Below are 57,243 nucleotides of genomic sequence, written 5' to 3'. Positions count from 1 at the left end.
CAATAGCTGGTCAAGATCGAGTAAAGGTGTGGCTGCAAGCTTGTCCGCGGGCGTAACGCTGCTGCGAATTTCACGCCGGGATTTCGCAGTCACGTCACGCTGGCGATCGTTACGGTCTCAGCGTCCAGTTTCCGCCGCGGCAGTGCATCACCGTACGGCTGAGCGGGGGAATGTCGATGCGCCAGAACGACTTCGGGGGCGCGTCAAGCGCAACCAGGATCGCCGATCGGACGACGGCGGGATGCGTGACCGCCACGGTGCTCTCGGTCAACGAACCCAGCCATCCGGCCACTCGTTCGATCAGGTCCACGATCGACTCGCCGCCGTGCGGTGCCCGGGTCGTATCCGTTAGCCAGGTGTCGAGGTCCAGATCCTGCGCCAACTGCCCGCGCCAGCGGCCACAATCGAGCTCACGCAGTCGCGACTCCACGGTGGCTCGCAGACCCAACAGCGCCGCCGTTTGCCGGGTCCGCCGCTCGGGTGCGCAGAATTGGCGGCCGGCGGTGTCGAGGGGTCCAACCTCTTCCGCTTGCCGGCGGCCGAGGGTGTTCAGCGGTTCGTCGGCGGGAAAGCGCGCGGCCGCCATCGCGTCCGTCATTCCGTGCGAGATCATGGTCAGCCGCAGGACCCCAGCTATGCCCTGGCTCACGCCGACAGGCTCGATGCCCGTCCACTCTCGGCCCGCTCGCCCAGCAGTCGTCCGGCGAGCCTCGCGAAGAGCAGGCCGATCGTCGTCCATACCAGCAGCTGGGTGGCCAGCGAAACCAGCCTGAATTCGTAGAGGACATCGGCGGGAAAACCGGGATAGATGATCGCACCTGAGCTGTCCCGCAGGGGTTGGGGCGTCTCGGCCACCGTAGGCAGCAGCACCATCACCACCGCGACCGCGACCACGTAGGCCTCGGCCGCCAGCAGCCTGCCGTTCCACGCTCCGAAGCGAGCCACGAGCCGACGGGCCAGCCACACCGCCGCGACGGCCAACAACACCGACATCAGCACCATGAACAGGTACCAGCCGGTGCGCATGCCGATCGTGTCGGACTGGCCGACGGCGGGCGGGTTGGGCGGATACTTCACGAACGGGACCAGGTACACCGCGACGAACGCGGCGGCGGCCAGCTGGAGCGAAAGCACCCGGGGCGCAACATGTTCGGTGTTTCCCAGGCGGCTATACACGACGCAGAACAACACCGCGAACAGTGTGCCCATCGCGACGCCGAAAAGTAGTACACCGAAACCCAGGCCGACGTTGGCCTGCACCCCGCGGCTGAACAGCTCGACTCCGTGCTCGTGCACACCCTGAGCCTGCTCGGCTTCGGTGCGGGCTTCCTCGTAGGCGATCGCGCGACCGATTATCGGTTCCGCGCATAGGCGGGCGAACACAAATGCCAGTACTGCGGCGACGGTGCCCGCCAGGAGACCGCGCGCGATCAGCCGCTTCTCCACGTGTCAGTGGCAGGGGAAGCCGAGCAGATGCCGTGCGTCGTGCACGAACTCATGCACATGCGAGTCACTGCCGAACAGCGACACCGCACCCTGGTCGACACCCAGGAAGTAGAGCGCCAGCAAAGCCAGGAAGGCGCTTCCCGCCAACCACAGCGCAGCGCTGGCCCCCGATAAATCGACGGCTCCGCTGCGCGTGGTTGTCTCTGAGTTGGCCACAGTTCACTCCTTCTGGGGATCTCGCGTCCCGCTTGGGTGCTGATGACGGGTGCCGGGTCTGACTATGCACAGTGGCGCGACCGTTCTGGAGTTTCACCAGATTCCGGCCACCCGTCTACAACAGACAACATCGGCCAGTCTAAACCGCGACCGGTGTTGGACAAACAGTCCGCGGGCGCGGTCTATCCCTCCGCGCTGGGCGCGCCGGCCTTGGCCAGATCGGTGTCGGCCGGGGGCTTGCGGGTGCCGGTGAAGGTGAACTTCGCGTCGTCACCGGGGCCCTCGCCGTCCCAGTCGTCGACGTCGACCGTGACGACCTGTCCCGGACCGACCTCCTCGAAGAGGATTTTCTCCGACAGCTGGTCCTCGATCTCGCGCTGGATGGTGCGCCGCAGTGGGCGGGCGCCCAGCACTGGGTCGAAGCCGCGCTTGGCCAGCAACGTCTTGGCCTTGTCGGTCAGCTCCAGCGCCATGTCCTTGCTCTTGAGCTGGTTCGCGACGCGGCCGATCATCAGGTCGACCATCCGGATGATCTCGTCGCGAGTCAGCTGGTGGAAGACGATGATGTCGTCGATGCGGTTCAGGAACTCCGGGCGGAAGTGCTTCTTGAGCTCGTCGTTGACCTTCTGCTTCATCCGCTCGTAGTCGTTCTCACCGCCGCCCTTGGTGAAGCCCAGGCCGACCGGCTTGGAGATGTCGGAGGTGCCGAGGTTGGAGGTGAAGATCAGCACGGTGTTCTTGAAGTCCACCGTGCGACCCTGCCCGTCGGTGAGCCGGCCATCCTCGAGCACCTGCAGCAGGCTGTTGTAGATCTCCTGGTGCGCCTTCTCGATCTCGTCGAACAGCACCACGGAAAACGGCTTGCGCCGCACCTTCTCGGTGAGCTGGCCGCCCTCCTCGTAGCCGACGTATCCCGGCGGGGCGCCGAACAGCCGCGACGCGGTGAACCGGTCGTGGAACTCGCCCATGTCGATCTGGATGAGCGCGTCGTCGTCGCCGAACAGGAAGTTGGCCAGCGCCTTGGACAGCTCGGTCTTACCCACACCGGACGGGCCGGCGAAGATGAACGAGCCCGACGGGCGCTTGGGGTCCTTCAGCCCGGCGCGGGTGCGGCGGATCGCCTTCGAGACGGCCTTGACGGCGTCCACCTGGCCGATGATCCGCTTGTGCAGCTCGTCTTCCATGCGCAGCAAGCGCGTCGTCTCGGCCTCGGTGAGCTTGAACACCGGGATACCGGTCCAGTTGCCGAGTACCTCGGCGATCTGCTCGTCGTCGACCTCGGCGACCACGTCGAGATCACCCGAACGCCACTGCTTTTCGCGCTCCGCACGCTGAGCGACCAATTGCTTCTCGCGGTCGCGCAGGCTGGCGGCCTTTTCGAAGTCCTGGGCGTCGATCGCGGATTCCTTCTCCCGGCGGGCCTCGGCGATCTTCTCGTCGAACTCGCGCAGGTCTGGCGGAGCGGTCATGCGGCGTATCCGCATGCGGGCGCCGGCCTCGTCGATCAAGTCGATCGCCTTGTCCGGCAGGAAGCGGTCGTTGATGTAGCGGTCGGCCAGCGTGGCCGCGGCCACCATGGCCGAATCGGTGATCGACACCCGGTGGTGGGCCTCGTAGCGGTCGCGTAGACCCTTGAGGATCTCAATGGTGTGCTCCACCGTCGGCTCACCCACCTGCACAGGCTGGAAACGGCGCTCCAGCGCGGCGTCCTTCTCGATGTACTTGCGGTACTCGTCGAGCGTGGTGGCACCGATCGTTTGCAGCTCGCCGCGAGCCAGCTTGGGCTTCAGAATGCTAGCCGCGTCGATCGCGCCCTCCGCGGCGCCGGCACCGACCAGCGTGTGCAGCTCGTCGATGAACAGGATGATGTCGCCGCGGGTGTTGATCTCCTTGAGCACCTTCTTCAGGCGTTCCTCGAAGTCACCGCGGTAGCGGCTGCCGGCGACCAGCGAGCCCAGGTCCAGCGTGTACAGCTGCTTGTCCTTCAACGTCTCGGGGACCTCGCCGTGCACGATCGCCTGCGCCAGACCCTCGACGACGGCGGTCTTGCCGACGCCGGGCTCGCCGATCAGCACCGGGTTGTTCTTGGTACGTCGGCTCAGGACCTGCATCACCCGCTCGATTTCCTTCTCGCGGCCGATGACGGGGTCCAGCTTGCCTTCCATCGCGGCGGCGGTCAGGTTGCGTCCGAACTGGTCGAGAACCAGCGACGTGGAGGGGCTGCCCGATTCACCGCCACGACCACCGGTACCGGCCTCGGCGGCCTCTTTGCCCTGATAGCCGCTCAACAACTGGATCACCTGCTGGCGCACCCGGGTGAGCTCCGCGCCCAGCTTGACCAGCACCTGGGCGGCCACGCCTTCACCCTCGCGGATCAGGCCCAGCAGGATGTGCTCGGTGCCGATGTAGTTGTGGCCCAGCTGCAGCGCCTCGCGCAGGCTCAGCTCGAGCACCTTCTTGGCACGCGGGGTGAACGGGATGTGTCCCGACGGCGCCTGCTGGCCCTGCCCGATGATCTCTTCGACCTGGCTGCGGACGCCTTCCAGCGAGATGCCCAGCGACTCGAGCGACTTGGCGGCCACGCCTTCGCCCTCGTGAATAAGTCCCAACAGGATGTGCTCGGTGCCGATGTAGTTGTGGTTGAGCATCCGGGCTTCTTCTTGCGCCAGGACGACGACCCTGCGGGCGCGGTCGGTGAATCTTTCGAACATCGTCGGTTACCTGCTCTCCCTCACCATCGATACGGCGAACGGCATCGCGTACCTGCCGTCCACTGTAATGGTCGGCCTGCCAGGGTTCCTAACCTTGCGGTGAGCACCCACCCTGTGACAACAGAGCCGTAACAGAGAAACGAGATATACCACCGAAACGTTTCCTGCGCTCGCCGGCAATCAGTTCGCCACCAGCGAAAAACATAAAATGCTCCGGCGCCCGGGCACGAGCCCGGGCGCCGGAAGGCAAAACTTCTTAGGTCGCGGCGTGGAACGCGTCGATAACGTCAGCCGGGATGCGTCCGCGGGTCGACACATTGTGCCCGTTGCGGCGAGCCCATTCCCGGATCGCGGCACTCTGCTCGCGGTCGATGGCGCCGCGGCCGCGGCCCGAGCCCGAACGCCCGCGCCGACGGCCCCCGACACGACGGCCGGCCGCCACCCATTGCTTCAGATCCCCCCGCAGTTTCGCGGCATTCTTGGTCGAAAGATCAATCTCATAGGTCACCCCGTCAAGCCCGAATTCGACCGTTTCATCGGCGGCGCCCGCACCGTCGAAATCATCGACCAAGGTGACGGTCACTTTCTTCGCCATATGGCTTACCCTCGCGTTTCCTCTGTACTGTTCCTGAGATTGGACTGAATCCCCGAACACCAATCTGCCATAGCTGCACAAATTTCTCAATCCGGCACAGTTCAGTTGGAGTGCGGTCGAACAATCGGGAACAAAACTGTCTCCCGAATTGACAGACCGGTCAAACACATCAACAACCGATCGATGCCCATTCCAGTTCCGGTACACGGTGGCATCGCGTACTCGAGGGCCGCCAAAAAATCCTCGTCGAGCACCATCGCCTCGTCATCGCCCGCAGCCGCGGCCCTGGCCTGCTGGGCGAATCTCTCCCGCTGCACAACAGGATCGTTTAATTCGGAGTATCCGGTGGCCAGTTCGACTCCGCCCAGATAGAGATCCCACTTCTCCGTAACGCCAGGGATACTGCGGTGCTGGCGCGTCAATGGCGTTGTCTCGACTGGGAAATCCTTGACAAATGTCGGGGCGGTCAACTGCCGACCCACCAAGTGCTCCCAGAGTTCCTCAACCAGTTTGCCGTGCCCGTACCCGCGATTGTCCGGAATCTCGGCACCCACCGTAGCGGCGATGTCGCGCAAGCGATCGACGGCCGTATCAGGGGTGATCTCTTCGCCGAGCGCCGCCGAGAGCGACGGATACATTTGCATCGTCGCCCATTCTCCGTCTATGTCGTAGACACTGCCGTCGGGCAGCGGCAGTTGTCTGGTCCCGATCGCTTCGTCGGCTACCTCTTGAATAAGCTCGCGGGTGACGACCGCCGAATCGTCATAGGTTCCGTAGGTCTGATAGGTCTCTAGCATAGAAAATTCCGGTGAATGCGTGGAATCGGTGCCTTCGTTTCGGAACACTCGATTAAGTTCGAAGACCTTGTCGAATCCGCCGACGATGCAGCGCTTGAGGAACAGTTCCGGCGCGATCCTCAGGTAGAGATCGATGTCGAGCGCATTGGAATGAGTGACGAACGGCCGGGCGGCCGCACCGCCGGCCAGGGTCTGCAACATAGGGGTCTCGACTTCGAGAAATCCTCGCCGTTCCAAGGAACCCCTTATCGCCCGGACGACGGCAATCCGCCGGCGAGCGACCTCGCGCGCCTGCGGCCGCACGATCAGATCGACATAGCGCTGCCGCACCCGCGCCTCTTCGCTCATCTCCTTGTGCGCGACCGGCAGCGGCCGCAGCGACTTGGACGCCATCCGCCACGAGTCGGCCAGCACGGACAGTTCCCCGCGCCGGGAGTTGATGACGGTGCCGTGCACAGAGACGATGTCGCCGAGGTCGACGTCGGCCTTCCAGGCATCGAGCGCGTCCCGGCCGACCTTGTCGAGGCTGAGCATCACCTGCAATTGGGTGCCGTCGCCGTCCTGCAATGTGGCGAAGCACAGTTTTCCGGTGTTGCGCGCGAAAATCACGCGGCCCGCGACGCCGACGACGTCGTCGGTAGTCGAGTCGATCGGAAGGTCGGGGTGAGCGGCACGGATTTCGGCCAGGGTGTGGGTGCGGTCGATGGCGACGGGGTAGGGGTCAAGCCCCTCTGCCAGCAGGCGAGCGCGCTTGTCCCTACGGATCCGGTACTGCTCGGGAATCTCTGCGTCGGCGCCACTCACGACGTGCCAGCTTAAATCACTCGGCGCGCAAGCCCCTCAGCGTGCCGTCTTGAGGCGGCCGCGCTGCGCGTCGCGGTTGCGTTCGAAGACGAGGCGCAGCCCGTGCAGGGTCAGGTGCTGGTCGTAGTGGTTGGCGGTGTGCAACTCGGGCAGCAGCAGTGGCGCGGTATGCCCGGTGGTGACGACCTCGACGTCATCGCCGCCAAAGCCGTCCACGTCCTCGCGGATCCGCCCCACCAGACCGTCCACCAGGCCGGCGAAGCCGAAGACCGCGCCGGCCTGCATGCATTCGACGGTGTTCTTGCCCACTACCGACCGGGGGCGGGACAATTCGACGTGCAGCAACGCCGCCGAGCGAGCGGCCGCGGCGTCCGAGGAGATCTGCACCCCAGGCGCGATGGCGCCGCCGAGAAACTCGCCCTTGGCAGACACCAGGTCCACGCAGATCGACGATCCAAAATCGACGACGATGGCCGCCCTACCGAATTTATGAAAAGCCGCCAGGCAGTTCACGATCCGGTCGGCACCCACTTGTTTCGGATTGTCCACCAGCAGTGGAATGCCGGTACGCACCCCCGGCTCGATCAACACGTGTGGCACCGACGGCCAGTACTGGTCGAGCATGATGCGCACCTCGTGCAGCACCGACGGGACCGTGGACAGCGCGGCGGCACCGGTGAGCCGCTCTGAGTCCTCGCCGATCAGGCCGTCGATGGTGAGCGCCAATTCGTCTGCGGTGACTTCGGATTCGGTGCGTATCCGCCACTGCTGCACGACCTTGGCGTGCTCATTGGTTCCCGAAATCAACCCGACGACGGTGTGGGTGGTGCGTACGTCGATCGCCAGCAGCACGGTTACCGTGCACCCATCCGTGGGTTGAGCAACTCCGCCGCGTCGTCGGGCACATATGCCGGATCGCTGCCCAGGTCGATCTGCTTGTTGTGGGCGTCTACGAACACCACGCGCGGCCGGTAGGCGCGCGCCTCGGCATCCTCCATGGTCCCGTAGGCGATCAGGATCACCAGGTCACCCGGGTGCACGAGATGTGCTGCGGCACCGTTGATTCCGATCACACCGCTGCCGCGCTCACCGGTGATGGCGTAGGTGACCAGGCGGGCCCCGTTGTCGATGTCGACGATGGTCACCTGCTCACCCTCGAGCAGATCCGCGGCGTCCATCAGATTGGCGTCGATGGTGACCGAGCCGACATAATGCAGGTCGGCCTGGGTGACGGTGGCGCGGTGGATCTTGGATTTCAGCATTGTCCGTAACATCATTTCCTCCAACGTGATTCGAGGGTCGCCCCATGTCCGTCCGGCCCAGCGGTGCCGGCGAAAGTTCCGATTTCAAGCGAGATGTTGTCCAACAACCTGGTGGTCCCCAGTCGGGCCGCGACCAACAGCCGGGCGCACCCGTACGGCGGCACCGGGCCCAGCTCGGCATCGCGCAACTCCAGATAGTCGATCGCGAGCGCGGGCACCGCCTCGAGCACGGCGCGGGCCGCGTCCAACGCGGCCTGAGGTCCCTCATGCGCCGCGTGCGCGCCGGCCGTCAGCGCCGCGGAGAGCGTCACGGCCAGGTCGCGCTGTTGGGGGTCGAGGTAGCGGTTGCGCGACGACATGGCCAGACCGTCGGCTTCCCGCACGGTCGGCACGCCGACCACCTGCACGTCGACGTTCAGGTCCGCGACCATCTGCCGGATCACCACCAGCTGCTGGTAGTCCTTCTCGCCGAAGAAGATTCGGTCGGGACGCACGATCTGCAGCAGTTTGAGCACGACGGTCAGCACACCGGCGAAATGAGTTGGCCGCGGGCCGCCCTCGAGTTCGGCGGCGAGCGGACCGGGTTGCACGGTGGTACGCAGCCCGTGCGGATACATGGCGGAGGCCGCCGGCGTGAAGGCGAGCTCGACGCCTTCGGCGCGCAGCATTGCCAGGTCGTGATCGAGGGTGCGCGGGTAGGCGTCCAGGTCTTCGCCCGCACCGAATTGCAGCGGGTTGACGAAGATCGACACCGCAACCGCCGCGCCGGGCACCCGTTTTGCCGCGCGCACCAGGGCGAGGTGCCCCTCGTGCAGCGCGCCCATGGTGGGCACCAACATCACCCGCCGCCCGGTCTGCCGTAGCGCGCGGCTGACCGCCGTGACGTCGCGCGGGGCGGCGTACACGTTGAGTTCGCCGGCACTGAATCTTGGGGTGTGCTGGGCTGTCATCGCGCCAACACCTCTAGGACGTCATTTTGGGCGTGTGCGCGCTGCGCGGTCCGCAACGCGTTCACGCGGTACGCCTGGGCCAGCCGCGGGTCCGCCCGCTCTAGTGCGCGGAGATGCCCGGCGACCGCCTCCGCGTCCCCCCGGGCGACAGGTCCGGTGAGCGCGGCCTGCCCGCGCTGCAGCGTGTTCTCCAGCGCAGCCCGGGCCAGCGGCCCGATGATGCGCTCGGCGATCCCGCCCGGCTGGTTGTCGACGAGCTGCTGTCCCAGCAACTCGTCGCCCCGCACCGCGGTTCGCAGCGCCTCCAGCGCGTCGGCAACGATCGTCACGAGGTGGTTGGACGCATGGGCCAGGGCGGCGTGGTAGAGGACGCGGGCATCCTCGCGCACGCAGAACGGCTCCCCGCCCATCTCCAGCACCAGCGACTGGGCGATCGCGTAGCCGACATCGTCGGCGGCGGTGATCCCGAAGCAGGTGTCCGGCAGCCGGCTGATGTCGTCGTCGGAGCCGGTGAACGTCATCGCCGGATGGATCGCCAGCGGTATGCAGCCGATCTCGGTCAGTGGCGCAAGGATTCCGATCCCGTTGGCGCCGGACGTATGGGCCACGATCGTTCCGGGCCGCACCGCCGACGTGGCCGCCAGGCCGGACACCAGGCTGGCGAGCTCGCTGTCGGTGACGGCCAATAGCAGCAGCTCGGCGCCTGCGGCGACGTCCGGCGGCGGCACTACCGGGGTGTCGGGCAGCCGGCGCTGTGCACGCGAAAGCGATGCGTGTGAGATGGCGCTGCAGGCCACCACGACGTGGTCGGCGCGCTCCAGCGCAACCCCCAGCGCGGTACCTACCCGGCCCGCGGAGATGACCCCAACCTTGAGCCGGGCCGGGCGCAACCCGTCGAACTGCACCATCGCAGACGACCTCACAGAATTTCTAAGTTCGTTCCAGTCCCTGATCCCGGGTACCGGACGGTCACTAAGACTGTAGTCGATCTACTACGCCAGGCCCAGAGTGTCAGCCGTCACGCCGGCGGCGCCGGCCGCCTCCAGTCGGCTCCGCCTGCAACCGGGCCAGCAGGTCGGCGACCGACTGACCGCCGCTTTCGGGGTCTGCCGACGCCTCTTCCAGGCTGCGGTGCCGGGCCGCGGGTTCGGGAGGCGGCGGGGGCGCCAGGCGGGGCGGGGGCGGGGCGGGGGGTGTCGATGGGGGCCCGGCCGGCGGCGGCGCGGCGGGCGCCGGCGCGGCCCCTCGGGGCGGCGCATGCCTGCCCATACCGTTGTCGATCGGGCTCCCACCGCCTGCGGATAGCCAGTCACGGTCCTCGGCCGCGTGGCGCGATCGTGCCCGGCGGCCGGACCCGCCATAGCGGGGCGGCGGCCCGGCCGGTCCCGGAGGACTGACCGGTTCCACCGGGCCGTAATACCGGGCACGCGGGTCCGACGCGGGCGCGGGGGGTGGCGACGGGGCCGCCGGAGGCGGCGCGACCGGCGCTTGGGCTGCCGGAGGCGGCGCGGGGGTTGGCGACGGGGCCGCCGGAGGCGGCGCGACCGGCGCATGGGCAGCCGGAGGCGGCGCGACCGGCGCTGGGACGGGTTCGACCGGTGCCCAGTGGCTGCCGGGTGTTCCCGATGGCACCCATCGGCCCTCGGCGCCGACCGGCTGCCAGTCCGCGGGCTCGGGTTGGGGCGGTGGCGGGAACGGTGCGGGCGGCGGCCCGGGACGGGTCTCGAATCGGGTCTCGGGTTCTGATAGCGGGGCCTCGTGGTTCAGCCGGATTTGCTCGCGTGCATGCGTCGGCTGGCGGGGGGGCAACAACGGCTCTTCCGGCACGTCGATGATCGAGGTGTCGTCGGCCCGGCTGGCGGGCGTGATACCCGCGCTGCCCGGCTGGTCTGCGCGGACGGACCTGACCCGATCGCTGGAAACCCAATCGATCAGGGCGCGCGGGTTGGTCGCGTCGGTTTCGATCGCCGGGCGCTGATCGAGACTGGCGTCGAACAGGATCTCCAAGCTGGTCCGCAACGCGGCTAATTCCGCCCGCAGCGCCGCCAGGTCGTCGGCGGCCTGGGCGCGCAGCTCGGAAGCCAGCTCGCGGCGCAGCTGCGACTCCACCGTCAGCTCGTATTCACGACGGGCCGAGATTTCCCGATCCAGCTGCAGGTCGTAGACCAGCTTCAGATCACGCACGCGCGACTGATCCGCGTCGCTCTGCCGGCGGTAGAGCACCGACACGAACGCACCGGCGACCGCGGCCCACAGCGCCAGGATCACGGCGAGCTTGAGGAGTTCCACCCGATTGGTGAAAACAAGTGCGGAACTGGCCCCGATGGCGAGGACCAGCAACGTCGTTAAGAGCGCCCATCCCGGCCTGCGGCCGCCGCGCCGGACCCGGGCGCCGCGGGACAGAACGGTCATGGCCTTTGACTGTACCTGGGCGAGGTCAATACGCGTGTCGTGCGACTCCGGCGATTCTCGCGAGGCCGGGCTGTTGTGCCTCAGCTTTCCAGGCTGTCGCCGGGCTCACCGGGATCCTGCGGGGACTTACAGCAATGCTGCAGCCACAGCGCGGCCACCACCAAGGCCAGCGCGCTGACGGCCGCCACCACCGCGCCGGGGGTGTCCTCGGCCGTGGCGCGCAGCCACGATCGGCGCGGCAGGAAATACACCAGTACACCGACCCACCACCCCAGCACCAACGCGCCCATCCAGGCCGACGCCTTGGCGATCGTCAGGGTGCGGGCAACCGCGAGCGGATGTAGCCATCCCGGTCCGTCGCCGATCTCGCCGTCGTTGATCTTGACCCGCACGTAGCGCGCCCAGAGCGCCTCGGCGACCGCGACGGCGAGCAGCGAGATGCCGGTCCACACCGTGATCGGCGGAAACCACCGGTACCACACGATCACCAGCAGATAACCAACGACCGCGGCGCCCATCACCGCGGCCGTCAGGTCACGCTTGCGGGTCGGTCCCATCAGGCCAGCGCCAGTCGGGTCATCCGTACACCCGCACGCTCGGCAGGGTCCAGCTCGGCCAGCAGTTCGGCCACCCGCCGGCGCCCTTGCGGCAGGGTCAGCGCGGCATCCGGCTCGACCGCCAGCCAGGGGATCATCACGAAGGCCCGCACATGGGCCAGCGGGTGGGGCAGGGTCAGGTCGTCGTCACGGCTGACCACCTCGGCGTGACCGTCCTGGCAGGCGATCACGTCGACGTCGAGAGTGCGTGGGCCCCAACGCTGTTCGCGAGTCCGGCCGGCTCGCCGCTCGAACTCCTGAGCCCGGCGCAGCCAACCGCTGCCGTCGCACGCCGAGTCGTCTGCGATGACTACGGCGTTGAGGAACGGTCCCTGTTCGACGCCGCCCCAGGGGTCAGTCTCATACACCGGCGAGACAGCCACCGCCGCTTCTCCCAGGCCGTCGACGACCGATTGCAGCCGGGCCAGCCGATCACCCAGGTTGGAGCCGACCGACAGCACCGCCCGCGTCATACGGCGCCGCCGGCCGGGACTATCGAACCCCGGCCTCCGCGCCGCGAGCGCCGGACCACCACGGCCACATCGGCGAACTTCAGCGCGATCGGCGCCTGCGGCTTGTGCACCACCACCTCGACAGCGTGCACGCGCTCGTCGTCCATCACCGCATCGGCGATCTCGGCGCCGACCGTCTCGATCAGCTTGCGTGCGGGCCCGGCGACGACACCGGCGGCCAGGCGGGCCAGGGCGTCGTAGTCATAGGTGTCGGCCAATTCGTCACTCGCGGCTGCGGCGGCCAGGTCGATCCAGACGGTGATGTCGACGACGAAATCCTGCCCGCTGGCCCGTTCGTGCTCGAAGACGCCGTGGCGACCATGAACTGTCAAGCCGCGCAACTCGATTCGGTCAGCCACCGGCCCAGGCCTCCATAACTTTGAGCGCGTCAACGGAGGCCCGCACGTCGTGCACCCGCACTCCCCAGGCGCCGTGCAGGGCGGCCAGGACGGAGATGACGGCGGTCGCCGTCTCCCGCCCATCGGGCGGACGCACGGTCCCGTCCGGATCGGCCAACAGGGTACCGAGGAAGCGCTTTCGCGAGGCACCCAGCAATACCGGCAACCCGGTTGCCACCAATTCCGGCAGCGCGTGTAGCAGCGCCCAATTGTGTTGTGCCGTCTTGGCGAATCCCAGACCGGGGTCGATCATCAACTTGTCCGGATCCACGCCGGCGGCCACGGCGTCGTCGACGCCGGCCAGCAGCTCGGATCGCACTTCGTCGATCACGTCGCGGTAGTCCGGAGCCTTGTGGGGATGGTCGGTCGACACCGATCGCCAGTGCATCAGTACCCAGCGCACACCGGCTTCGGCCACCAGCGGGGCCATCGCGGGATCGGCGCGGCCGCCGGACACGTCGTTGACGATCTGCGCGCCGCCTTCCAGCGCCGCACGCGCCACATCCGCATGCATGGTGTCGATGCTGACGGTAATCCCTTGCTCCGCAAGCTCTTTGACGACGGGTAACACCCGTGACGTCTCCACCCCGGGGTCCACCCGGACCGCACCGGGCCGCGTCGACTCCCCTCCGACATCGACGATCGCCGCGCCTTCGGCGGCCAACGCCAGGCCGTGTTGGACGGCGCGCTCGGCATCGAGGTAACGCCCGCCATCCGAGAACGAGTCATCGGTGACGTTGAGAACACCCATTACCTGCACCGGCGCATCGACTCACTTACGCAGGATGAGGTCGAGCGCTTCGGCTCGAGATGCCGCACTGGTTTTGAACAGGCCGCGCACCGCCGATGTCGTCGTGACTGCGCCGGGCTTGCGTACCCCGCGCATCGCCATGCACAGGTGTTCGGCCTCGACCACCACGATCACGCCGCGTGGATCCAGGTTTTTCACCAGGGCGTCGGCGATCTGGCTGGTGAGCCGCTCCTGTACCTGTGGGCGCTTGGCGTAAAGGTCGACCAGCCTGGCGATCTTCGACAGGCCGGTTATCCTGCCGTCGACGCCGGGGATGTAGCCGACGTGGGCCACACCGTGAAACGACACCAGGTGATGCTCGCAGGTGGAGTACAGCGGGATCTCTTTGACGATCACCAATTCGTCGTGTTCCTCGTCGAACGTGGTGTTCAGGACCGTGTCGGGGTCGATGTAGAGCCCGGCGAACATCTCGCGGTACGCGCGCGCAACGCGGGACGGCGTCTCTTGCAGACCATTTCGGTCCGGGTCTTCGCCGATTGCGATCAGCAACTCGCGGATGGCCGCCTCGGCGCGTGGCTGGTCGAACGCCCCGATACGTGGAGTCGCGGTCCGGGTATCCGGCTGCGCCATCGAATCCTCCGTTCGTCAGCCGTGAGCCGGCGGGTTGGACCGGCTCACGTCCTCTGACTTCTCGTCGGCGGACTGATCGGAGTCCGATGTGGGCTGATCGGCTGGCGGATACGGCGGATACGGCGGATAGGACGGGTAGGGCTGATGGGCCTGGGCGGGGTAGCTGGGTGCGGGCTGAGGCCGTGCGGGCGCTTTCGGCGGCCACCCGGGGGCATGCCAGCCCGCCGGGGCACCGTAGTCGGGCTGGGTGGGGCCGTTCAAGGCATCGGGGCCGCCGGTGTGAGAACCGTTGGTGCGCTCCGCTTCTGCCTGCGCGGCCGCGCTAGCCCGCGCGATCGCCGCCTTGAAAGCCGGCTCGGCTACCGGCTGCGGCCAGGGTTCGCCGCGCTCGATCGCCAACTCGCCGGGCGTCTTGATCGGCGGCTTGTCCGACGGGATGCGGCCACCGAAGTCGTCGAACATGGTGAGCCGGGGGCGCTTTTCGACGTCGCCGAAGATCGCCTCCAGCTCGGGGCGATGCAGGGTTTCCTTTTCCAGCAGCTCGCCGGCCAGGGTGTCGAGCACGTCGCGGTATTCGGTGAGGATCTCCCACGCTTCGGTGTGCGCGGCCTCGATCAGCTTGCGGACTTCCTCGTCGATTTCGCGGGCGACCTCGTGCGAATAGTCGGACTGGGTGCCCATGGACCGGCCGAGGAACGGGTCGCCGTGTTCGGTGCCGTATTTGACCGCACCGAGGCGGGCGCTCATCCCGTACTCGGTAACCATGGCGCGGGCGACCTTGGTGGCCTGCTCGATGTCGGACACCGCGCCGGTGGTCGGCTCGCGAAACACCAGTTCCTCGGCGGCACGTCCGCCCATCGCGAACACCAGCTGCGCGATCATCTCCGAGCGGGTCCGCAGGCCCTTGTCTTCCTCGGGCACCGCGACGGCGTGCCCGCCGGTGCGCCCGCGGGCCAGGATCGTCACTTTGTAGACCGGGTCGATGTCGGGCATCGCCCAGGCCGCCAGGGTGTGGCCGCCTTCGTGGTAGGCGGTGATCTTCTTCTCCTGCTCGCTGATGATGCGGCCCTTGCGACGCGGGCCGCCGATCACCCTGTCCACCGCCTCCTCCAGCGCGGGGCCGGTGATGACGGTGCCGTTCTCGCGGGCGGTCAGCAGCGCGGCCTCGTTGATGACGTTGGCCAGGTCGGCGCCGGTCATGCCGACTGTCCGCTTGGCCAACCCGTCCAGGTCGGCGTCCGGGCCGATCGGCTTGCCCTTCGAATGCACCCTTAGGACGGCCCGGCGACCGGCCAGGTCGGGGTTGCTCACCGGGATCTGCCGGTCGAAGCGGCCGGGCCTTAGCAGGGCTGGGTCCAGGATGTCGGGCCGGTTGGTGGCCGCGATGAGGATGACGCCGCCGCGGTCACCAAAGCCGTCCATCTCCACGAGCAGCTGGTTGAGTGTCTGCTCACGTTCGTCGTGGCCGCCACCCAGGCCGGCGCCGCGCTGGCGGCCGACCGCGTCGATCTCGTCGACGAAGATGATGCACGGGCTATTTTGTTTTGCCTGCTCGAAAAGGTCCCGAACCCGGGATGCGCCGACGCCGACGAACATCTCGACGAAGTCGGAGCCCGAAATTGTGAAGAACGGCACACCGGCCTCCCCCGCCACGGCGCGGGCAAGCAGCGTCTTGCCGGTTCCGGGCGGCCCGTAAAGCAGCACGCCCTTGGGTATCTTGGCGCCCAGCGCCTGGTATCTGCTGGGGTTTTGCAGGAAATCCTTGATTTCGTAGAGTTCCTCGACCGCCTCGTCGACGCCGGCGACGTCGGCAAACGTGGTCTTGGGCATGTCCTTATTCAGCATCTTGGCCCGCGACTTGCCGAAGCCGAAACCCATGCGGGCACCGCCCTGCATGCGCGAGAACATCACGAAAAGACCGACCAGCAACAGCAGGGGCAGGACGTAGACCAGCAGTTCGCCCAGGATGCTGCCTTCGTTGACGACGGTGCTGACCTTGGCGCCCTTGGCGTTCAGCGCGTTGAACAGGTCGACGGCGTATCCGGTGGGGTATTTAGTGATGACCTTGTCAGAGTTCTCGGTGTCGTTACTGCCCTTCTTGAGGGTCAGGCGCAGCTGCTGTTCGCGGTCATCGATCTGGGCGCTCTTGACGTTGTCGTTGCTGATCTGCGACATCGCCACCGACGTGTCGACAGGTTTGTAGCCCCGGGTGTCGTCACTGAAGTAGAAGAACGACCAACCCAGTAGCACCACGACAGCGATCGCCGTGACGGTGCGGATCACGTTTTTCCGGTTCATCAATCATCGGCCGTGTCGGCCAGGTCCTTCCCCGATACGCGCAGCTAGAAAAGTCAAGGCTACCGCGACTGGCGATCGCCAGCTCCGGCGGAGCCGGGGCGCAGCGGGTCGCCGCGGTATTGCTTTGTGTTGACGCTGCGTCCAGGGTGAGGAAGTTCGAGTGGAGCCCGCCGTCAGCGCAGAGCCAACGCACTGGCCCCTTCTCAGTCGTGTGCCGTTGTGATTTGGTGATCCCATGCGCTCGTCTACCGAACGGTTAGTCGACACCAACGGCGCGCAGTTGCGATTGGTCGAGGCCGGGGACCGCGGGGCGCGGGTGGTGATACTGGCCCACGGCTTTCCCGAACTGGCCTACTCGTGGCGCCACCAGATTCCGGCGCTCGCCGAGGCGGGCTATCACGTGCTGGCGCCTGACCAACGCGGCTACGGCGGCTCGTCTCGTCCAGACGCGATCGAGGCCTACGACATTCACCAGCTGACCGCCGACCTGGTCGGCCTGCTCGACGATGTCGGGGCCGAGCGCGCCGCCTGGATCGGTCACGACTGGGGGGCCACGGTCGTGTGGAATGCGCCGCTGCTGCATCCCGACCGGGTCGTAGGTATCGCCGGGTTGAGCGTGCCTCCGCTGCCGCGCCCAAAGAGGGCGCCAACACAGGCTTTTCGGCGTGCCGTCGGCGAGAACTTCTTCTACATCCTCTATTTCCAGGACCCCGGGGTCGCCGACGCGGAGCTCAACGGCGATCCCGCCCGCACCATGCGTCGCATGCTTGGCGGGCTCCGGCCACCCAGCGACGACAGCGTGGTTACGCGCACGATTGCTCCCGGTCCTGAGGGTTTCATCGATCGCCTTGCGGAACCGGACGGTCTGCCCGATTGGATCAGCCAGGATGAACTCGACCACTACATAAGCGAATTCACCCGCACGGGGTTCACCGGCGGCCTGAACTGGTATCGCAACATGGACCGCAACTGGGAGACCACCTCGCAGCTCGAGGGCGCGATGATCGTGGTGCCGTGCATGTTTGTGGGCGGCACGGCCGACCCGGTGTTGGCGTTCACCCGTACCGACCGCGCTCCGGAGATAGTCAGCGGGCCCTACCAGCAGGTGATGCTCGACGGCGCCGGGCATTGGCTGCAGCAGGAGCGGCCCGACGAGGTGAACGTCGCGTTGCTGGAATTCCTCAAGGGACTCGCATGGTGAGCACGATGAGCGCACCCATGCGGTTCGGAGTCTTTATTACCCCATTCCATCCGACGGGCCAATCACCAACGGTCGCATTGGAATACGATATGGAGCGGGTCGTAGCGCTGGACCGTCTGGGGTACGACGAGGCGTGGTTCGGCGAACACCACTCCGGTGGGTACGAGCTGATCGCCTGCCCGGAAGTGTTCATCGCCGCGGCGGCGGAACGCACGAAGCACATCCGGCTGGGCACCGGCGTGGTCTCACTGCCCTACCACCATCCACTGATGGTGGCCGACCGCTGGGTGTTGCTGGATCACCTGACCCGTGGCCGGGTGATGTTCGGCACCGGCCCCGGAGCGCTGCCGTCGGACGCGTACATGATGGGCATCGACCCGATCGACCAGCGGCGGATGATGCAGGAGTCGCTCGAGGCGATCCTCGCGCTGTTCCGCGCCGGCCCCGAGGAGCGCGTCGACCGGCACTCCGACTGGTTCACGCTGCGCGATGCGCAGTTGCACGTCCGACCATATACCTGGCCATATCCCGAAATCTCCACGGCAGCAATGATTTCGCCGTCGGGACCGAGATTGGCCGGTGCACTTGGCACGTCGCTGTTATCGCTGTCCATGTCGGTGCCGGGCGGGTACGCCGCGTTGGAGAACACCTGGCAGGTGGTGTGTGAGCAGGCCGCCAAAGTCGGCCGGCCCGAGCCGGACCGCGGCGACTGGCGGGTGCTGTCCATCATGCATATTGCCGACACCCGCGACCAGGCCATCGACGATTGCACCTTCGGGCTGCTCGACTTCGCAAAGTACTTCGGTGCCGCCGGATTCGTGCCGCTCGCCAACACTGTCGAAGGCGCGCAGTCACCGCGCGAATATGTCGAAGACTATGCGGCCAAAGGGAATTGCTGCATCGGGACACCCGATGACGCGGTCGCCCATATTGAGGACCTACTGGACCGGTCAGGCGGATTCGGAACACTGCTGCTGCTCGGCCACGATTGGGCCACACCCCGAGCGACCTACCACTCCTATGAGCTGTTCGCCCGCAAGGTGATTCCCCATTTCAAGGGACAGTTGGCGGCGTCACGGTCCTCGCACGACTGGGCCAAGGCCAGGCGGGACGAGTTGATCGGCCGCGCCGGGGAGGCGGTGGTGAGGGCCATCACCGAGCACGTGTCCGAACACGAACAGGCGGGGTACTGATGCGGGCGTCGGTGTTGCGCGACGGGCGGATGGTCTACCGGGACGACGTGCCGGACCCCATGCCCGGCGCGGGCCAGGTGCTGGTTGCAGTGCGAGCGTGCGGAATCTGCGGATCCGATTTGCATTTCGCCGCGCATGGCGCCCGGGTACTGGAAATGAGCAACGAGGTCGCCGGGGATTCAGGCGGCATGAATGTCGATCTGAACCGTGACATCTTCATGGGTCACGAATTCAGCGCCGAGGTGCTGGAAGCCGGACCCGACACCGAAACTCATGCCGCGGGCACCTTAGTCACCTCCCTGCCAGTGTTGTTGTCCACCTCGGGTGTCGAGCCGATTGTCTACAGCAACAACACGATTGGCGGATACTCCGAGCGGATGCTGCTGTCAGCACCACTGCTGCTACCGATCCCCAACGGACTGGACCCCATGCACGCCGCGCTGACCGAACCCATGGCGGTGGGTCTTCATGCCGTCAATAAGTCGAACATCCAGCCCGATGAGAAGGCCCTGGTGCTTGGCTGCGGCCCAATCGGCATCGCCATCATCGCCGCGCTCAAGACACGTGGTGTCGAAACCATTGTGGCGGCGGACTTTTCACCCAAACGGCGCGAGCTTGCCGCAGTGATGGGCGCACAGCAAACAGTGGATCCCGCTCAGGGCTCACCCTTTGACGACGTCAAGGCCGCGGTGGTATTCGAGGCGGTGGGGGTACCAGGAATGATCGACGACGTACTGCGGCGGGCGCGGCCAGGCACCCGCCTGGTGGTCGCCGGGGTATGCATGGAGTCCGACACCGTGCATCCGTTCTTCGCCATCGCCAAAGAGATCAGCGTGCAGTTTTCGCTCGCCTACGGGCCGGAGGAATTCGCGGCATCGCTGCGCGCGCTGGCGGAGGGCGACATAGATGTCAGCCCGCTGATTACCGGCGAGGTCGGACTGGACGGCGTGGGCGCCGCATTCGACGACCTTGCCGATCCCGAGCGGCACTGCAAAATTCTCGTGACGCCGTAGCTTGAGGCCGAACGCCCGGCTCAGGATGACGGTCCGGTTCGTGTGAACGCTCAAGCGGCACCGCGGGCTGTTAGGCGCACCCGGGAATGACGGGCGCACATAGCCCGCGGCCTTTGATGTGGCGCGGATCGAGCTTCGGTGTCCACAGTCGCGTCAATGCATCTGAGCACGACCTCAAAGGCAGCGAAAACCAGTCACATAAGCGGTAGCGTTGTTTGCCAAGCCAACTACTCGGCAACGCATCAGCGGCGATGTGACGGGAGACAACCATGAAGCACTGCATCGTCGGAGGCCTGGCTGCCGTGCTGATGGCCGGAGGGCTGATCGCCTCAGCGCCGCCGGCCAACGCCGGCTGCCAGTACGGGGGAGTCGGCATTATCAACAAGTGTGATGGACCCATCCAGCCTGACGGCACCTGGCAACGTTGCGTGGCATTCGCGACCTGGATGCCAAGCGGCGCCAGTTCCTACCTGGTGCCCGACAAGCGCTGCAATGTGATAGGTCCCAACCAGTACCCGGGGGGACTCGCTTTCGCCGACCCACCGACGCACATCGACGACTGAGCCGGCGACCCGGGCGCCTTCCAACAGGTGAAATGCGCATGCAGCATCCTGGCGGAAGGAGCCAGCGCCATGTCCTCTAAACCTCGCCGCAGCATATTCGTCTACATGATCGGGGCGGCTCTCATCGTGATCGGCCCGCTCGTGGCCATCGGCGTGTCCGTCTTTGTCGTGGTCTGGCAGACCAGTAAGGCGCCCACCGACGACCACGGCTTCGGTAACACCCAGGCCACCATGGTCCATGTCGACGCCGGTGGATCAAAAGCGATCTACACCACCGCGCCGTCTGGGAGCAACATCCGCTGTACCGCGTACAGTCACCAGGAGGAACCCCCCATTCGCCCATATCTGACATCCACGGTGGGCAAGTGGCGCGCACAGTCTTCGTTCACGGTTAAGCAGGGCGGTAACTACCGCATCAGCTGCTCCGGGCCCGCCGATGCTCGCTATGCCGTCGGGGAGTTCATCACAACCGAACAGTTCAATCGACTATTTCTGGCTCTGTTCTTGGGAATTGGCGGGGGTGGGGTGATGGTCCTCGCCGGCCTCGTTGTGGTGCTCGTGACCGCGGCCCGCCGGGGCCGTGCCAAAAGGCAGGCAATGCCAATGCAATACCCGCAGCAATGGCCTCCGCGCACCTGACTAACAGCATCCAATCGCCAGCCAATAGGACCGCGCCGAATTCACGTGCGCGACATGGTGTTTCTGCTCAAGGGAGACCCACTATCCGCCCGTCGTGCGCGCCTAAGACGTTAGGGTGCCAACCATGCCGATCCCGAAGAGCGCCACGAAGTCCGTCCGCAAGTCGATCGCTCTGGCCGTCGTCGTGTTAGCCCTGTCCTGCGCAGCGGGGTGCAACAAACACGATGCGCCGAAGTCCGGCGCCAACCCCCGCCAAGCGACAGTCGTCGGGTCAGGACAGGTCCAGGGCGTCCCGGACACCTTGACCGCCGACGTCGGGATCGAGTTCACCGCACCCGACGTCACCACCGCGATGAACCAGACCAACGACAGGCAGCAGGCCGTCGTCAATGCGCTCACCGGCGCCGGCCTGGACCGCAAGGACATCAGCACCACCCAGGTCAGCCTGCAACCGCAGTACGGCAACCCCGAGCCCGGCGGGGCCGCCACCATCACCGGCTACCGCGCCACCAATGCGATCGAGGTCAAAATTCACCCCACCGACGCCGCATCGAGGCTGCTCGCCTTGATCGTCACCACCGGCGGCGACGCCACCCGGATCAGCTCGGTCAGCTACTCCATCACCGACGACTCGCAGCTGGTGAAGGACGCGCGGGCGCGGGCGTTCCAAGACGCCAAGAACCGCGCCGACCAGTACGCCCAGCTGTCCGGCCTGCGGCTGGGCAGGGTGCTGTCCATCTCGGAGGGAACCGCGGCAACGCCGACGGCGCCGGCGCCGTCCAGAGCCATGATCCCTGTGCCGCTGGAACCCGGGCAGCAGACGGTCGGCTTCACGGTGACCGTGGTGTGGGAGCTCGACTAACCCTGGTAGACCCGGGGATCCAGCGTCCCGATGTAAGGCAGGTCGCGGTAGCGCTCGTCGTAATCCAGGCCATAGCCGACGACGAAGTCGTTGGGGATGTCGAAGCCGACGTAGGAGATCTCTACATTGGCCCCTACCGCGTCGGGTTTGCGCAGCAGCGTGCATACCCTCAGCGTGCGCGGGTGCCGGCTGGTCAGGTTGCGCAGCAGCCATGACAAGGTCAGGCCGGAGTCGACGACGTCCTCCACGATCAGCACGTCGCGGTCGTGGATGTCGCGGTCGAGGTCCTTGAGGATCCGCACCACCCCGGACGACGACGTCGAGGACCCGTAGGAGCTGACGGCCATGAACTCGAACTGGGTGGGCAACCCTATCGAGCGCGCCAGGTCCGTGACGAAGATCACGGCGCCCTTGAGCACGGTGATCAACAGCAAATCCTGGCCCGAGCTGGCCGACAGGTCCCGGTAATCGTTGCAGATTTGTTCGCCGAGCTCGACGATGCGGGCCTGAATCTGCTCCTCGGTGAGCAGGACCGACTTGATGTCCCCCGGGTACAGCTCGGCCGTCACGACCACAGCGTGCCACGCCGACGGGCGAACAACCAACGCGATCGTCAAATTGGCTCGTGCCGCAACGTCAGCACGCCATCGTGCCGTCCGGCGATCAATCGCTGACCGCGCAACGTCGACCCGACCGCCACGCCGCCCTGCCCCCGCCACCCGGTGACCAGCGTGTCCACCCCGCGGATCTGTTTGTCGGTCAACCCGGTCGCGCCGCCGGCCAGCAACCAGCCGCGGATGACCCGGCGCCGAACCGCGTCGGGCAGCACGGTCAGCGCCGCGGTGTCCAGTGCGGAGCCCGACCCGGAACCCACTTGGGCCGCGGGCAGCGCCTGCGCGGCCAGCCCGTCGATCAGCTCGGTATCCTCGCGCAGCGCCGTCGCGGTGCGGGCCAGCGCCTCGGCGACACCGCCGCCCAGCACGTCCTCCAGCAGCGGCAACACCTCGTGCCGCAACCGCGCACGAGTGAAGCGCCGGTCGCTGTTGTGCGGGTCCTGCCAGGCCGTCAGCCCCAACTCGGCGCAGGCGGCAAGCGTGACAGCGCGCCGAACACCGAGCAGCGGCCGGCACCACGGCGGATCATGTGGCCGCATCCCGGCCAGTGAGCGCGGCCCCGAACCGCGGCCCAGCCCCAGCAACACCGTCTCCGCCTGGTCGTCGAGCGTGTGGGCCAACAGCACCGGTCCCCCTTGATACGCGTTCAACGCGGCATAGCGGGCGGCGCGCGCGGCCGCCTCCGGTCCGCCGTCGTTGCCGACCTGCACGCAAACGACTTGTGCTTCAACACATCCCAACGCCAACGCCTGACCGCGGGCGTTGCTGGCGACCTCCGCCGAGCCGTCCTGCAGGCCGTGATCCACGATCATTGCCGTGGTGGGCCGCAGCCCGGCCGCGACGGCGGTGAGGGCCAACGAGTCCGGTCCGCCGGACAGCGCCACACACCATTGCTCGGCGGTCACCCGATACGTCTTGACGAACGCCTCGACAGCCGCGTGCAGCTGCCCTACAGCACCCTGTCTATCCATTGCTGCGGATCCTCGATCTCGGCGGGCAGCGGCAGGGTCTCGGGATCCGACCAGACGGTATTGAACCGCTCCATTCCGACCCGGCCCACTACATGGTCCACGAACGCCTTACCCCGGGTGTACTGGCTGAGCTTGGCGTCGATCCCCAACAGCGCGCGCAGCAACCGCTGCAACGGCGGTTGCTTGCGCTGACGACGTTCATCGAAGCGACTCCGGATCGTCGCTACCGAGGGCACCACCACCGGCCCGACCGCGTCCATCACGTGGTCGGCATGGCCCTCCAGCAGGGTGCCGAGCACCAGCAGGCGATCCAGCGCTTGGCGCTGCGGCTCGGACTGCACGGCACGCACCAGGCCGAGAATCCCCGAGGCGCCGGGGTCCGTAGACCCTGACGCACCCCGGTTGCGGGCGAACTCGGCCAGCCGGCTCACCACCTGCCCGATATCTTCCCCGGCGTCGCGGGTCAACAGCGCCAGAGACTGCGACATGTAGTCGGCCAACCATGGGTTGGCGGTGAACTGAACCCGATGCGTCACCTCGTGCAGGCACACCCACAACCGGAAATCCGAAGGCTTCAAACGTAATTGGCGCTCAACGGCGATGACGTTGGGATACACCAGCAGCAGGCAACCCCGTTTGGCGGCACTGAACGGGTCGTACTGCCCGAGGATGCCCGAGGCCACGAACGCCAGGACGGCGCCGGTCTGCGCCCCGGTGATCCGGCCGGTGAGAAAACGGCGCGGCTTGTCGGTTCCATTGGTCATCACCCGCATCGACTCGGCGGCGGCACGGATCCACTCCGAGCGATCAACTATGCGGGCCGCCGGCACCGAGCCGCTGGTGACCAGGCCGGTGACATCGCGCACCGGCGGTTCGGCCTTCGCCGCCGCGCTGGTCAGCTCGTCGATTGCCTGACGGCGGGTGTAATCGGTGGCCGGCGGACCCGGGCGGGCCAGCCGTGCTCCGACGGTCGCAGCGAACTGCCAGTCGACCGCCGTGCCCAGCGTCAGGTCCGACGGAGCGGTCACGGCGCGCACCCGCAGAACCACACCTTGGTGGCCAGCGCGTCCAGGGCGTTGCGGCCGTTGGGACCGGCTTCGTTGGAGAGGAAAGCGAAGGTGAGCACACGTCCGCTGCTGTCGGTCAACACGCCGACCAACGAATTGATGGCCGTCAACGAGCCCGTCTTGGCCCGCAGCCAGCCCGCCGGCCCCAGGTTGCTCGCCGTATCCAGGAACCGATCGGCCAGCGTGCCACTGCCGCCGGCGATCGGCAGCAAATCCAACAGCGACCGCAGCGCCGGTTGATCGGGCCCGGCTGCCGCCTGCACCGTGCCGTCGAGCGTCTTCGCGGTGAGGCGGTCGTTGACCGAAAGCCCACTGGAATCCACCAGCGCTGCACCGGAGGTGTCGACGTGCGCGGTGCTCAACCGGTTGGTCACCGCGTCCACCGCGCCGGCGAAGCTCAGCGGACGGTGCATGGCCGCCGCCACTTCACGGGCGATCGATTCGGCCATCACGTTGTCCGAGGCGTTCATCATCTGGGAGAGCCGCTGAATCAACGGCGCCGATTGCACCACTGCCAGCTGGCGCGCCCCTGACGGTGCGTTGCCGATCGTCACGGTAGCCGGATTGAGGCCCAGCCCGATCGCCAATTCCCGCCCGGCATCCAGCGCCGGGGTCTTGGACCGTCGTGAGTTGACGGTGGTCGGCTGAATGCGGCCCGCGTCGATCATCACCGCCTCGATCGGGGCGATGTCGCCGTTGTCGATGTCCGCAGGGTCCCAGCCCGGGGCCAGCGTCGGGCCGGTGAACGCCGAGATGTCGACCTGCACCGCCGTAGGGGTCACGCCGCTGCGTTGCACCTGCTCGACCAGGTCGCTGATGCGCGCTGCACCCTTGTACCAGGTGTCGACGTTGGGCGCGGCGGCGGACAGCGTCGGGTCGCCGGCGCCGACCAACACGACAACCCCGGGTTGGGGGCTCTGGGCGGCCACCACCTTGGTACTCACCCGCGCCTGCCGATCCAGTGTCAGCAGGGCGGCGGCGGCCGTCAGCAACTTGTTGGTCGACGCCGGCACCAGCGGGAGGTCGTCTTGCCGCTGCCAGAGCTCCTTGCCGGTGAGCGCGTCGGTGATGCGGCCGCCCAGCTTGCCCAGGTTGGGGTCGTCGGCAACCGGCGCCAACATGGCCGCCAGCGCGTCGACGGCCGGTGTCCCGGCGGTGTCCGCGACGGGGGTCACACCGGGCTTGACCGTGGGCGCCCGCGGGGGCGCCACCGTCACCCGCGCGCTGGGGCTGCTGTGCGCCGTGGTGAAGAACACGCCGGCGGCCACCACGGCGGCGACAACCGCCAGCACGGCCGCACCCACGAGTACGTACGTGAGGCGTCTGCGCCAGCGACTGGGACCCATCACTCTCCTTGCCTGCCCGGCCCTGCACGGCCCGGCCAATTTCGCGGACACTGCCAATTTCTCGGACACTGCCGCTTTTCTGGACACCATTGTGCCGGACTAGGGTTTAGGCCCGACGCAACTGACTCCCACCTCTTGCCTCACCGTTATGAAGGAGCCGACACGGTGCAATTCGACGTGACCATCGAAATCCCCAAGGGCCAGCGCAACAAGTACGAGGTCGATCACGAGACCGGGCGGGTGCGCCTTGACCGCTACCTATACACCGCGATGGCCTACCCGACCGACTACGGCTTCATCGACGACACCCTGGGCGAGGACGGCGACCCGCTCGACGTCCTGCTGTTACTGCCGGAGCCGGTGTTCCCAGGCGTGCTGGTAGAGGCGCGGCCGGTGGGCATGTTCCGGATGGTCGACGAGCACGGCGGCGACGACAAAGTGTTATGCGTTCCGGCCGGCGACCACCGGTGGGACCACATCCAGGACATCGACGACGTCCCCGCCTTCGAGTTGGACGCGATCAAGCACTTTTTCGTGCACTACAAGGACCTGGAGCCCGGCAAATTCGTCAAGGCCGCCGACTGGGTCGGCCGCGAGGACGCCGAAGCCGAGGTGCAGCGCTCGGTGGAGCGGTTCAAGGCGCACTGAGCCGGCTGCATCGTGACCGAGCTTGGCGAGGGACTGGCCGGGCCCGTCGCACGTGCCAGCGTCGCCCGGGTCGGCATCGCGACGGCGGTCACCGCGCTCTGCGGCTATTCGGTGATCTACCTGGCCGCCCGCAATCTGGCTCCGGCCGGCTTTTCGGTCTTCGGCGTGTTTTGGGGGGCATTCGGGCTGGCCACCGGTACCACCTTCGGTCTGCTGCAGGAGACCACGCGGGAGGTTCGCTCGGCGGCGTACCTGCACGCCTTGCCCGGCCCACGCACCCACCCGATGCGGGTCGCGGGGCTGGTCGGGATCGCGGCAGCGGTCGCGATCGCGGTCAGTTCGCCACTGTGGAGCGGGCGGATATTCGTTGAGGCGCGCTGGCTTTCGGTGGGATTGCTCAGCGTCGGGCTGACAGGGTTCTGCCTGATCGCCACCCTGATGGGCATGCTGGCGGGCACCAACCGGTGGACCCAATACGGGGCGCTGATGGTGACCGACGCGGTGACCCGGGTGTCGGTCGCAGGGGCCGCGTTCGCGCTCGGCTGGGGGCTGACCGGCTTCTTGTGGGCGTCGGTGGCCGGGTCGGCCGCGTGGCTGATCTTGCTGGTGAGTTCGCCCTCGGCACGCGCGGCGGCCCGCCTGCTGACGCCTGGTAGCACCGCCACGTTTTTGCGGGGAGCCGCGCATTCGATCACCGCCGCCGGGGCGAACTCGGTTCTGGTGATGGGGTTTCCGGTGCTGCTGAAGCTGACTTCGGATGCGCTCGGGGCGGCGGGCGGGGTGATCATCCTGGCCGTGACGTTGACGCGGGCGCCGCTGCTGGTGCCGTTGACGGCCATGCAGGGCAACCTGATCGCCCATTTCGTCGACGAGCGCACCCACCGCCTCAAGGCGCTGATGGTGCCCGCGGGGATCATCGGCGGGATCGGCGCGGTCGGAGTGCTGGCGGCGGCCCTGGTGGGTCCCTGGCTGTTGCGGGTCGGGTTCGGCGCGCAGTACCAGGCCAGCGGCGCCCTGCTGGCCTGGTTGACCGCGGCAGCGGTGGCCATCGCCATGCTCACCCTGACCGGGGCCGCTGCGGTGGCCGCGGCGTTGCACCGGGCATATTCGGTGGGTTGGGTCGGCGCGACAGTGGCGTCCGGTCTGTTGCTGCTGTTGCCGCTCCCGCTAGAGACGCGGACGGTGGTGGCACTGCTGTGTGGGCCGCTGGTGGGGATCGGCGTCCATCTGGTGGCGTTGGCGCGCGCGGGACGCTAGAACCTGGTCGGACGTGTACCTGTGGGCTTAAATGGGCCTGAATGAACACTGAACCGCGCTACTCGGGCATCTGGATCGTCGTTCCCGCCTTTAACGAAGCCAAGGTCATCGGAGAGGTCATCGCCGATCTCCGCTCCGTCTTCGACAACGTTGTGTGCGTGGACGACGGCAGCACCGACGACACCGGCGAGATCGCCAGGCGCGCCGGGGCCCATCTGGTGCGTCACCCCATCAACATGGGCCAGGGCGCGGCGATCCAGACCGGGATCGAGTTCGCCCGCAAGCAGCCCGGTGCGCGGATTTTCGCCACGTTCGACGCGGATGGCCAGCATCGCGTCAAGGATCTGGGCGCGATGGTCGACCGGCTGGCCATGGGCGATGTTGACGTGGTGATCGGAACGCGGTTCGCGGGGGCAGAAGGGGTTAAGCCTCCATTCCTGAAGCGGATCGTGCTGCGCACCGCCGCACGGCTGAGCCGGCGCGGCCGACGCCTTGGGCTGACCGACACCAACAACGGGCTGCGGGTGTTCAACAAGAAGGTGGCCGACGCGCTGGACATCACCATGAGCGGCATGAGCCACGCCAACGAGATCGTGATGATGATCGCCGAAAACAACTGGCGCGTGGTTGAAGAACCGGTCGAGGTGTTGTACACCGAATACTCGAAGTCGAAGGGGCAACCCCTGCTCAACGGCGTCAACATCATTTTCGACGGGTTCCTGCGAGGGAGGATGCCACGGTGAAAAGGATCGAAAAGTGAACTGGATCCAGGTGCTGCTGATCGGGTCGATCGTCGCCCTTTTGGTCTATCTGCTGCGGTCGCGGCGCAGTGCGCGGTCGCGCGCGTGGGTCAAGGTTGGTTACGTCTTGTTCGTGCTGGGCGGCGTCTACGCCGTGCTGCGGCCCGACGACACCACCGTGGTCGCGCACTGGTTCGGGGTGCGCCGCGGCACCGACCTGATGCTCTACGCGCTGATCATGGCGTTCAGCTTCACCACGCTGAGCACCTACATGCGGTTCAAGGACCTGGAATTGCGTTACGCGCGACTGGCCCGCGCCGTTGCTTTGGAGGGCGCGCAGGCGCCCGAGTCAGCGCGCTAACGTCGCCGCGCCCAGCGTGAACTGAGGGCGAAGAATCGCTCGGAATCCCGCCCTGAGTTCACTTTCGGCGAGGGTCACCCCGTGTGCAGCTTGCGGAAGTACTCCACCGTCCGGAGCAACCCGTCTTCCAGCTGAATCTGGGGTCGCCAGGCCAAAACCCGTTCGGCTAAGCCGATGTCGAGGCAGGACCGCTTGAGGTCGCCCAACCGCGGTGGATGAAACTCTGGGTCGTCGGGCCCACCCACCGCCGCCGCCACCGCGGTGTGCAATTGACGGTCCGAGGTTTCGATGCCGGTGCCGACGTTGAAACGTTGCCCGCCGCCCGCTTCGCCGGACGCGCGGACGAACGCGTCCACCACGTCGTCGACGAACACATAATCGCGGGTGTTCGTGCCGTCGCCGAACACCTTGGTGGGCTTCCCCGACAGCAGCGCCTGCGCGAAGATCGCCACCACTCCGGCCTCGCCGTGCGGATCCTGGCGCGGCCCATAGACATTCGCCGGCGCGATGTGCGAACACTCCAGGCCGTACAGGTGCCGGAAGGTGTTCAGGTAGATCTCCCCCGCCACCTTGCCCGCGGCATAGGGCGAAGCGGGATCAGTCGGGTCGTCCTCAGAGGTCGGATATCTAGGTGGGGTGCCATAGATGGATCCACCCGAGGAGGTGTGCACGACCTTGCGGACTCCCGCGCTGCGGGCCGCCTCGGCCAGGCGAACCGTACCGATGACGTTGACCGAGGCGTCGAATTGCGGGTCGGCCACCGAATGCCGGACGTCGATTTGGGCCGCCAGGTGGAATATCACCTCGGGTCGGTGCTCGTCGAAGATGGCCTGCAGGTCCGCGGTGACGATGTCGGCCTCGGCGAAGAAGTGATCGGGATGGTCGGCCAGATGCTCGAGGTTGGTCGCTTTCCCGGTGGCGAAGTTGTCCAGTCCCACGACGGTGTGGCCGTCGGCCAGTAAGCGGTCGACTAGCGTCGACCCGATGAAACCGGCTGCCCCGGTGACCAGTACGCGCACCGGCCAACCATACCGGTGGGTCATTGCGGTGGCCGCGCTGCTGATTGCGCTGCAGCTGGTGGTCCGCGCGCTGCTGGCTTTCGACGGCTATTTCTACTGGGACGATCTGATTCTGGTCGGGCGGGCCGGAACGCACGGCCTGCTGTCGCCGTCCTACCTGTTCGACGACCACGACGGCCACATGATGCCGGGGGCGTTCCTGGTCGCCGGCGCCATCACCCGGCTTGCGCCGCTGGTGTGGACCGGGCCGGCGATCAGCCTCGTGGTGCTGCAGTTGCTGGCCTCGCTGGCGTTGCTGCGCGCCTTGCATGTGATCCTGGGCTGGCGGCCGGTGCTGCTGATCCCGTTGACCTTCGCGCTGTTCACTCCGCTGGGCGTGCCGGGGTTTGCGTGGTGGGCTTCGGCGCTGAACTCGCTGCCGATGCTGGCGGCGCTGGCCTGGGTGTGCGCCGACGCCGTGCTGCTCGTCCGCACCGGCCGTCAGCGGTACGCCGTGACCGGTGTGCTGGTGCATTTGAGTGGTCTGTTGTTCTTCGAGAAGGCCGCGGTTATCCCGTTCGTCGCCTTCACCGTGGCCGCGCTGCTGAGCCATGTGCAGTGCGACCCGACGGTGGTGCGCACGGTGTGGCGTGGCGGTGCGCGGTTGTGGTCGGCGTCGCTGGCGTTGACCGTCGGCTGGGTGGCGCTGTATCTGGCGGTGGTGAATCAGCAGCGCTGGAGCTCCGACCTGTCGATGACGTGGGACCTGTTGATTCGGTCGATCACCCACGGCATCGTGCCGGGCCTGGCGGGCGGTCCGTGGCACTGGGATCGCTGGGCGCCGGCGTCGCCTTGGGCAACGCCGGGACGACTCGTGACGGCGCTGGGATGGTTGGTGCTGGCTGGCGCATTCGCGTTGTCGCTGGTCCGTAAGCGGCGCATCGGGGTGGTGTGGCTAACCGCTGTTGGCTATGCCCTCGCTTGTCAGGTGCCGATCTATTTGATGCGGTCCTCGCGGTTCACCGCGCTCGAATTGGCCCAGACCTTAAGGTATTTCCCGGATCTCGTCGTCGTGCTGGCGCTGCTGGCGGCTGTCGCCTTCTGTGCACCGAACCGACCCAGCGCTTGGCTGGATGCGTCTCCCCGGCGCTCGGCAGTGACAGTCGTTGTGGCCCTGGCATTTCTGACCAGCTGCCTGTACTCGACGAAGACGTTCTTGACGTCGTGGCGGGATAACCCCACCCAGCCCTACCTGCAAAACGTACGCGCCAGTCTTGCTGCTGCACAAGCTGATTCGAGCGATCCGCTGCTCGACCAGGAAGTCGATCCGCTGGTGTTGCAGCGCATGGCGTGGCCGGAGAACATGGCCAGCCACATGTTCGCTCTACTGCGAGCAAGACCCGAATTCGCGACGGCGACAACCCAATTGCGGATGTTCACCAGCTCGGGACGCCTAGTCGACGCGAGAGTGACCTGGGTGCGGACCATCGTGGTAGGACCCACGCCGCAGTGCGGCTACTTCATCCAGCCGGACAAGCCGGCCCGCTTGAACTTGGACGGCCCGCTGCTGCCCGCCGACTGGACGGTCGAGCTGAATTACCTTGCCAACAGCGACGGTTCGATGACCCTGTCGCTCTCCGACGGCCCGGAGCGCAAAGTCCCCGTGCATCCCGGCCTCAACCGGGTATTCGCCCGGCTGCCCGGCGCCGGGGACGCGATTACCGTGCGGGCCAACACCGCTGCGCTGTCGTTGTGCATCGCATCCGGACCGGTGGGATTCCTGGCGCCGGCCTGACCGCACCCGCGCTCACCGCCGGCGTTCGATGAACCCGGGAACGCCCGACGCCTGGCGCGGACTTGACGCCACGGCGGAAAAATTGGATCCGAATTGGAGCCGCCTGGGAGAATCGAACTCCCGACCTATTCATTACGAGTGAATCGCTCTACCGACTGAGCTAAGGCGGCCTGCGCGCATAACGGGCGGCCCGAGTCTACGGCAGCCGGGCTGACTCACCCAAGTTCCTGGCCGATGGTGGCCACCATGGCGTCGACGGCGAACTTGGGTTTGACGTTGATCGCCAGCGCTTCGCGGCACTCGAGCACGGCTTCGACGCAGCGCAGCAGCCGCTCGGGGGTGGCGTGGGCAGCCAGCGCCGCGACACGCTCAGCCATGTCCGGGTGGTTGGCCCGCACTTTTCCGGCGCGGGCCGCTACCACCAAGGCATCACGGAAATAGGTCGCCAGGTCGATTAGCGCCCGGTCCAGCGCGTCGCGCGACGCCCGCGTCTGACGGGACTTCTGCCGTCGCTCCAGGTCCTTGAGCGCCCCGGCGGCGCCGCGCATCGCCGTCGCAGTGCCCTTCCCGGTGCCGCCGGCCCCGAGCGCCGTCCGCAGCTCCTCCGTCTCCGCCTCGGCGCGCTCGGCGGTCAAACCCACGGCCTCGACTTCCGCCGCGGCCACCAGCTCTTCTGCGGCCTGGTAGGCGCGCGCAGGCCGTATCGCGTCGCTCACCAGCTGCAGCGCGCTTTCCCGCCGCTGCCGGGCATCCCCGTCGGTGGCCAGCCGGCGCGCCCGGCCCACGTGCCCACCGCTGACCGAGGCCGCCCAGCCCGCCGCATCGGCGGCCAGGCCGTCGCTGTCGACCAGCACCCGGGCGATCGCCTCGGGCGACGGCGTCACCAGCGCGACATGCCGACACCGCGAGCGCAGCGTGATCGCGATGTCCTCGGGATCCACCGACGGCGCGCACAACAGGAAAACTGTCGATGGCGGCGGCTCCTCCACCACCTTCAGCAGGGCGTTCGCGGCGCCTTCCGTCAGCCGATCGGCGTCCTCGATCACCACGATCTGGTGGCGCCCGGTGGTCGGGCGGCGCGACGCGATCTGCACGATGGCGCGCATCTCGTCGACCCCGATGGACAGGCCTTCGGGAATCACACGCCGCACATCGGCGTGGGTGCCCGCCATTGTCGTCGTGCATGCCCGACACTGCCCACACCCCGGCTCGCCGTCCTCGGAATCGCGGGTGCACTGTAGCGCCGCCGCGAAGCACACCGCCGCCACCGAGCGGCCCGAGCCGGGCGGGCCGGTGATCAGCCAGGCATGTGTCATAGTCCCGCGCGCGCCGAGACTGTGACCGGTATCACCGCGGGCGGCTTTGGCGGCCGCGATCAGCTCGGCCTCGACGGCCTTCTGGCCTACCAGCCGGGTAAACACTCCAGACATCACCGGCAACACTATTGACCCCCACCGACAGATACCTAGCGGCCACCGTTTCGCGACAATTCCGTGATCTTCGCCCGCCTTTCGGGGTCGAAAGGCGACTTGCCGAGGCCCTTGGAGTTTTCCGACAAGTCCCCGCCGACCGATACGGTGAGCAGATGACAACCGCGGCAACACTGCCCGGACGGATCAACGGGTTCGTCCGGTGGGTGGTGCGCACGCCGTGGCCGCTGTTCTCGCTGAGCATGCTGCAGGCCGACATCATCGGTGGCCTTTTCGTATTGGGCTTTCTCCGTTACGGCATGCCGCAACAGGACCGCATCGAACTGCAGGATCTGCCGAGGCTCAATCTGTTCATCTTCCTCGGCTCCGTGATATTCCTGTTCCTTGCCACGTTCGTGGTCAACCTGATCATGCTGCGGCCGGTATTCCGCTGGCAGCGCCGCGACAATCTGCTCGCCGAGGCCGATCCGACCGCCACCGAGCTGGCCCGCAGCCGGGCGCTGCGGATGCCCTTCTACCGCACGGTGATCGGCATGGTGTCCTGGTGCATCGGCGGCGTGGTGTTCATCCTCGCCAGCTGGTCGGTAGCCAGATACGCCGCTCCCGTCGTGGCCGTCGCCACGGCGTTGGGCGCCGCAGCGACCGCGATCATCGGCTACCTGCAGTCCGAGCGGGTATTGCGGCCGGTGGCCGTCGCCGCGCTGCGCAGCGGCGCGCCGGAGAACGTCAAGGCGCCGGGCGTCATCTTGCGGCAGATGCTGACCTGGATGCTGTCCACCGCGGTGCCGGTGCTGGCCATCGTGCTGGCCATTGCGGCGGACAAGGTTTCGATCCTGCACGCCTCGCCCGAAAAGCTGTTCAATCCGATCCTGCTGCTGGCGGGGGTGGCGCTGGGCATCGGGCTGATCAGCACCCTGCTGGTGGCGATGTCCATCGCCGATCCCCTGCGCCAGCTGCGCTGGGCGCTCTCCGAGGTGCAGCGCGGCAATTACAACGCCCACATGCAGATCTACGACGCCAGCGAGCTGGGCTTGCTGCAGGCCGGGTTCAACGACATGGTGCGCGACCTGTCCGAACGGCAACGGCTGCGCGACCTGTTCGGCCGCTATGTCGGCGAGGACGTGGCCCGCCGGGCCATCGAGCGCGGCACCGAGTTGGGCGGCCAGGAACGCGACGTCGCGGTGCTGTTCGTCGACCTCATCGGCTCGACCCAGCTGGCGGCGACCAGGCCGCCCGCCGAAGTGGTTCATCTGCTCAACGAGTTCTTCCGCGTGGTTGTCGACACCGTCGGCCGGCACGGCGGATTCGTCAACAAGTTCCAGGGCGACGCCGCGTTGGCGATCTTCGGTGCGCCAATCGAACACCCGGACGGCGCCGGTGCGGCGCTGGCGGCGGCCCGTGAGCTGCATGACGAGCTGCTGCCGGTGCTGGGTGCCGCGGAGTTCGGCATCGGGATCTCGTCCGGCAGGGCCATCGCCGGCCACATCGGGGCTCAGGCCCGGTTCGAGTACACGGTGATCGGCGATCCGGTCAACGAGGCAGCCCGGCTCACCGAGCTGGCCAAGCTCGAAGAGGGCCATGTGCTTGCTTCGGCGATCGCCGTCAGCGGCGCGCTGGACGCCGAAGCCCTGTGCTGGGATGTCGGCGAGATCGTCGAGCTGCGCGGGCGCTCCGCCCCGACGCAGTTGGCCCGGCCGCTGAATCTAGCTGTCCCCGAGGAGATTTCGCGTTCAGAAGTGTCCAGCGACGTGTCCGGATAATCTGTCGCAGACAGACAAGACGCCCATGCCGATCGGCAACGCTAGCTGCGCTTGGCCGCCTTCTTGGCCGGCGCCTTGCGGGCGGTCTTCTTCGCGGGCCGCTTCGCCGGGCCGCGGGCCCGCCGGTCGGCCAGCAACTCCGAGGCGCGCTCGTCGGTAATCGACATCACGTCGTCGCCCTTGCGCAGGCTGGCGTTAGTCTCGCCGTCGGTGACGTACGGTCCGAAGCGACCGTCCTTGATCACCATCGGATTGCCCGACGCCGGATCGGTCCCCAACTCACGCAGCGGCGGCGCCGAAGCGCTCTGTCGGCCGGGACGTTTGGGCTGGGCGTAGATCTTCAACGCTTCGTCGAGCGTGATCGTGAACATCTGCTCTTCGGTTTGCAGCGATCGAGAGTCCTTGCCGCGCTTCAGGTATGGACCGTAACGACCGTTCTGCGCGGTGACCTCCTCACCCGACGCCGGGTCCACGCCCAGCACCCGGGGCAGCGACAGCACCTTCAGCGCGTCGTCGAGGGTGACGGTCTGCAGGTCCATCGTCCGCAGCAGGGAACCGGTCCGGGGCTTGGGGCCGGTGGGTTTCTTGCCCTTCTTCGCCGGCGCGGCGTCGCCTTGATCGCCACCGCCTTCCGACGGCGGCAGGATCTCCGTCACGTACGGGCCGTACCGCCCGTCCTTGGCCACGATCTCGTGCCCGGTAGCCGGGTCCACGCCCAGCACTCGCCCCTCTTGCGGTGTGGCGAAAAGCTCTTCGGCCACCTCGAGGGTCAGCTCGTCGGGGGTGATCGTGTCGCTCAGATTGGCCCGCTGCGGCGTGGGCTCACCGTTGTCGCCGGTCACCAACCGCTCCAGGTAGGGCCCGTTCTTGCCCACCCGGACATAGACCGGCCGGCTCTCGGTGTCGTCGAAAACCTTGATGGAGTTGACTTCTCGCGCGTCGATGCCTTCGAGATTGACGCCGACCAGCTTCTTCAGACCGCCGGAGCGGGCTACCGAATCGGGCACACCGTGGTCGCCGCCGAAGTAGAAGTTGTTGAGCCAGTTCGTGCGTCGCTCGTTGCCGGAGGCGATCTCGTCCAGCTCGTCTTCCATCGCGGCGGTGAAGTCGTAGTCGACCAGACGGCCGAAATGCTGCTCCAGCAAACCGATTACGGCGAATGCCACCCACGACGGCACCAGTGCACTGCCCTTCTTGTACACATAGCCGCGGTCCTGGATGGTCTTGATGATCGACGAGTACGTCGACGGCCGGCCGATGCCCAGTTCTTCGAGCGCCTTGACCAGCGACGCCTCGGTATAGCGGGCCGGCGGGTTGGTCGAGTGCCCGTCGGGGGTGAGCTCGACCGCGTCCAGGCGCTGACCCTGGGTCAGCTGCGGCAGCCGGCTCTCGGCGTCGTCGGCCTCACCACCGGCCAACTCGTCGACGGTTTCCACGTAGGCCTTGAGGAAGCCCGCGAAAGTGATGGTGCGGCCGCTGGCCGAGAACACGACTTCACTGGCCGAGCCGCCGCTCACTTGGCCGTTGATCCGCAGGGTCAGCGTGGTGCCGCGCGCGTCGGACATCTGCGAGGCCACCGTGCGCTGCCAGATCAGCTCGTAGAGGCGGAATTCGTCGCCGTCCAGTTCGCGACGCACAGCGTCCGGGGTCGCGAAGGTCTCCCCGGCGGGGCGGATGGCCTCGTGCGCCTCCTGGGCGTTTTTGACCTTGCGGGTGTACTGCCGCGGCGACGCCGAGACATACTCCGCGCCGTACAGCTGGCGCGCCTGGGTGCGCGCCGCGTTGATCGCCGACTCCGACAGCGTCGTCGAGTCGGTACGCATATAGGTGATGTAGCCGTTCTCGTAGAGCCGCTGGGCGATGCTCATCGTGCGCTCGGAGGAGAACCGCAGCTTGCGGCCGGCTTCCTGCTGCAGCGTCGACGTCATGAACGGCGCATAGGGCCGCCGGGTGTAGGGCTTCTCCTCCACCGAGGCCACCGACAGTTGCGCGCCCCGGAGTCCGGTCGCCAACTCCGTCGCGCGGGCTTCGTTCAGCACTATGACGTCTGGGGTGCTTTCGCCGCCCCTACTACGCAGCCGACCCAACGAATCGAAGTCGCGGCCCGTGGCCACGCGCAGGCCGTCCACGCTGGTCAGCCGGGCGTTGAAGGTGGGCGGCTGCGCCTGAGGGTCGGACACGCTGGCGTCCAGCTTGGCAAGAATGTCCCAGTACGACGCGCTGCGGAACGCCATCCGATCGCGTTCCCGCTGCACGATGATGCGGGTGGCCACCGACTGCACCCGGCCCGCCGAAAGCTTGGGAGCAACCTTCTTCCACAGCACCGGGCTGACCTCGTAGCCGTACAGCCGGTCCAGGATGCGACGGGTCTCCTGCGCGTCAACCAGGTCGATGTCCAGGTCACGCGGATTTTCGGCGGCTTCGAGGATTGCCGGTTCGGTGATCTCGTGGAAGACCATCCGCTTGACCGGGATGCTCGGTTTCAGGGTTTCCAGCAAATGCCAGGCGATGGCTTCGCCTTCGCGGTCGCCATCCGTGGCCAGATAAAGCTCGTCGACGCCCTTGAGCAGGCCTTTGAGCTCGCTGACAGTGCTCTTCTTTTCCGGGCTGATGATGTACAGCGGTTCGAAGTCGGCGTCGACGTTGACACCCAGGCGGGCCCACGGCTCCGACTTGAACTTCGCCGGCACATCGGCCGCGGCGCGCGGCAGGTCGCGGATATGGCCCCGGGAGGATTCGACGATGTAGGAAGAGCCCAGGTAGCCGGCTAGTTTGCGCGCTTTGGTCGGCGACTCGACGATGACAAGTCGCCGCCTGCTCCCATTTCCGCCGCTGCTGCGGGCCTGCGGGTCAGCCAACTGCCCTAACGCTCCATCTCTCTATCCCGGTCCTTGGCGGACCGGGCCCGGTACGACGAGTTTGACCGGCCCGCCGCTGAAGTTCAGGTGATTTCACAGAACGCCAGCGTTCCTTTCGCCTGCGGGCACCTGACAATTTCGCACCCTTGGGCGGGCGCGCGCAAACCGGCAGGCTCTACCGGGCCGTCAAACTCGGGGCCACTGCGCCAGCGCCGCGGCGTCTCCCGGGGGTTCCCCCACGTTCTCTACCAGGCGCGATAGCCTACGACGGCCGCTGATCCGAAGCGCCGGATGACCGCCTCGGGTGCCGATCAAGGTCGGCGCAATCCCCACCCGCATCAAGGCCGACGCCAGCGGCGAATGCGTGTCCGGCGCGTGTGGATCCAGACCCAACAGGTAGCGGTCGGCCTCCGGGGTGCCCGCGGCCAGGGTCCACGCCCGCAGTTCCCGCGGCCCGGGCAGCCACCGCGGCGGCACCGTCTTGACCGCCCCTCGAGTCCACTCGGCGGCGATCGAACACAACAGCGGGTTTACCGACGTCCGCACCAAGGGGGTGTCTTCCTCGGTGCGCGTGATTTCGGGCTCCAAACCGGCCTCGTGGATCATCTCGGCCAGCGCCGATGCGCGCCACACCTGATCCACCACCACCGAGAGCCGCGCCCCAGAACCAACCATCACGATCTGTCCTGAAGCGGCCAGCACCCCGGAGAGATCGGCCACCGCAGGCGGCACCGATTCCGCGGTGAAGAACGAGAGCTGGCTCACCTTATCGACAGTAGGCCAGCGTGCCGATTCGCGCGCCTAAGCCTGCGGCGCGGCGGTCGTCGGTGGCGAGCCGGAAAACTCGCGCCCGACCACCCGCACCCAAACAACGAGAACCCCCCGGCCAGGACGGCGCGGGGGGTTTCGTCAGCGTCTGCTCGTCTCAGAGAGAGCGGACTCCGGTGGCCTGGGGGCCCTTAGGGCTGTGGCCGATTTCGAACTCGACCTTCTGGTTTTCTTCGAGGGTGCGGAAGCCCGAACCCTGGATCTCCGTGTAGTGGACAAACACATCTGCGGAACCATCTTCGGGGGCGATGAAGCCGAACCCCTTCTCCGCGTTGAACCACTTCACAGTTCCCTGTGGCATTTCTCGATCTTTCCTTTTCTTCTGGGTGCGGGGCACCGCCTTTCGGCGCCCCGGGCCCGCCGCGACCGCCATACCTAACGGAGTCGCCGGAACTTCACCCGACAGATAACCTCGCAGGAACCGCGGCCGCAACGTCGATCCTGCGAAAGTTTGACACGAACACAGAAGCTGCGACCGCCATCAGTCAATCACGTTCGTGGCGTCGGCGACAGACTCTTGTCACAGACGGATTCGCGAAAGGTTATTAAATGGCGAGTTTCGGGGCCGAATTGCTGGCCACCGCCCTCGCCGGTGCCCCCCCGGGTGAGCGTCCGTTGCGCCATGTCGCCGAGCTGCCGCCCCAGGCTGGCCGGCCGCGGGGGTGGCCGGCGTGGGCCGCACCCGAGGTGATCCGCGCTTTCACCGAGCGCGGGATCGAAACGCCCTGGTCACACCAGTTTGAGGCGGCAGAACTAGCTCACCAGGGCCGTCACGTGGTGGTGAGCACCGGCACCGCGTCGGGCAAGTCGCTGGCCTATCAGCTTCCCGTGCTCAACGCCCTGGCGACGGATCCGCGGGCCCGGGTGCTGTACCTGTCACCGACCAAAGCGCTGGGTCACGATCAACTGCGGACCGCCCACGCGTTGACAGCCACCATTCCGGCGCTGCGCGATGTGGCACCCACGGCCTACGACGGCGATAGCCCCGCCGAGGTGCGTCGGTTTGCGCGCGAGCGCTCCCGTTGGCTGTTCTCCAACCCCGACATGGTCCATTTGTCCGTGCTACGCAATCATGCGCGCTGGGCCGTGCTGTTGCGCGGCCTACGCTATCTCGTTGTCGACGAATGTCATTACTACCGTGGCGTTTTCGGCTCCAATGTGGCGTTGGTGTTACGTCGCCTGCTGCGGTTGTGCGCGCGCTACGCTTCCCCATCTGGCCATGCTCTGACGGTGGTCTTCGCCAGTGCGACAACGGATTCCCCGGGGGCCACCGCCGCCGAGCTCATCGGAGAGCCGGTCGCCGAGGTCACCGTCGACGGATCGCCGCGGGGGGCCCGGACGGTCGCGCTGTGGGAACCCGCGTTGCGAACCGATCTGCTGGGCGAAAACGGCGCCCCGGTGCGCCGGTCCGCGGGCGCCGAGGCGGCGCGCGTGATGGCCGACCTGATCGCCGAAGGAGCGCAGACGCTGACGTTCGTGCGGTCGCGGCGCGCGGCGGAGCTGACCGCGCTGGGCGCCCAGGCCCGGCTGCGCGATGTCGCCCCGGAGCTCTCCAGCTTGGTGGCGTCGTATCGGGCGGGATATCTGGCCGAGGACCGCAGCGCGTTGGAGCACGCCCTGGCCGAGGGCCGGCTGCGCGGCCTGGCCACCACCAACGCCCTGGAGTTGGGCGTCGACATTGCCGGGCTGGACGCGGTGGTGCTGGCCGGTTTTCCCGGCACGGTGGCGTCTTTCTGGCAGCAAGCCGGCCGGTCGGGACGACGCGGGCAGGGCGCGCTGGTGGTGTTGATCGCCCGCGACGACCCGCTGGACACCTATCTGGTGCACCACCCTGCGGCCCTGCTGGACAAGCCGGTCGAACGCGTCGTGATCGATCCGGCCAACCCCTACATCCTCGGTCCCCAATTAGTCTGTGCCGCAACTGAGTTACCGCTTGACGATGCCGAGGTCCGGTCGCTGGGCGCCGCCGCGGTCGCCGACGGTTTGGTTGACGACGGGCTGCTGCGCCGGCGGGCCGGCAAGTACTATCCGGCACCTGGTGTGGAACCGCATGGCGCCGTGGATATTCGGGGTTCCATCGGTGGCCAGATCGTCATCGTGGAGTCCGACACCGGACGGCTGCTGGGCAGTGTCGGGACCGGGCAGGCCCCAGCCTCGGTGCACCCGGGAGCGGTGTATCTGCACCAGGGCGAGAGCTACGTCGTCGACTCCCTGGACACGCACGAGGGCATCGCCTTCGTGCACACCGAGGATCCGGGCTATGCGACGTTCGCGCGGGAGATCACCGACCTCGCGGTGGCCGGCCAAGGCGAGCGAGTGACTTTCGGGCCCGTCACCCTGGGCCTGGTCCCGGTGACCGTCACCAACCAGGTCGTCGGCTATCTGCGGCGCCGGCTCACCGGTGAGGTGATCGACTTCGTGGAGCTCGATATGCCGCAGCGTTCGTTGCCCACCATCGCGGTGATGTACACGGTCACCCCGGATGCATTGGCCGGCACCGGCATTGACCTGCCCCGGATTCCCGGGTCGTTACACGCCGCGGAGCATGCGGCCATCGGACTACTTCCGTTGGTCGCCAGCTGCGATCGCGGCGACATCGGCGGCCTGTCCACCGCGATCGGGCCCGACGGGGTGGCGAGTGTCTTTGTCTACGACGGCTATCCGGGTGGGGCCGGGTTCGCTGAACGGGGCTTTCGCCAGGCGCACACATGGCTGGGTGCAACGGCCGCGGCCATCGAGGCGTGCGAATGCCCCAGCGGATGCCCGTCGTGTGTGCAATCCCCCAAGTGTGGCAACGGTAATGACCCGCTGGACAAAAGCGGTGCCGTCGCGGTGCTACGGCTGGTGCTTGCGGAGCTGGATCTGGCATCGCGCTGAGAGCTCCGATTTCCTCCGCGTACCTAGACAGCGGCGCCGCGGGGTGTGAAAGACCAAACGTCCTGCCAAGCTCTGCGCCCTGAGGTCGGAGCAACGGCCGGCGCGGCAGCGGAGGTTCCGGCAGGATGCGCCGGCCTGCTTGGTGAGGGTGGCACGGCCTCGGCGGGGTTCGGTAGCCACAGGCACGGGACGGTGGCGGGAACAGTGGCCAGCCCCGACGGGAGCTACCCATTGCCGTAGCCGCACAACCGCGAACACGGCGCCTTTGGTGCTTGATTACGTTGTGCTGCAACATAACTGCATGTGTCCGATGCCGCCCGAAGTCCCGACTGACTGAGCCGCCAATGCGGATGCACAGTCTCGCAATGGTATTGGCAGACCCCCGATCGAGGCTCGTTGCGCATTTCGGTTGATAACAATCTTGAAAAAAACTCTAGGTTCTTGTCGCCTGGCGCGATACGTTGTGTGCTGTGCATCGGGCCGGGATGCTCATCAGGTTGTCGGGGCCTGCCGGAAAGGTGTCGGATGTCGTTCGTCTCGGTCGTACCGGATGGGATGGGCGCGTCGGCAACGAATTTGGCCGGCATCCGGACTGCGCTTGATGCCGCAAGCGCCGCCGCGGCCATGCCCACCACCAGTGTGATGGCCGCGGCGGGGGACCAAGTTTCGACGGCGGTTGCCGCCGTTTTTTCTGCCCACGGCGAGGGATTCCAGGCGCTGGGCGCCCAGGTGTCGGCACTTCACGACCAGTTCGTGCAGGCCGTGACCACCAGCGCGGCGTCGTACAGCAGCGCCGAGGCCGCCAACGCCGATCCCCTGCAGACCGTCGCGCAGCGTCTGTCAAATGTGATCGCGGGGCCCACCGGGGTGTTGGCGCAGCGGTCCGCTAACGGCAACGGCGCGGCCCCGGGTCCGGGACACTTGGGCGCACCGGGCCAGAACGGCGGCAACGGAGGGGCTTCGGGGCTGTTCGGCACCGGCGGGACCGGTGGGCTGCTGAGTGCCCTGGTCCGCGGTCAACGTGGCGCCGCCCTCTGCACCACCGGCTCCGGCGGCTCCGGCGGCGCGTGCGGCAGCCCCGGCCTGCTCGCTGGTCTGGGCCGCGCGGACGACGGATCCAGGTCAACCGGCAGTCGTGTTGCGGGTGGGTCCGGCGGCGGCGCTGGCGCGGCGTTCGGCGACAGAGGCGCGGGCGGTCCCGGCGCAGCTGGCGTCGCCAATGTCAGCACCGTCTGGGGAGCCGGTGGGGCCGGCGTACATGCCGTGTTCTTCGGTGCGGCCGGTAACGGCAGCACCGGCGGAGCTGCACGATCAAGCATCGGCGTCAATCGCGCACGCGGGCGGCTGTGGCCAGTCGTCGCCATGTTCCGCCCGGCCGCCGCCTTACCCCGGCATTCGCTGAGCGGAACTGGCGTGATCTTGACGGGCGACGGCGGCGCGGGCGGAATTGGCAAGAATGACTACACCCGTGGTCCAGCAACGAGCGGCAGCGCTGGCGTCAGCGGTGCTAGCAGGAAGACGGGCGCGGGCGGTTCAGGCGGAGTCAGCGGCCGGTCAATGAGTGGCGTGGTCGGTCCGGCACCAGCTGCGGCAGCGCCGGCGACGGCGGTGTGCTCGCCGCGCCAAGAAGCGCCGGCGGCCGCCGGCGGGATCGCCGGCAGCGCCTCAGCCGGGAGCTAACCGAGTCACGCTACGCAATCCGTCGGATGGCGACCGACCCCTCGACGGTCGACTTACACGGATCTGCGGCGTGGCGGCCAGGAGCGCACTGCCTCGCTGCTGAAGCAATGCCATCAAAAAGTGCGGCGAGCGGTCGGACTACATCGAGCCGCTCGCGAACCCCGACAAACCCGGGTACAGCAGGAAAGTACCTGGTCGCGGGCATATTCGCAAACGTCGGAGCCGACGCTGTGCGTCGGCTATGATGCCGCGGCCAAGATTAATATTGTCCGGAACGTCCCAGGTCAACGATGCTTTGCGGGCAATCCACGAGAAAACGCGGTGCCAGACACCCGACGGGTGGACAATAATGGTCTGAAACCCACAACGCGTCGCGCAGCCGTTCGCCCCAATCCGGTCAGGGAGGTGTCAGATGTCGTTCGTATCGGCGACCCCGGAGTCCGTGACGGCGGCCGCCAATAATCTGGCACAGATCGGTTCGACGCTCAGCGAAGCCAACGAGGCCGCGGCAGCCCCGACAACCGCGTCCCTGGCGGCGGCCGCGGATGGGGTTTCGGCGGTGGCCGCCGCGGCGTTTAACGCCCACGCCCAGGGTTACCAGCAGTTCGGCGCCCAACTGGCGGCGCTCCACGACCAGTTTGTGCAGGCGCTGTCCGGAACCGCGACATCGTATGCGGCTACCGAAGCCTCCAACGTATCGGCGGTCCGGGATCTGCTGGCTTGATCCGCCAGCCGGCATGTCTCACAACGGGTTTCGGCCGCTGATCAGACCATCGATCGGGAACCTCGGCCCGATAGCAGCGTCCCGCAGGATCTGCGCGGCCTCCCCAGATCAGTACCATAGGCGCTATGGCCCACGACTGGTTGCTCGTGGAGACGCTGGGTGAAGAGCCCGCTGTGGTGGCGCAAGGGCGTCAGCTGAAGAACCTCGTGCCGATCACCACGTTCCTGCGTCGCAGTCCCTACCTGTCGGCCGTTCGGACCGCGATCGCCGAGTCGCTGCGGACCGGCCAGAGCCTGACCAGCATTACGCCCAAGCGTGACCGCGTGATCCGCACCGAACCCGTGATAATGAGCGACGGGTGCACCCACGGTGTGCACGTGTGGACCGGCCCGGCCGACGAGGAACCGCCCGAACGACCCACACCCGGTCCGCTCAAGTGGGACCTGACGGTCGGGGTCGCAACCGATACCCGGGAGTCGCTGGCCAACAGCGGCAAGAATCCCGATGTCGAAGTCACCTTTGGCAGGGCGTTCGCCGAAGACCTTCCGTCACGCGAGCTCAATCCGAACGAAACCAAGGTGCTTGCCATGGCAGTGCGAGCCCGGCCTGGCCAAAGTTTATGCAGCACATGGGATATCACTGATTGGCAGGGGAACCCAATCCGCATCGGCTTCGTCGCCCGCACCGCGCTGGAACCCGGAGTCGACGGCAAAGACAACCTGGTCGCGCGGGCAATGAACTGGCGCGCCGAGCGCAAGGGCCCCGTGGTCGCCACCGACGATTTGGCACAACGAATCCTCAACGGGCTGGCCCAGGCTGGAGTTCACCGCGCGCTCGTCGACCTCAACAATTGGACGTTGCTTAAATGGCTCGATGACCCGTGCACCTTCTACGACTGGCGCGGGGAATCCGACCGACCACGGGTACACCCCGACGATGAGCCCGTGATGGCTTCCATGACAAAGGAATTCGCCAGCGGGGCAGCGGGCCGCGTACTGCGGATGCGGGGATTCGATGACGATTGGGTGCCGGTACACGTCACGGTCAACCGGATTGAGCTGGAGCCCGATACGTTCGCTGGTCTAGTTTCGCTGCGGTTGCCCAGTGAAGAAGAACTCGCCGATTCGGGGCTGTCAACTGCCGAGCACGACGACACATCCTGATCGCCTACGGCATATCCGGTCCGGCCCGCGCTGCGGCGCGAGCGGCGCCCCCGAAAGCAACCGCCACCTGGACAGTAACCACCACGTCGAGACCCTGCACCTCGCAGCGGGTGGTGCCGACCCGCATCTCGCTGGCTATTGATGCTGCACGGGCGCAGGCCGATTCGTTGCCGTGCGGTAGCCACGCGGCGGCGGCCAACGCGGCCAGATCGGCGGCAGCCTGGGCCCGGTGCCGCGCCACCACCACCGAACCCAGGTACGCGCCTGCACCGGTGATGCACAACAGCACCGCGACCATCGCCACCGCGACGACGGTGGCCGAGCCGCGATCATCTCGAAGTTTCCGCGGCAGAGACCGCCCTGGCGGCAATGTCCAGCTTGGGCAACAGCTTTGAGCGTGCCACCACCGTGGCGACCAGCACATCCCCGTCCCGGCGCAGTTGTACCCGCGCGCCAGCGGGCGCGACACGGCGGGCTGCGTCCAGGGCCGACCGTTCGTCACCGCGGGCAGCCAGTCGCGCGGCCTCGCGGGCCGCGTCGACGCAACGCACCTGCATCGACAGCGCGGTGATGCCCGCAAGGCACAACACCAGCACCACCACCAGCGCGGCGATCGCGAACGCGGCCTCAACCGTGCTCGCGCCGGCACTATCAGTCAGACCTTGGTACTGAGCGCGCGACCGATGATGTTGGTCAGCGCCGACACGATGGAGTGGCCGGTGACGACGGTGTAAAGAATCGCGCCGAAGGCCGCCGCGGCGATCGTCCCGATCGCGTACTCGACCGTGGACATACCGGATTCGTCGGACGCCAGCACCACCATGCGAGCGACGAGCACGCGAAACATGTTGACCACCAATACATTCCTTCCTTTGTTTCACAGAAACCCCGACTGCAGCACATCACCGGCCAACCCGGCCACCACGGGGACGATGCCCAGGCAGACGAACGCCGGCAGAAAGCACAGGCCCAGCGGGCCCGCGATCAGCACCCCGGCCCGCTCGGCGGCTGCCGCCGCCGCGTGCCCGGCGTCCTGGCGATACTCGGCGGCCAGTTCGGCGACGCCACTGGCCAGCGCCGCGCCGGACGACGCCGATCGCCGAGCCAGCCGCAACAGCGCATCGGTCTGCGGGTCGATCGATCCGCCCGGCGGATTCGGCGGTCGCGACCACGCGATAGCCGGGTCGGATCCCAACGCCAGCAGGTCGGAGGCGCGCCGCAACACGCCGGCTAACCGCGGCGGCGCCGATGCAGCCGTCGCGGCCGCGGCGGCGGACACGGCCATGCCAGCACCCAGGCACACCGCCAAAACGTCCAGGCTGGACGCGACCGCCAGCGGGTCGGGTGCCCGGGACAGCTGCGGCCGGGGCCGGATGTCACGCGTCGGCGTGCCTGCGCGTGCACGCACCACCGCCGGGCCGGGCCCGAACCACAACGCGATCGCAAGCAGCAGCGCCGTTGCGCTCATGGCTCGCCTCCGGCTCGTTCCGGCGCTTGCTGGTGGCTCATAGCTGGACCCGATCGGTGATCCGGTCCGACCACAGCAGCCCGCCGCAGGCCAGTGTCACCCCGGCCACGAGTAGCCACCCGCCGGCGTGCCCGCCCAAAAGGAAACGCAACGGTCGAGCCCCGATCAACTGACCAAGCGCGACCCCGAGCACAGGCAGGCCCGCCAGGATCGCGGCCGTGGCGCGAGCGCCGGCCATTCCGGATGTCACTCGCGCCGAAAATCGCTGCCGCTCGGCGATATCGCATTGCGCGGCCCGCATCAGGGTGGCGATCGCCAGCCCGTGTTGGCTGGCCAGCTGCCAGTACACGGCGAGTCGTTCCCAGCGTGCCGACAGCGCCGACGACCGGGCCGACGCCCGCAGTCCCGCGGTTACGTCGGCGCCCAGCCTCGCGCGCGCCGCGACGCCGCGCAGGCAGACGGCTACCGCGCCGTCGGTTTCGTCGGCGGCGACCTCAAACGCCCGCACCGGATGAGCACCTACCCGCAATTCACCCACCAGCACATCGAGCGCGGTCTCTAGGGCGTGGCCTTCCTCGGTGCTGCGGCGCCCGCGGCGGCGACGACGGTAACGCACGGTCGCGGTCGCGCCCAGCACCGCCGCGGCCAGGATCGTCGTCAGCGGCAACACGAGCACAGCGGCAGCGGCGATGCACCCGGCGCAACAACCGACCCCACGTACGCCGATCGACCGACCCCGACCAACCGAGGCCAGGCGGCGCCGTGGCGACGAAGGCAACACCAGCAGCGCAAGGGCAAGCATCAGCGCGACACCGTTCATACCGAGCCCCGGCTGGACAGCAATCGCCGCAAATCGGCCTCCTCGCCGGTCACTCCGCGATCGGCGTGCCACACCGGGACCGCCTTGACCGGCCCATCCGTTCGGCGCAGGACGGCGACCTCGCGCAACCGTCGTCGCCCATTCCCGTCCCGCGCGACATGCAGCAGCACCTGAACCGCGGCGGCAAGCTGGCTGTGCAACGCGGCCCGATCCAGGCCGCCAAGGGCACCGAGCGCCTCCAGGCGGGCCGGGACCTCGCCGGGACTATTGGCGTGCACCGTGCCCGCCCCGCCGTCATGCCCGGTGTTGAGGGCGGCAAGCAGGTCAACCACTTCGGCGCCCCGGACCTCACCGACCACAATGCGGTCGGGTCGCATCCGCAGCGCCTGGCGGACGAGTTCGCGCAGTGGGACCTCGCCGACGCCTTCGACGTTGGCGCACCGCGCGACCAGCTTGACCAGATGCGGGTGTCGCGGGGCGAGCTCGGCGGCGTCCTCGACGCAGACGATCCGCTCAGCGGGCGAAACGGCGCCCAGCATCGCCGCCAAGAGGGTCGTTTTGCCGGCCCCCGTGCCACCGCACACCAGGAACGCGAGCCGCGCCGCGATGATCTCGGCGACCAGGACGCCGGCCTGGGGATCGATCGTGCCCGCCGCTATCAGCGCGGCCAGGTCCTGCGTGGCCGGCCGCAACACTCGCAGCGATAGACACGTGCCCTGCGCCGCCACCGGGGGTAACACCGCGTGCAGCCGCACCGCGAACGCGCCGGCGCCGATACCCGTCAGCTGGCCGTCCACCCAGGGTTGTGCGTCGTCGAGTCGGCGACCGGCGAGCAAGGCCAGCCGTTGCGCCAGCCGTCGCACAGCCGCTTCGTCGGCAAACCGAATCTGACTGCGCTGCAACCCGTTTCCGTCGTCCACCCACACCGCATCGGGCGCGGTGACCAAGACGTCGGTAGTGCCGTCCGCACTCAGCAGCGGCTCCAGGATGCCGGCGCCGGTCAGCTCGGTCTGCAACACCCGAAGGTTGGCCAACACCTCGGTGTCACCGAGCACGCCACCGGACTCGGCCCGGATCGCGGCGGCCACCACGTTGGGGCGCAGCGGGCCGGACTCTGTGGCGAGTCGCTCACGGACCCGGTCGATCAACGTGCCGGTCACGCCGCGCGTCCCGAAGCCCTACCCGAAACGGACTGTGGCAGCACGGCGAGCACCCGTCGGGCCGCCACAGCCAGCGGAGAGCGACGACGCAATCGCAGACCGCCGTGTTCCAACTGCTCGACTAGACCCGGCTGCGCCCTCATCGACGTCAGCAATGGCAGGCCGACGATGTCGGCGAACTCGGCGGCCCGCAATCCCCCGGGTGCCGGCCCCCGCACCACCAGCCCGAGGTGGGGATTGATCGCGGTCAACACGGGAGCGATCGTCGCGGTGGACGCGCAGGCCCGCACGTTGCACGGGCTGAGCAGAACGACCAGATCGGCGTTGTCCAGGGCGGCCTGAGCGGCTTCGGTCAGCCGTCGGGGCAGATCGCAGACCACCACAACTCCCCCGCGCCGGCCGGCATCGACGACGGCATCCACCGGCTCGGGGTCCAGCTCATACCCGCGCCGGACGCCCGACAGCACGCTGGTTCCCCGGTGCCGGGGCAGCGCCTCGCGCACCGCGGACCAGGTCAACCGTCCGCCCTGTAGCGCCAGATCAGGCCACCGCACGCCGGGCGCGGTTTCCCCGCCCACTAACAGATCGATGCCGCCGCCCCAGGGATCAAGATCCACCAGTAGCGTGTCGGCGGCAGTTTGCGCCAACGCGACCGCGAACAGAGAGGCGCCGGCGCCGCCACAGCCCCCGAGGACGGCGACGACCGCGCCCCGAAGCGTGTCGTCACGGGCCGATTCCGCCGCTTCGGAGAGTTCGCGGATCAGTTCCCGCTCCTGCCCGGGCAGCCTGAGCACATGGCGCGCACCCACTGCGACGGCTGCCGCCCATGTCGTCGTAGCGGCCTCGGTGGCGGTCAGGACACTGACGTGGGCACGACGCGGCAGCACGCCCTGCCCGTACTGTTCCGCCGCGGCGTGGTCGAGTACCACGGCCGCGGCCCCCAACCACGTCTTCCTGCTGGCCGATCCGGCATGAACGACCCGGATGTTGACGGCGGCGGCGACCCGGTCCAACTCGTCCCGCAAGTCGGGATCGGTCAGCATTGCCAACACGCCGGCCGCGCGGGAAGGGTGCTCAACGTCTGTCACTCGTCCACCCTGCGGCGCCGTGACGTTGGGACGCCAGTCCCAATGGCGAGATTGTGGATGAGAACGCAACTGTGCACAATCGGCCAGCTGACCAGCGGTCATCGCGCGTCCGGCAACGCGCTTCCCGCAACGCGCAGGCACTGGGACCAAGAACAGGCGGCCGAGGAAATGAATTACCCCAGAAAAGGGACGACCCCCGCCAGGGGGGGAGGAGGCGGAGGTCGTCGTGCATCAGCCCCGGGGGGTCGGGCTGATGCACCCTCGGCACAGGCCGAGTAATGCTTACTATACACATGCTAGTCCGCAGTCACGCAAGAGTGCAGACGGCAGAAAAACAGCTTGAGCCGCAATAACGTCAAAACCTCACTGGCGTTTCGGTCCAAAACCGCCGTTTTCGCCCCAACACGCCGGACCCGTCAGACCGCCGACCTATGCTGGGTCGGTGACCGTCTCCGACTCGGCCGCGGAGCAGCAAACCTCATCGCTAGCAGCGGCAAGTGACGTCCCCCGCGCCCGCACCGCAGCCTTCTTCGACCTGGACAAGACCATCATCGCCAAGTCCAGCACGCTGGCGTTCAGCAAACCGTTCTTCGATCAGGGCCTGCTCAACCGCCGTGCCGTGCTCAAGTCCAGCTACGCCCAGTTCATCTTCTTGCTGTCCGGTGCTGATCATGACCAAATGGATCGGATGCGCGCGCACATGACCAACATGTGCAGCGGGTGGGATGTGGAGCAAGTCAAGTCGATCGTCAACGAGACACTGCACGACATCGTGACTCCGCTGGTGTTCGCCGAAGCCGCAGACCTGATTGCCGGCCACAAGCTGTGTGGGCGTGACGTGGTTGTGGTGTCGGCGTCCGGAGAAGAAATCGTGGCGCCCATCGCCCGCGCACTGGGCGCCACTCACGCGATGGCGACTCGGATGGTGGTCGAAGACGGCAAGTACACCGGAGAGATCGCCTTCTACTGCTACGGCGAGGGCAAGGTGCAGGCCATCCGCGAGCTGGCGGCCCGTGAGGGCTATCCGCTCGAGCACTGCTATGCCTACTCCGACTCGATCACCGACCTGCCCATGCTCGAGATCGTGGGTCACCCCTCGGTGGTTAACCCGGATCGCGGCTTGCGCAAGGAAGCCAACGAGCGCGGTTGGCCGGTGTTGAGCTTCTCCCGGCCAGTGTCACTGCGCGACCGATTTCCGGCACCGTCGGGAGCGGCCATCGCCACCACGGCCGCAGTCGGCATCAGTGCGTTGGCCGCCGGGGCGGTCACCTACTCGCTGCTGCGGCGGTACGCGTTCTAGCAAACATTCTGGGCTCGCATGCCCATGCCGCTTTGCAACTTTCGCAGAATTAGGCCTTGCTGTGCTAAGGGTCTAGTAGTACAAAGGAAACACGGAAGCCCGGTGAGGCCAAGGTCGATCCGGAAGAGAAGGTTCGATCTCCCGACTCGGGCGCCCAGCACGGTTCCCGGCACCCACGCGGAGTCATAGCCGCGATAATGGCAGAAGTGTTGTGGGCCTGCGTAATTGCGAAGAGCGGAAAGCAGCGACGGCCCTTTGGGTGGGGCTGCAGCAGGAAGCGTCGCAAACTCGCCGAGGCCACCCACGCAACCCACAAAGTGCACGCTTGGTAACCGAGGACCGTGTTGGCGGGCGGCGATTCGAATGTATTCGGATCGTCGCCCGCTTTACATTGCGGTAATAGTTATTTCGGCGGGCCTCCAGCTACCGACTCGGCGATGTGCAATGCCTCCTGCGCACCGGCCTGTATTGCCCGGCAGCACAACACCAGCCACGCTCTCACCCCGTCCCGCGTGCCGGCAGCGAATCCGCTCGCCGCGTCGCGGTACTGGGCGCGTTGACGCATCCAACTCACCTCGGGCACACCCAGGCCGTGCGGATCTAGCCCGGTGGCAATGGTCACCAGCCGTGACACCGCGCGAGCGACCACGCCGTCCGCGCTGCCAAACGGCTTGAGCGTCAACAATTCTCCGTGTGCGACCGCGGCAACCACCGGCGCTGATGCCCTGGTGCGGCCGGTTACCAGATCGGCCAGTAACTCCAGACGTGGCCCAATCTCGGCATCAGCGCGCGGGCGGCCCAGCCGGTCAGCGTCGACCTGGTCTGCGGCGGCCAGCATGTGCAAGCGGGCCAGGGCCTGCAGCGGCGCGCGCTGCCACACGCCGACCACCGGACCTTCGCCGCCCTCGAGCGCCTGCGCCACCCGCAGTGCTCCGCCGAACACCGGATCACTCGGCGCGGGACCGCCGTCGAGCACCGCCGACGCGCGCGCCGCCCGAAGCGACGCCTCGGCGGCGCTCACTGGCCAGCCCCGCAGGTTGGCCCGGTGCCGGTGCGCCCGGCCCAGCGCGTCGCGAGCCCGGTCGCTGGCCTCTGCCACGCCAGGAAGCTCCATCAGGGCAGCCAACGGATCCGCCGTCACAGGTTGCCAACCTAGCCCCCAATGGTCGCGACCCGCTTCACCCGGCTCCGCCGCGCTCGCGACCGGGTATAGCCGCAATTAGCTCACGGGTGTAGTCGTGGCGAGGATTGGTGAACAGTTCTTCGGTGGCCGCGCGCTCCACCACGCGGCCGGCGCGCATCACCAGGACGTCGTCGGCGATCTGGCGGATCACCGCGAGGTCATGGCTGATGAACAGATACGTCAGACCCAGTTGAACCTGAAGTTCAGCGAGCAGATCCAGGATCTGCGCCTGCACCAGAACGTCGAGCGCCGACACGGCCTCGTCGCACACCAGCACGTCGGGCCGCAGCGCCAACGCCCGGGCGATCGCCACACGTTGGCGCTGACCACCCGACAGCTCGCGGGGCAGCCGGCCCAACACCGATGACGGCAACGCAACCTGATCAACGAGCTCACGCACCGCTCGCTGACGCTGCCTGCGGTCTCCGACCCGGTGGATGCGCAACGGTTCCTCAATGGCGCGGAACACCGAGTACATGGGATCCAAGCTGGCGTAAGGGTTTTGGAACACCGGTTGCACCCGGCGGCGAAACGCCAACCCCTGCGACCGATCCAGGGCACCGACGTCGAACTCGCGGTCGAAAACTACGGACCCCGTACTGGGCCGCAGCAGACCGAGCACCATCCGAGCCAATGTCGTTTTGCCCGATCCCGACTCCCCGACGATCGCCAGGGTGCTGGACCGCCGCAGCCGAAACGAGACCGCGTCCACAGCCCGAAACTCCGCCCGTCGCCATGGTCGGCCGTGCGACTCGCGGTAGACCTTGGTCAGCTCGGACGCGACGAGTATGTCGTCACCGTCTTGGCGTTCGTCCGGCACACCACGGCTCTTGCGCACGGTGTGCGACGGCGCGGCTGCCACCAGCCGCCGGGTGTACTCGTGCCGAGGATCCCACAGGATTGACTGTGCCGCACCGTGTTCCACTACCGCTCCGCGGTGCATGACGAACACCGACTCGGTTCGCTCGGCGGCCAGCGCCAGGTCGTGGGTGATCAGCAGCAGCGCGGTGCCCAGTTCGCCGGTCAAACCCTGCAGATGGTCGAGAACCTGCCGCTGCACGGTGACGTCCAGCGCCGACGTCGGCTCGTCGGCGATCAACAGTTGGGGCCGCCCGGCCAGCCCGATCGCAATCAACGCGCGCTGACACATGCCACCCGAGAGCTGGTGCGGATACTTGCCGGCTTGCTTCGCGGGATCCGGCATCCCTGCTTCGGCGAGCAGCTGCACCGCCCGTCGCCGCGCATCACGGCCATTGGTGTTGACCCGCAACGCTTCCGCGATCTGAAAACCGACCTTCCAGACCGGGTTGAGGTTGGTCATCGGGTCCTGCGGCACGTAGCCGATAGCGCGACCCCTGACCGAACGGAACAGACGGCCATCCGCCTTTGTACCGGTGGAGGTGATATCCCGCCCGCTAAATACGATGCGCCCAGCGGTAATTCGTCCGCCGGGGGCAAGCAGCCCGAGGATGGCGGCGGCCGTGGTGGACTTGCCTGAGCCCGATTCACCGACGACGGCAACGGTCTGGCCGCGCAGCACGGTCAAATCCAGTCCGCACACCGCGGGGTCATCATTGCCGAATCTGACTTCCAGGCCCTCGACCGATAACAGCGCTTCGGGGTTGTTCATGCCCGCCGCGCCCGTGACGCCGGATCCAGGGCGTCGCGCAACGCGTCGCCCATCATCATGAAGGCTAGTACCGTAATCGCCAGTGCCCCAGCGGGATAGAAAAGTATGGGCGAGCCCGCACGCAGCCGAGTCTGGAACACGTTGATATCGCCACCCCAGGACACCACCGAGGTGGGCAGGCCGACGCCCAGGTAGGACAGCGTGGCCTCGGTGACGATGAACGCCCCGAGGGTGATCGTGGCCACCGCGATCACCGGGCCCAGCGCGTTGGGCACCGCGTGTCGCAGCAATGTCTGAAACCGGGCTAGCCCCAGGGCTTTCGCCGCAAGCACATAGTCACTCGACCGCACCTCGAGGACGGCGCCGCGAGCGATCCGCGCCACCTGCGGCCAACCGAACAGGGCCAGGATGACGATCACCGTCCACACCGTGCGGTGCCGCAGAACCTGCATGAGCACGATCGCGGCGAGCAGCAGCGGCACCCCGAAGAACACATCGGCGACACGCGAAACCGCGGCGTCCAGCCAACCGCCGTAGAAGCCGGCCAACGCGCCCAGCGTCCCGCCAACGACAAACACGAGCAGGGTGGCACCCAATCCGACGGTCACCGAGGCCCGCGCACCATAGACGGTGCGCGCGTAGATGTCGTGGCCCTGCAGGTCGGTACCGAACCAGTGTGAGGCCGACGGACTCAACAGGCTCTGGCTGGCATCGGCATACGCCGGATCGGTCCCGGTAAACAGCGCCGGAAACGCGGCGACGGCAAGGATAAACACGATCAGCGCCGCGGCGAAGATGAATTTCGGCTGCCGACGCAGCTTGCTCCAGGTCATGCGCCAGAAACGGGTGTGCTCAGCCATAGCGGATCCGCGGGTCAAGAGCCGCGTAGAGCAAATCCACCAACAAATTGGTGACCAGATAAATCAGCACCAGTACGGTCACGATCGACACCACCGTCGGGGCCTCCTGGCGGGTGACGGCCTGATACAGCACGCCGCCGACACCGTGAATGTTGAAGATCCCCTCGGTCACAATCGCACCGCCCATCAGCGCCCCCAGGTCGGCGCCGAGGAAGGTGACCACCGGGATCAGTGAGTTGCGCAGAATGTGCACCGTCACCACCCGAGGTCGCGAGAGCCCCTTCGCGGTAGCGGTACGGACATAATCGGCATGCGCGTTGGCGGCCACCGCCGAACGGGTCAACCGCACCACGTAGGCAAATGACACCGAACCCAGCACGATCCCCGGCAGCAGCAGTCGCGTGAACGTCGCTCTATCACCCACTGTCACCGGCGCGATACCCAGCCGGACGCCGAACACGAATTGGGCCAGAAAGCCCAGCACGAAAATTGGGATCGCGATGATCATGAGCCCGGTTATCAGCACCGTGGAGTCGAAGATCCCGCCCGCGCGCAGGCCGGCGATCACGCCGAACCCGACGCCCAGCACCGCCTCCACCACCAGTGCGATCAGTGATAGTCGGATAGTGACCGGAAAGGCGTGTGCCAGAACATCTTTAATAGGCAGACCGGAATAAGACCGTCCCAGGTCGCCATGAACAACGCCACCGAGATAACGCAGGTACTGCAACAGAAACGGATCGTCAAGGTGATACCGCGCACGCAATTGTGTCGCCACCACGGGACTCAGCGGTCGGTCCCCGGCCAGCGCGGCCACTGGGTCACCGGGCAGCAAAAAGACCATAGCGTAGATCAGCAGCGTGGCGCCGAAGAATAGCGGGATTACTATCAAAATCCGACGCGCGATGTACCAACCCATCTCAGCCCTTGACGAGGTTCTCGTAGTCGGGCAGTCCGTTCCAGGTAACTATGACGTTGTGGACCGCCGAAGACCAGCCGACGGCGCTGATGTAATCCCACAACGGCACAACGGGCATGTCGTGCAACAGGATTCGTTGCGCGGCGTCGGCCAAGGCGTCGGCCTGCTGCAGGTTCGGCGCGCCCTCGGCAGCCGCGATCGCCGAATCGAATTCCCGGCTTGCATACCCGACGTCATTGGATCCCGCCCCAGTTCCGAACAATGGTTCGAGAAACTCGATTATTGAGGGATAGTCACCCTGCCAGCCGGCGCGAAATGCACTGCCGATACTGCGATTCGTGATCTGTGTGCGAAACCCGGCGAACGTGGGTTGCGGCGCGCCGGCCGCGTCGATACCAAGGACGTTCTTGATGCTGTTGGCCACCGCGTCCACCCAATCGCGGTGACTGGCGTCGGCGTTGTACGCAATGGCATAGCGACCACTCCACGGCGAGATCGCATTGGCTTGTGCCCACAGTTGCCGGGCCCGTTCGGGGTTGAAGTCCAAAGCGTCGTTGCCCGGAAGGTACGGGTCGAAGCCGGGCAACGACTGTGCGGTGAAATCGCGTGCCGGACTGCGGGTTCCGGCAAAGATCTGCTGGCAGATCTGCGCACGATTGATGGCCGCCGACAACGCCAGCCGGCGCAGACGGCCCTCCTCGCCGCCGAAATGCGGTAGCCGCAGCGGGGTGTCCAGGGTCTGGTTTATCGCCGCGGGTCCGGTGACCGCGTTGTTGCCCAGATCGCGCCTGTAGATTGTCAACGCGCTCGATGGAATCGTGTCCAGGACATCGAGATTCCCCGAGAGCAGGTCGGCGTAGGCGGTGTCCAGGCTGGCATAGAACTCGAACCGAAGGCCCTTGTTGCGAGCCATCCGGTTGCCGTGATAGCCGGGGTTGGGCCGCAGGTCGATCCTCACGTTGTGTTCCCACGCCGGCTCGTCCGGGCCGTCAGCCAGTTGGTAGGGGCCGTTGCCGATCGGATGCTGACCATAGGCGGTCATATCACGAAAAGCGCTGTCCGGCAGCGGGTAGAACGGGCTGAACGCTAACCGAGAGGCGAAGTCGATCGTTGGCGCCTTGAGCCGCACAGTGAACTCCAGGTCGTTGACCACCCGCAACCCCGACATGGTAATCCGCCCGGTACTTGCCGCGACGTCGTCGAACCCCTCGATCGGGCTGAAAAAGCTCTGCTGCAGTTGGGCATTGGTGCCCAGGGCGCCATAATTCCATGCGTCCACGAACGAGTGTGCCGTTACCGCCGACCCGTCGGTGAACGTCCAGCCCGGGTTGAGCGTGATCCGGTAGTTGACGTTGTCGGTGGTCTCAATCGACCGGGCCACCTCGGGCGAGGTTTTGCCGGCGGCATCCGACGACATCAGGCCGGCATAAAGCCGGTCGATAATCCGTCCACCCAGGCTGTCGTTGGTGCCGGTAGGGATCAACGGGTTCGGCGGTTCCCCGCCGTTGACCACCACCAGGTCGGGGCTCAAAACGCCGCCGCCACAACCGGCCACCAAACCGGCCAGCGAAGCCACCGCCACCCATCCGACGGCGACGACAGCCAGCGCGGCCCGGGTCCGAGGCATAACAGCGACCCTAAAGCGTGCGGCCACCGCGACTGGAATTCGCGCGACTCATCTCGCCGAGTCGCGCGGCGACACGCACAACCGGCAGCCGCTACGCGCCGGGTTCCACGGGCGCGTCCGTGACGGGGTGCACCTGCAGGTCGCAGGCGTCGATGGTCGCCGGCACGGTGACAGTCGCGATAGTGCCCGGTGGGTTGACGGTCAGGTCTGTGTAGGCGGTGC

Annotated in this window: 54 protein-coding genes, 1 tRNA gene and 1 pseudogene; 17 read left to right on the top strand and 39 right to left on the bottom strand. The window is 67.2% G+C overall.

The features are described 5' to 3' along the window. Window positions 1-109 precede the first annotated feature (109 nt). From JO236_RS04805 to ftsH, 17 genes and pseudogenes are all read right to left on the bottom strand, one after another. Window positions 110-637 (bottom strand): histidine phosphatase family protein, encoded by a 528-nt coding sequence (locus JO236_RS04805; RefSeq protein ID WP_293325502.1) that lies wholly within the window; start codon window positions 635-637, stop codon window positions 110-112. A gap of 8 nt (window positions 638-645) precedes the next feature. Beyond that, window positions 646-1,446, bottom strand: coding sequence for a CbtA family protein (locus tag JO236_RS04800; RefSeq protein WP_293325488.1), 801 nt, complete (start codon window positions 1,444-1,446; stop codon window positions 646-648). A 3-nt stretch (window positions 1,447-1,449) separates the two neighbouring features. Next, on the bottom strand, window positions 1,450-1,662 hold the full coding sequence (locus JO236_RS04795; protein ID WP_293325485.1) for a CbtB domain-containing protein: 213 nt from the start codon (window positions 1,660-1,662) through the stop codon (window positions 1,450-1,452). Window positions 1,663-1,844: 182 nt separating this feature from the next. Next, on the bottom strand, window positions 1,845-4,373 hold the full coding sequence (clpC1, locus tag JO236_RS04790; RefSeq protein WP_293325482.1) for an ATP-dependent protease ATP-binding subunit ClpC: 2,529 nt from the start codon (window positions 4,371-4,373) through the stop codon (window positions 1,845-1,847). A 256-nt stretch (window positions 4,374-4,629) separates the two neighbouring features. Continuing rightward, window positions 4,630-4,968, bottom strand: coding sequence for a histone-like nucleoid-structuring protein Lsr2 (gene lsr2, locus JO236_RS04785; RefSeq protein WP_025736770.1), 339 nt, complete (start codon window positions 4,966-4,968; stop codon window positions 4,630-4,632). A 101-nt stretch (window positions 4,969-5,069) separates the two neighbouring features. Then, complete coding sequence (gene lysS, locus JO236_RS04780; protein WP_293325472.1) at window positions 5,070-6,569, bottom strand: lysine--tRNA ligase; 1,500 nt, start codon at window positions 6,567-6,569, stop codon at window positions 5,070-5,072. 36 nt (window positions 6,570-6,605) lie between these two features. Continuing rightward, entirely contained in the window at window positions 6,606-7,421 is an 816-nt protein-coding gene (locus JO236_RS04775) for a type III pantothenate kinase (RefSeq protein WP_293325469.1), read from the bottom strand. 2 nt (window positions 7,422-7,423) lie between these two features. Beyond that, window positions 7,424-7,843: an aspartate 1-decarboxylase gene (panD, locus tag JO236_RS04770; RefSeq protein ID WP_293325466.1), complete on the bottom strand. Its 420-nt coding sequence runs from the start codon at window positions 7,841-7,843 to the stop codon at window positions 7,424-7,426. Next, on the bottom strand, window positions 7,843-8,781 hold the full coding sequence (gene panC, locus JO236_RS04765) for a pantoate--beta-alanine ligase (protein WP_293325463.1): 939 nt from the start codon (window positions 8,779-8,781) through the stop codon (window positions 7,843-7,845). Before panC ends, panD begins: the two co-directional genes overlap by 1 nt. Beyond that, window positions 8,778-9,689: a Rossmann-like and DUF2520 domain-containing protein gene (locus JO236_RS04760; RefSeq protein WP_293325460.1), complete on the bottom strand. Its 912-nt coding sequence runs from the start codon at window positions 9,687-9,689 to the stop codon at window positions 8,778-8,780. Before JO236_RS04760 ends, panC begins: the two co-directional genes overlap by 4 nt. Before the next feature lie 103 nt (window positions 9,690-9,792). Next, the gene (locus tag JO236_RS04755) at window positions 9,793-11,193 is read right to left on the bottom strand and encodes a DUF6779 domain-containing protein (RefSeq protein WP_293325457.1); all 1,401 of its coding nucleotides are present in this window, start codon (window positions 11,191-11,193) and stop codon (window positions 9,793-9,795) included. An 80-nt stretch (window positions 11,194-11,273) separates the two neighbouring features. Then, the gene (locus JO236_RS04750) at window positions 11,274-11,750 is read right to left on the bottom strand and encodes a DUF3180 domain-containing protein (RefSeq protein WP_293325454.1); all 477 of its coding nucleotides are present in this window, start codon (window positions 11,748-11,750) and stop codon (window positions 11,274-11,276) included. After that, on the bottom strand, window positions 11,750-12,262 hold the full coding sequence (gene folK, locus JO236_RS04745; protein ID WP_293325451.1) for a 2-amino-4-hydroxy-6-hydroxymethyldihydropteridine diphosphokinase: 513 nt from the start codon (window positions 12,260-12,262) through the stop codon (window positions 11,750-11,752). Before folK ends, JO236_RS04750 begins: the two co-directional genes overlap by 1 nt. After that, entirely contained in the window at window positions 12,259-12,648 is a 390-nt protein-coding gene (gene folB / locus JO236_RS04740; RefSeq protein WP_416362158.1) for a dihydroneopterin aldolase, read from the bottom strand. The genes folK and folB overlap by 4 nt, the downstream gene beginning before the upstream one ends. Further along, window positions 12,634-13,450 (bottom strand): annotated as a pseudogene (folP, locus tag JO236_RS04735) (dihydropteroate synthase); the annotation flags it as partial. The gene folB and the pseudogene folP, both read right to left, overlap by 15 nt. Window positions 13,451-13,471: 21 nt before the next feature. Then, the gene (gene folE, locus JO236_RS04730; RefSeq protein ID WP_293325444.1) at window positions 13,472-14,080 is read right to left on the bottom strand and encodes a GTP cyclohydrolase I FolE; all 609 of its coding nucleotides are present in this window, start codon (window positions 14,078-14,080) and stop codon (window positions 13,472-13,474) included. A 15-nt stretch (window positions 14,081-14,095) separates the two neighbouring features. Further along, window positions 14,096-16,378 (bottom strand): ATP-dependent zinc metalloprotease FtsH, encoded by a 2,283-nt coding sequence (gene ftsH, locus JO236_RS04725; protein ID WP_293325441.1) that lies wholly within the window; start codon window positions 16,376-16,378, stop codon window positions 14,096-14,098. A 235-nt stretch (window positions 16,379-16,613) separates the two neighbouring features. On the opposite strand from ftsH, the gene JO236_RS04720 reads away from it, so the two are divergent. From JO236_RS04720 to JO236_RS04695, 6 genes are all read left to right on the top strand, one after another. Then, entirely contained in the window at window positions 16,614-17,579 is a 966-nt protein-coding gene (locus JO236_RS04720) for an alpha/beta fold hydrolase (RefSeq protein WP_293325438.1), read from the top strand. A 5-nt stretch (window positions 17,580-17,584) separates the two neighbouring features. Next, on the top strand, window positions 17,585-18,772 hold the full coding sequence (locus JO236_RS04715; RefSeq protein WP_293325435.1) for an LLM class flavin-dependent oxidoreductase: 1,188 nt from the start codon (window positions 17,585-17,587) through the stop codon (window positions 18,770-18,772). Further along, complete coding sequence (locus tag JO236_RS04710) at window positions 18,772-19,785, top strand: zinc-binding dehydrogenase (protein WP_293325433.1); 1,014 nt, start codon at window positions 18,772-18,774, stop codon at window positions 19,783-19,785. Before JO236_RS04715 ends, JO236_RS04710 begins: the two co-directional genes overlap by 1 nt. Window positions 19,786-20,054: 269 nt before the next feature. Further along, on the top strand, window positions 20,055-20,348 hold the full coding sequence (locus JO236_RS04705) for a hypothetical protein (protein ID WP_293325430.1): 294 nt from the start codon (window positions 20,055-20,057) through the stop codon (window positions 20,346-20,348). A 69-nt stretch (window positions 20,349-20,417) separates the two neighbouring features. Continuing rightward, window positions 20,418-20,987, top strand: coding sequence for a hypothetical protein (locus tag JO236_RS04700; RefSeq protein WP_293325428.1), 570 nt, complete (start codon window positions 20,418-20,420; stop codon window positions 20,985-20,987). 124 nt (window positions 20,988-21,111) lie between these two features. Next, window positions 21,112-21,849: an SIMPL domain-containing protein gene (locus tag JO236_RS04695; protein WP_293325424.1), complete on the top strand. Its 738-nt coding sequence runs from the start codon at window positions 21,112-21,114 to the stop codon at window positions 21,847-21,849. Here the strand turns inward: JO236_RS04695 and hpt are convergent. The 4 genes from hpt to dacB are packed head-to-tail and all read right to left on the bottom strand — an operon-like array spanning window position 21,846 to window position 25,847. Then, window positions 21,846-22,466 (bottom strand): hypoxanthine phosphoribosyltransferase, encoded by a 621-nt coding sequence (gene hpt, locus JO236_RS04690; RefSeq protein ID WP_293325422.1) that lies wholly within the window; start codon window positions 22,464-22,466, stop codon window positions 21,846-21,848. The genes JO236_RS04695 and hpt overlap by 4 nt on opposite strands. Beyond that, window positions 22,463-23,434 carry a tRNA lysidine(34) synthetase TilS gene (gene tilS, locus JO236_RS04685; RefSeq protein ID WP_293325419.1) on the bottom strand — a complete coding sequence of 324 codons (972 nt, stop codon included), beginning with the start codon at window positions 23,432-23,434 and terminating at the stop codon, window positions 22,463-22,465. The genes hpt and tilS overlap by 4 nt, the downstream gene beginning before the upstream one ends. Further along, window positions 23,413-24,462, bottom strand: coding sequence for a zinc-dependent metalloprotease (locus tag JO236_RS04680; protein WP_293325416.1), 1,050 nt, complete (start codon window positions 24,460-24,462; stop codon window positions 23,413-23,415). The genes tilS and JO236_RS04680 overlap by 22 nt, the downstream gene beginning before the upstream one ends. After that, on the bottom strand, window positions 24,459-25,847 hold the full coding sequence (dacB, locus tag JO236_RS04675; RefSeq protein ID WP_293325413.1) for a D-alanyl-D-alanine carboxypeptidase/D-alanyl-D-alanine-endopeptidase: 1,389 nt from the start codon (window positions 25,845-25,847) through the stop codon (window positions 24,459-24,461). Before dacB ends, JO236_RS04680 begins: the two co-directional genes overlap by 4 nt. Window positions 25,848-26,012: 165 nt before the next feature. On the opposite strand from dacB, the gene JO236_RS04670 reads away from it, so the two are divergent. The 4 genes from JO236_RS04670 to JO236_RS04655 are packed head-to-tail and all read left to right on the top strand — an operon-like array spanning window position 26,013 to window position 28,853. Further along, a complete protein-coding gene (locus JO236_RS04670) occupies window positions 26,013-26,495 on the top strand; it encodes an inorganic diphosphatase (protein WP_293325410.1) in 483 nt (160 codons plus the stop codon). Between the two features lie 12 nt (window positions 26,496-26,507). Then, entirely contained in the window at window positions 26,508-27,752 is a 1,245-nt protein-coding gene (locus JO236_RS04665) for a hypothetical protein (RefSeq protein ID WP_293325407.1), read from the top strand. 41 nt (window positions 27,753-27,793) lie between these two features. Then, complete coding sequence (locus tag JO236_RS04660; protein ID WP_293325404.1) at window positions 27,794-28,495, top strand: glycosyltransferase family 2 protein; 702 nt, start codon at window positions 27,794-27,796, stop codon at window positions 28,493-28,495. Window positions 28,496-28,508: 13 nt separating this feature from the next. Beyond that, the gene (locus JO236_RS04655; protein ID WP_293325401.1) at window positions 28,509-28,853 is read left to right on the top strand and encodes a DUF2304 domain-containing protein; all 345 of its coding nucleotides are present in this window, start codon (window positions 28,509-28,511) and stop codon (window positions 28,851-28,853) included. Window positions 28,854-28,927: 74 nt separating this feature from the next. On the opposite strand, the gene JO236_RS04650 is transcribed toward JO236_RS04655, so the two are convergent. Beyond that, on the bottom strand, window positions 28,928-29,872 hold the full coding sequence (locus JO236_RS04650) for an NAD-dependent epimerase/dehydratase family protein (RefSeq protein ID WP_293325398.1): 945 nt from the start codon (window positions 29,870-29,872) through the stop codon (window positions 28,928-28,930). Between JO236_RS04650 and JO236_RS04645 the strand changes: the two genes are divergently transcribed. Continuing rightward, window positions 29,838-31,646 carry a hypothetical protein gene (locus tag JO236_RS04645; RefSeq protein ID WP_293325395.1) on the top strand — a complete coding sequence of 603 codons (1,809 nt, stop codon included), beginning with the start codon at window positions 29,838-29,840 and terminating at the stop codon, window positions 31,644-31,646. The genes JO236_RS04650 and JO236_RS04645 overlap by 35 nt on opposite strands. 94 nt (window positions 31,647-31,740) lie before the next feature. Here JO236_RS04645 and JO236_RS04640 read toward each other — a convergent pair. Both JO236_RS04640 and JO236_RS04635 read right to left on the bottom strand, forming a co-directional pair. Beyond that, a tRNA-Thr gene (locus JO236_RS04640) sits at window positions 31,741-31,816 on the bottom strand. A gap of 45 nt (window positions 31,817-31,861) precedes the next feature. Next, on the bottom strand, window positions 31,862-33,076 hold the full coding sequence (locus tag JO236_RS04635; protein WP_293325393.1) for a DNA polymerase III subunit delta': 1,215 nt from the start codon (window positions 33,074-33,076) through the stop codon (window positions 31,862-31,864). Between the two features lie 155 nt (window positions 33,077-33,231). Here JO236_RS04635 and JO236_RS04630 point away from each other — a divergent pair, with 155 nt between their 5' ends. Continuing rightward, on the top strand, window positions 33,232-34,836 hold the full coding sequence (locus tag JO236_RS04630; protein WP_293325390.1) for an adenylate/guanylate cyclase domain-containing protein: 1,605 nt from the start codon (window positions 33,232-33,234) through the stop codon (window positions 34,834-34,836). Between the two features lie 41 nt (window positions 34,837-34,877). Here JO236_RS04630 and topA read toward each other — a convergent pair whose 3' ends face one another. The 3 genes from topA to cspA form a co-directional block, all read right to left on the bottom strand. After that, entirely contained in the window at window positions 34,878-37,694 is a 2,817-nt protein-coding gene (gene topA / locus JO236_RS04625; RefSeq protein WP_293325387.1) for a type I DNA topoisomerase, read from the bottom strand. A gap of 186 nt (window positions 37,695-37,880) precedes the next feature. Further along, on the bottom strand, window positions 37,881-38,459 hold the full coding sequence (locus JO236_RS04620; protein ID WP_293325384.1) for a hypothetical protein: 579 nt from the start codon (window positions 38,457-38,459) through the stop codon (window positions 37,881-37,883). Between the two features lie 160 nt (window positions 38,460-38,619). Then, entirely contained in the window at window positions 38,620-38,823 is a 204-nt protein-coding gene (gene cspA / locus JO236_RS04615; protein WP_007772268.1) for a cold shock protein CspA, read from the bottom strand. Window positions 38,824-39,071: 248 nt separating this feature from the next. Between cspA and JO236_RS04610 the strand changes: the two genes are divergently transcribed. The 4 genes from JO236_RS04610 to JO236_RS04595 all read left to right on the top strand — a co-directional run bounded on the left by JO236_RS04610 (window position 39,072) and on the right by JO236_RS04595 (window position 44,966). After that, window positions 39,072-41,399, top strand: coding sequence for a DEAD/DEAH box helicase (locus tag JO236_RS04610; protein ID WP_293325381.1), 2,328 nt, complete (start codon window positions 39,072-39,074; stop codon window positions 41,397-41,399). Between the two features lie 525 nt (window positions 41,400-41,924). Further along, the gene (locus JO236_RS04605; protein WP_293325379.1) at window positions 41,925-43,079 is read left to right on the top strand and encodes a PE family protein; all 1,155 of its coding nucleotides are present in this window, start codon (window positions 41,925-41,927) and stop codon (window positions 43,077-43,079) included. Between the two features lie 412 nt (window positions 43,080-43,491). Next, window positions 43,492-43,803 (top strand): PE family protein, encoded by a 312-nt coding sequence (locus JO236_RS04600; protein WP_416362157.1) that lies wholly within the window; start codon window positions 43,492-43,494, stop codon window positions 43,801-43,803. 125 nt (window positions 43,804-43,928) lie between these two features. Then, window positions 43,929-44,966 carry a PAS domain-containing protein gene (locus tag JO236_RS04595; protein ID WP_293325376.1) on the top strand — a complete coding sequence of 346 codons (1,038 nt, stop codon included), beginning with the start codon at window positions 43,929-43,931 and terminating at the stop codon, window positions 44,964-44,966. Window positions 44,967-44,970: 4 nt separating this feature from the next. On the opposite strand, the gene JO236_RS04590 is transcribed toward JO236_RS04595, so the two are convergent. Genes JO236_RS04590 through ssd form a run of 7 tightly spaced genes read right to left on the bottom strand, consistent with a single transcriptional unit; the run spans window position 44,971 to window position 49,457 of the window. Then, window positions 44,971-45,264, bottom strand: a complete 294-nt coding sequence (locus tag JO236_RS04590) for an Rv3654c family TadE-like protein (protein ID WP_293325499.1) — start codon at window positions 45,262-45,264, stop codon at window positions 44,971-44,973. Window positions 45,265-45,295: 31 nt separating this feature from the next. Then, window positions 45,296-45,625, bottom strand: a complete 330-nt coding sequence (locus tag JO236_RS04585; protein ID WP_293325496.1) for a TadE family type IV pilus minor pilin — start codon at window positions 45,623-45,625, stop codon at window positions 45,296-45,298. Continuing rightward, a complete protein-coding gene (locus JO236_RS04580; protein ID WP_293325493.1) occupies window positions 45,622-45,813 on the bottom strand; it encodes a DUF4244 domain-containing protein in 192 nt (63 codons plus the stop codon). The genes JO236_RS04585 and JO236_RS04580 overlap by 4 nt, the downstream gene beginning before the upstream one ends. 30 nt (window positions 45,814-45,843) lie before the next feature. Then, complete coding sequence (locus JO236_RS04575; protein WP_293325373.1) at window positions 45,844-46,434, bottom strand: type II secretion system F family protein; 591 nt, start codon at window positions 46,432-46,434, stop codon at window positions 45,844-45,846. 37 nt (window positions 46,435-46,471) lie between these two features. Beyond that, window positions 46,472-47,254 carry a type II secretion system F family protein gene (locus JO236_RS04570; RefSeq protein ID WP_293325370.1) on the bottom strand — a complete coding sequence of 261 codons (783 nt, stop codon included), beginning with the start codon at window positions 47,252-47,254 and terminating at the stop codon, window positions 46,472-46,474. Further along, window positions 47,251-48,414, bottom strand: a complete 1,164-nt coding sequence (locus tag JO236_RS04565; protein ID WP_293325367.1) for a TadA family conjugal transfer-associated ATPase — start codon at window positions 48,412-48,414, stop codon at window positions 47,251-47,253. The genes JO236_RS04570 and JO236_RS04565 overlap by 4 nt, the downstream gene beginning before the upstream one ends. Further along, window positions 48,411-49,457, bottom strand: a complete 1,047-nt coding sequence (gene ssd, locus JO236_RS04560) for a septum site-determining protein Ssd (protein WP_293325490.1) — start codon at window positions 49,455-49,457, stop codon at window positions 48,411-48,413. The genes JO236_RS04565 and ssd overlap by 4 nt, the downstream gene beginning before the upstream one ends. 487 nt (window positions 49,458-49,944) lie before the next feature. Between ssd and JO236_RS04555 the strand changes: the two genes are divergently transcribed. Continuing rightward, window positions 49,945-50,802 carry an HAD-IB family hydrolase gene (locus tag JO236_RS04555; protein ID WP_293325364.1) on the top strand — a complete coding sequence of 286 codons (858 nt, stop codon included), beginning with the start codon at window positions 49,945-49,947 and terminating at the stop codon, window positions 50,800-50,802. A 403-nt stretch (window positions 50,803-51,205) separates the two neighbouring features. On the opposite strand, the gene JO236_RS04550 is transcribed toward JO236_RS04555, so the two are convergent. From JO236_RS04550 to JO236_RS04530, 5 genes are read right to left on the bottom strand one after another with little or no spacing between them, the layout of a single operon-like run. Continuing rightward, a complete protein-coding gene (locus JO236_RS04550) occupies window positions 51,206-51,943 on the bottom strand; it encodes an oxidoreductase (protein ID WP_293325361.1) in 738 nt (245 codons plus the stop codon). A 37-nt stretch (window positions 51,944-51,980) separates the two neighbouring features. Then, on the bottom strand, window positions 51,981-53,615 hold the full coding sequence (locus JO236_RS04545; protein WP_293325358.1) for a dipeptide ABC transporter ATP-binding protein: 1,635 nt from the start codon (window positions 53,613-53,615) through the stop codon (window positions 51,981-51,983). Continuing rightward, on the bottom strand, window positions 53,612-54,475 hold the full coding sequence (locus tag JO236_RS04540; protein WP_293325356.1) for an ABC transporter permease: 864 nt from the start codon (window positions 54,473-54,475) through the stop codon (window positions 53,612-53,614). The genes JO236_RS04545 and JO236_RS04540 overlap by 4 nt, the downstream gene beginning before the upstream one ends. Continuing rightward, window positions 54,468-55,394: an ABC transporter permease gene (locus JO236_RS04535; protein ID WP_293325354.1), complete on the bottom strand. Its 927-nt coding sequence runs from the start codon at window positions 55,392-55,394 to the stop codon at window positions 54,468-54,470. Before JO236_RS04535 ends, JO236_RS04540 begins: the two co-directional genes overlap by 8 nt. A gap of 1 nt (window position 55,395) precedes the next feature. Continuing rightward, the gene (locus JO236_RS04530) at window positions 55,396-57,021 is read right to left on the bottom strand and encodes a peptide ABC transporter substrate-binding protein (protein ID WP_293325352.1); all 1,626 of its coding nucleotides are present in this window, start codon (window positions 57,019-57,021) and stop codon (window positions 55,396-55,398) included. Window positions 57,022-57,243 lie beyond the last annotated feature (222 nt).

This window comes from Mycobacterium sp. (assembly GCF_019247635.1).
Classification (GTDB): domain Bacteria; phylum Actinomycetota; class Actinomycetes; order Mycobacteriales; family Mycobacteriaceae; genus Mycobacterium.
Note: the sequence above shows the minus strand (reverse complement) of the source record. Positions and strands in the feature narration are given on the sequence as shown.

Excerpts from the sequence above, each read along its gene's own strand:
- JO236_RS04600 (WP_416362157.1), top strand. The coding sequence starts at position 43,492 with ATGTCGTTCGTATCGGCGACCCCGGAGTCCGTGACGGCGGCCGCCAAT.
- dacB (WP_293325413.1), bottom strand. The coding sequence starts at position 25,847 with ATGGGTCCCAGTCGCTGGCGCAGACGCCTCACGTACGTACTCGTGGGT.
- JO236_RS04720 (WP_293325438.1), top strand. The coding sequence starts at position 16,614 with ATGCGCTCGTCTACCGAACGGTTAGTCGACACCAACGGCGCGCAGTTG.
- cspA (WP_007772268.1), bottom strand. The coding sequence starts at position 38,823 with ATGCCACAGGGAACTGTGAAGTGGTTCAACGCGGAGAAGGGGTTCGGC.
- panC (WP_293325463.1), bottom strand. The coding sequence starts at position 8,781 with ATGACAGCCCAGCACACCCCAAGATTCAGTGCCGGCGAACTCAACGTG.
- folE (WP_293325444.1), bottom strand. The coding sequence starts at position 14,080 with ATGGCGCAGCCGGATACCCGGACCGCGACTCCACGTATCGGGGCGTTC.
- JO236_RS04605 (WP_293325379.1), top strand. The coding sequence starts at position 41,925 with ATGTCGTTCGTCTCGGTCGTACCGGATGGGATGGGCGCGTCGGCAACG.
- JO236_RS04695 (WP_293325424.1), top strand. The coding sequence starts at position 21,112 with ATGCCGATCCCGAAGAGCGCCACGAAGTCCGTCCGCAAGTCGATCGCT.
- JO236_RS04660 (WP_293325404.1), top strand. The coding sequence starts at position 27,794 with ATGAACACTGAACCGCGCTACTCGGGCATCTGGATCGTCGTTCCCGCC.
- folK (WP_293325451.1), bottom strand. The coding sequence starts at position 12,262 with ATGACGCGGGCGGTGCTGTCGGTCGGCTCCAACCTGGGTGATCGGCTG.
- lsr2 (WP_025736770.1), bottom strand. The coding sequence starts at position 4,968 with ATGGCGAAGAAAGTGACCGTCACCTTGGTCGATGATTTCGACGGTGCG.
- JO236_RS04545 (WP_293325358.1), bottom strand. The coding sequence starts at position 53,615 with ATGAACAACCCCGAAGCGCTGTTATCGGTCGAGGGCCTGGAAGTCAGA.
- JO236_RS04580 (WP_293325493.1), bottom strand. The coding sequence starts at position 45,813 with ATGTTTCGCGTGCTCGTCGCTCGCATGGTGGTGCTGGCGTCCGACGAA.
- panD (WP_293325466.1), bottom strand. The coding sequence starts at position 7,843 with ATGTTACGGACAATGCTGAAATCCAAGATCCACCGCGCCACCGTCACC.
- JO236_RS04715 (WP_293325435.1), top strand. The coding sequence starts at position 17,585 with ATGAGCGCACCCATGCGGTTCGGAGTCTTTATTACCCCATTCCATCCG.
- tilS (WP_293325419.1), bottom strand. The coding sequence starts at position 23,434 with ATGGATAGACAGGGTGCTGTAGGGCAGCTGCACGCGGCTGTCGAGGCG.
- JO236_RS04755 (WP_293325457.1), bottom strand. The coding sequence starts at position 11,193 with ATGACCGTTCTGTCCCGCGGCGCCCGGGTCCGGCGCGGCGGCCGCAGG.
- JO236_RS04530 (WP_293325352.1), bottom strand. The coding sequence starts at position 57,021 with ATGCCTCGGACCCGGGCCGCGCTGGCTGTCGTCGCCGTCGGATGGGTG.
- JO236_RS04700 (WP_293325428.1), top strand. The coding sequence starts at position 20,418 with ATGTCCTCTAAACCTCGCCGCAGCATATTCGTCTACATGATCGGGGCG.
- JO236_RS04705 (WP_293325430.1), top strand. The coding sequence starts at position 20,055 with ATGAAGCACTGCATCGTCGGAGGCCTGGCTGCCGTGCTGATGGCCGGA.
- JO236_RS04750 (WP_293325454.1), bottom strand. The coding sequence starts at position 11,750 with ATGGGACCGACCCGCAAGCGTGACCTGACGGCCGCGGTGATGGGCGCC.
- ssd (WP_293325490.1), bottom strand. The coding sequence starts at position 49,457 with ATGCTGACCGATCCCGACTTGCGGGACGAGTTGGACCGGGTCGCCGCC.
- ftsH (WP_293325441.1), bottom strand. The coding sequence starts at position 16,378 with ATGAACCGGAAAAACGTGATCCGCACCGTCACGGCGATCGCTGTCGTG.
- JO236_RS04590 (WP_293325499.1), bottom strand. The coding sequence starts at position 45,264 with ATGGTCGCGGTGCTGTTGTGCATCACCGGTGCAGGCGCGTACCTGGGT.
- JO236_RS04710 (WP_293325433.1), top strand. The coding sequence starts at position 18,772 with ATGCGGGCGTCGGTGTTGCGCGACGGGCGGATGGTCTACCGGGACGAC.
- JO236_RS04760 (WP_293325460.1), bottom strand. The coding sequence starts at position 9,689 with ATGGTGCAGTTCGACGGGTTGCGCCCGGCCCGGCTCAAGGTTGGGGTC.
- JO236_RS04535 (WP_293325354.1), bottom strand. The coding sequence starts at position 55,394 with ATGGGTTGGTACATCGCGCGTCGGATTTTGATAGTAATCCCGCTATTC.
- JO236_RS04570 (WP_293325370.1), bottom strand. The coding sequence starts at position 47,254 with ATGAACGGTGTCGCGCTGATGCTTGCCCTTGCGCTGCTGGTGTTGCCT.
- JO236_RS04575 (WP_293325373.1), bottom strand. The coding sequence starts at position 46,434 with ATGAGCGCAACGGCGCTGCTGCTTGCGATCGCGTTGTGGTTCGGGCCC.
- JO236_RS04540 (WP_293325356.1), bottom strand. The coding sequence starts at position 54,475 with ATGGCTGAGCACACCCGTTTCTGGCGCATGACCTGGAGCAAGCTGCGT.
- JO236_RS04610 (WP_293325381.1), top strand. The coding sequence starts at position 39,072 with ATGGCGAGTTTCGGGGCCGAATTGCTGGCCACCGCCCTCGCCGGTGCC.
- JO236_RS04635 (WP_293325393.1), bottom strand. The coding sequence starts at position 33,076 with ATGTCTGGAGTGTTTACCCGGCTGGTAGGCCAGAAGGCCGTCGAGGCC.
- JO236_RS04630 (WP_293325390.1), top strand. The coding sequence starts at position 33,232 with ATGACAACCGCGGCAACACTGCCCGGACGGATCAACGGGTTCGTCCGG.
- JO236_RS04645 (WP_293325395.1), top strand. The coding sequence starts at position 29,838 with ATGAAACCGGCTGCCCCGGTGACCAGTACGCGCACCGGCCAACCATAC.
- clpC1 (WP_293325482.1), bottom strand. The coding sequence starts at position 4,373 with ATGTTCGAAAGATTCACCGACCGCGCCCGCAGGGTCGTCGTCCTGGCG.
- JO236_RS04595 (WP_293325376.1), top strand. The coding sequence starts at position 43,929 with ATGGCCCACGACTGGTTGCTCGTGGAGACGCTGGGTGAAGAGCCCGCT.